Origin of the sequence: Paraburkholderia sp. HD33-4, from assembly GCF_021390635.1 — a bacterium.
Classification (GTDB): domain Bacteria; phylum Pseudomonadota; class Gammaproteobacteria; order Burkholderiales; family Burkholderiaceae; genus Paraburkholderia.
In genome coordinates this window covers 2,167,674-2,225,344 of the sequence record NZ_JAJEJS010000002.1, presented here as the reverse complement: position 1 = coordinate 2,225,344, position 57,671 = coordinate 2,167,674, and the positions used below count along the sequence as shown (strand labels likewise).

At 61.3% G+C, this 57,671-nt stretch carries 47 protein-coding genes and 4 pseudogenes (2 of these 51 cut by a window edge); 23 read left to right on the top strand and 28 right to left on the bottom strand.

Annotation, left to right across the window (positions count from 1 at the left end; all coding sequences use genetic code 11):
• The 6 genes in view from hpaH to L0U84_RS30035 are tightly spaced (at most 40 nt apart) and all read right to left on the bottom strand, a layout consistent with a single transcriptional unit that may run on beyond the window.
• Positions 1 to 529, bottom strand: the 5' portion of a protein-coding gene (hpaH, locus tag L0U84_RS30060; RefSeq protein ID WP_233855703.1) for a 2-oxo-hept-4-ene-1,7-dioate hydratase. It extends 275 nt beyond the left edge of the window; the window shows 529 of its 804 coding nt (coding positions 1-529); its start codon is at positions 527 to 529; its stop codon lies off the left edge, out of view.
• A 7-nt stretch (positions 530 to 536) separates the two neighbouring features.
• Entirely contained in the window at positions 537 to 935 is a 399-nt protein-coding gene (locus tag L0U84_RS30055) for a 5-carboxymethyl-2-hydroxymuconate Delta-isomerase (RefSeq protein WP_233855702.1), read from the bottom strand.
• A 19-nt stretch (positions 936 to 954) separates the two neighbouring features.
• Positions 955 to 1,818, bottom strand: a complete 864-nt coding sequence (gene hpaD / locus L0U84_RS30050) for a 3,4-dihydroxyphenylacetate 2,3-dioxygenase (protein ID WP_233855701.1) — start codon at positions 1,816 to 1,818, stop codon at positions 955 to 957.
• Positions 1,819 to 1,832: 14 nt separating this feature from the next.
• Positions 1,833 to 3,290: a 5-carboxymethyl-2-hydroxymuconate semialdehyde dehydrogenase gene (gene hpaE / locus L0U84_RS30045; RefSeq protein WP_233855700.1), complete on the bottom strand. Its 1,458-nt coding sequence runs from the start codon at positions 3,288 to 3,290 to the stop codon at positions 1,833 to 1,835.
• A 40-nt stretch (positions 3,291 to 3,330) separates the two neighbouring features.
• A complete protein-coding gene (locus L0U84_RS30040; protein WP_233855699.1) occupies positions 3,331 to 4,089 on the bottom strand; it encodes a fumarylacetoacetate hydrolase family protein in 759 nt (252 codons plus the stop codon).
• Positions 4,086 to 4,859, bottom strand: a complete 774-nt coding sequence (locus L0U84_RS30035; RefSeq protein WP_233855698.1) for a fumarylacetoacetate hydrolase family protein — start codon at positions 4,857 to 4,859, stop codon at positions 4,086 to 4,088. Before L0U84_RS30035 ends, L0U84_RS30040 begins: the two co-directional genes overlap by 4 nt.
• Before the next feature lie 191 nt (positions 4,860 to 5,050).
• Here L0U84_RS30035 and hpaR point away from each other — a divergent pair, with 191 nt between their 5' ends.
• On the top strand, positions 5,051 to 5,458 hold the full coding sequence (hpaR, locus tag L0U84_RS30030; RefSeq protein WP_090806334.1) for a homoprotocatechuate degradation operon regulator HpaR: 408 nt from the start codon (positions 5,051 to 5,053) through the stop codon (positions 5,456 to 5,458).
• A gap of 9 nt (positions 5,459 to 5,467) precedes the next feature.
• Here hpaR and L0U84_RS30025 read toward each other — a convergent pair whose 3' ends face one another.
• The 3 genes from L0U84_RS30025 to L0U84_RS30015 form a co-directional block, all read right to left on the bottom strand.
• Positions 5,468 to 6,622: a DSD1 family PLP-dependent enzyme gene (locus L0U84_RS30025; RefSeq protein WP_233855697.1), complete on the bottom strand. Its 1,155-nt coding sequence runs from the start codon at positions 6,620 to 6,622 to the stop codon at positions 5,468 to 5,470.
• A 34-nt stretch (positions 6,623 to 6,656) separates the two neighbouring features.
• Complete coding sequence (locus L0U84_RS30020) at positions 6,657 to 7,331, bottom strand: HAD-IA family hydrolase (RefSeq protein WP_233855696.1); 675 nt, start codon at positions 7,329 to 7,331, stop codon at positions 6,657 to 6,659.
• Between the two features lie 99 nt (positions 7,332 to 7,430).
• A complete protein-coding gene (locus L0U84_RS30015) occupies positions 7,431 to 8,336 on the bottom strand; it encodes a LysR substrate-binding domain-containing protein (protein ID WP_233855695.1) in 906 nt (301 codons plus the stop codon).
• Between the two features lie 131 nt (positions 8,337 to 8,467).
• Between L0U84_RS30015 and L0U84_RS30010 the strand changes: the two genes are divergently transcribed.
• Entirely contained in the window at positions 8,468 to 9,547 is a 1,080-nt protein-coding gene (locus L0U84_RS30010) for a hypothetical protein (protein WP_233855694.1), read from the top strand.
• Positions 9,548 to 9,584: 37 nt separating this feature from the next.
• On the opposite strand, the gene aroQ is transcribed toward L0U84_RS30010, so the two are convergent.
• Genes aroQ through L0U84_RS29995 form a run of 3 tightly spaced genes read right to left on the bottom strand, consistent with a single transcriptional unit; the run spans position 9,585 to position 12,600 of the window.
• Positions 9,585 to 10,022 carry a type II 3-dehydroquinate dehydratase gene (aroQ, locus tag L0U84_RS30005; protein WP_233855693.1) on the bottom strand — a complete coding sequence of 146 codons (438 nt, stop codon included), beginning with the start codon at positions 10,020 to 10,022 and terminating at the stop codon, positions 9,585 to 9,587.
• 52 nt (positions 10,023 to 10,074) lie between these two features.
• Positions 10,075 to 11,145, bottom strand: a complete 1,071-nt coding sequence (locus L0U84_RS30000) for a Gfo/Idh/MocA family protein (RefSeq protein ID WP_233855692.1) — start codon at positions 11,143 to 11,145, stop codon at positions 10,075 to 10,077.
• A gap of 51 nt (positions 11,146 to 11,196) precedes the next feature.
• Positions 11,197 to 12,600 (bottom strand): MFS transporter, encoded by a 1,404-nt coding sequence (locus tag L0U84_RS29995; protein WP_233855691.1) that lies wholly within the window; start codon positions 12,598 to 12,600, stop codon positions 11,197 to 11,199.
• A 285-nt stretch (positions 12,601 to 12,885) separates the two neighbouring features.
• Between L0U84_RS29995 and L0U84_RS29990 the strand changes: the two genes are divergently transcribed.
• Positions 12,886 to 13,842, top strand: coding sequence for a LysR family transcriptional regulator (locus L0U84_RS29990; protein ID WP_233855690.1), 957 nt, complete (start codon positions 12,886 to 12,888; stop codon positions 13,840 to 13,842).
• A 40-nt stretch (positions 13,843 to 13,882) separates the two neighbouring features.
• Here L0U84_RS29990 and L0U84_RS29985 read toward each other — a convergent pair whose 3' ends face one another.
• The 4 genes from L0U84_RS29985 to L0U84_RS29970 form a co-directional block, all read right to left on the bottom strand.
• Positions 13,883 to 15,232 carry an MFS transporter gene (locus L0U84_RS29985; RefSeq protein WP_233855689.1) on the bottom strand — a complete coding sequence of 450 codons (1,350 nt, stop codon included), beginning with the start codon at positions 15,230 to 15,232 and terminating at the stop codon, positions 13,883 to 13,885.
• 62 nt (positions 15,233 to 15,294) lie between these two features.
• Positions 15,295 to 15,861, bottom strand: coding sequence for an isochorismatase family protein (locus L0U84_RS29980; RefSeq protein WP_233855688.1), 567 nt, complete (start codon positions 15,859 to 15,861; stop codon positions 15,295 to 15,297).
• Positions 15,862 to 15,884: 23 nt separating this feature from the next.
• Complete coding sequence (locus L0U84_RS29975) at positions 15,885 to 16,337, bottom strand: MarR family winged helix-turn-helix transcriptional regulator (RefSeq protein WP_233855687.1); 453 nt, start codon at positions 16,335 to 16,337, stop codon at positions 15,885 to 15,887.
• Between the two features lie 120 nt (positions 16,338 to 16,457).
• A complete protein-coding gene (locus tag L0U84_RS29970; RefSeq protein ID WP_233855686.1) occupies positions 16,458 to 17,105 on the bottom strand; it encodes a VTT domain-containing protein in 648 nt (215 codons plus the stop codon).
• Between the two features lie 151 nt (positions 17,106 to 17,256).
• On the opposite strand from L0U84_RS29970, the gene L0U84_RS29965 reads away from it, so the two are divergent.
• Complete coding sequence (locus L0U84_RS29965) at positions 17,257 to 17,784, top strand: GNAT family N-acetyltransferase (RefSeq protein ID WP_233855685.1); 528 nt, start codon at positions 17,257 to 17,259, stop codon at positions 17,782 to 17,784.
• A 92-nt stretch (positions 17,785 to 17,876) separates the two neighbouring features.
• Here L0U84_RS29965 and L0U84_RS29960 read toward each other — a convergent pair whose 3' ends face one another.
• Both L0U84_RS29960 and L0U84_RS29955 read right to left on the bottom strand, forming a co-directional pair.
• Complete coding sequence (locus tag L0U84_RS29960) at positions 17,877 to 18,935, bottom strand: alkene reductase (protein WP_233855684.1); 1,059 nt, start codon at positions 18,933 to 18,935, stop codon at positions 17,877 to 17,879.
• A gap of 84 nt (positions 18,936 to 19,019) precedes the next feature.
• Positions 19,020 to 19,322 (bottom strand): ArsR/SmtB family transcription factor, encoded by a 303-nt coding sequence (locus L0U84_RS29955; RefSeq protein WP_233856874.1) that lies wholly within the window; start codon positions 19,320 to 19,322, stop codon positions 19,020 to 19,022.
• Between the two features lie 391 nt (positions 19,323 to 19,713).
• Between L0U84_RS29955 and L0U84_RS29950 the strand changes: the two genes are divergently transcribed.
• A complete protein-coding gene (locus L0U84_RS29950) occupies positions 19,714 to 22,728 on the top strand; it encodes a response regulator (RefSeq protein WP_233855683.1) in 3,015 nt (1,004 codons plus the stop codon).
• 10 nt (positions 22,729 to 22,738) lie between these two features.
• Here L0U84_RS29950 and L0U84_RS29945 read toward each other — a convergent pair whose 3' ends face one another.
• Positions 22,739 to 23,527 (bottom strand): IclR family transcriptional regulator, encoded by a 789-nt coding sequence (locus tag L0U84_RS29945; RefSeq protein ID WP_233855682.1) that lies wholly within the window; start codon positions 23,525 to 23,527, stop codon positions 22,739 to 22,741.
• Between the two features lie 142 nt (positions 23,528 to 23,669).
• On the opposite strand from L0U84_RS29945, the gene L0U84_RS29940 reads away from it, so the two are divergent.
• The 6 genes and pseudogenes from L0U84_RS29940 to L0U84_RS29915 form a co-directional block, all read left to right on the top strand.
• A complete protein-coding gene (locus L0U84_RS29940; protein WP_233855681.1) occupies positions 23,670 to 24,944 on the top strand; it encodes an aromatic ring-hydroxylating dioxygenase subunit alpha in 1,275 nt (424 codons plus the stop codon).
• A gap of 105 nt (positions 24,945 to 25,049) precedes the next feature.
• On the top strand, positions 25,050 to 25,832 hold the full coding sequence (locus L0U84_RS29935) for an SDR family NAD(P)-dependent oxidoreductase (RefSeq protein WP_233855680.1): 783 nt from the start codon (positions 25,050 to 25,052) through the stop codon (positions 25,830 to 25,832).
• Positions 25,833 to 25,846: 14 nt separating this feature from the next.
• A complete protein-coding gene (locus L0U84_RS29930) occupies positions 25,847 to 26,809 on the top strand; it encodes a PDR/VanB family oxidoreductase (RefSeq protein WP_233855679.1) in 963 nt (320 codons plus the stop codon).
• Between the two features lie 92 nt (positions 26,810 to 26,901).
• A complete protein-coding gene (locus tag L0U84_RS29925; RefSeq protein ID WP_233855678.1) occupies positions 26,902 to 28,161 on the top strand; it encodes an MFS transporter in 1,260 nt (419 codons plus the stop codon).
• A 105-nt stretch (positions 28,162 to 28,266) separates the two neighbouring features.
• Positions 28,267 to 29,373, top strand: a complete 1,107-nt coding sequence (locus L0U84_RS29920; RefSeq protein ID WP_233855677.1) for a porin — start codon at positions 28,267 to 28,269, stop codon at positions 29,371 to 29,373.
• A 175-nt stretch (positions 29,374 to 29,548) separates the two neighbouring features.
• Positions 29,549 to 29,916 (top strand): annotated as a pseudogene (locus L0U84_RS29915) (IS30 family transposase); the annotation flags it as partial.
• A gap of 346 nt (positions 29,917 to 30,262) precedes the next feature.
• Here L0U84_RS29915 and L0U84_RS29910 read toward each other — a convergent pair.
• Entirely contained in the window at positions 30,263 to 31,486 is a 1,224-nt protein-coding gene (locus tag L0U84_RS29910; RefSeq protein ID WP_233855676.1) for a GNAT family N-acetyltransferase, read from the bottom strand.
• A 1,596-nt stretch (positions 31,487 to 33,082) separates the two neighbouring features.
• Here L0U84_RS29910 and L0U84_RS29905 point away from each other — a divergent pair.
• From L0U84_RS29905 to L0U84_RS29870, 8 genes and pseudogenes are all read left to right on the top strand, one after another.
• Positions 33,083 to 33,676: pseudogene (locus tag L0U84_RS29905) on the top strand (sugar transferase); the annotation flags it as partial.
• Positions 33,677 to 33,781: 105 nt separating this feature from the next.
• Positions 33,782 to 34,906 carry a glycosyltransferase gene (locus tag L0U84_RS29900; RefSeq protein WP_233855674.1) on the top strand — a complete coding sequence of 375 codons (1,125 nt, stop codon included), beginning with the start codon at positions 33,782 to 33,784 and terminating at the stop codon, positions 34,904 to 34,906.
• Between the two features lie 381 nt (positions 34,907 to 35,287).
• A complete protein-coding gene (locus L0U84_RS29895) occupies positions 35,288 to 37,552 on the top strand; it encodes a polysaccharide biosynthesis tyrosine autokinase (RefSeq protein WP_233855673.1) in 2,265 nt (754 codons plus the stop codon).
• 188 nt (positions 37,553 to 37,740) lie between these two features.
• Entirely contained in the window at positions 37,741 to 38,856 is a 1,116-nt protein-coding gene (locus L0U84_RS29890) for a hypothetical protein (RefSeq protein WP_233855672.1), read from the top strand.
• Between the two features lie 37 nt (positions 38,857 to 38,893).
• A complete protein-coding gene (locus L0U84_RS29885) occupies positions 38,894 to 40,051 on the top strand; it encodes a hypothetical protein (protein WP_233855671.1) in 1,158 nt (385 codons plus the stop codon).
• A gap of 47 nt (positions 40,052 to 40,098) precedes the next feature.
• Positions 40,099 to 41,004: a UTP--glucose-1-phosphate uridylyltransferase GalU gene (gene galU / locus L0U84_RS29880; RefSeq protein ID WP_233855670.1), complete on the top strand. Its 906-nt coding sequence runs from the start codon at positions 40,099 to 40,101 to the stop codon at positions 41,002 to 41,004.
• A gap of 63 nt (positions 41,005 to 41,067) precedes the next feature.
• Positions 41,068 to 42,156, top strand: coding sequence for a GNAT family N-acetyltransferase (locus tag L0U84_RS29875; RefSeq protein WP_233855669.1), 1,089 nt, complete (start codon positions 41,068 to 41,070; stop codon positions 42,154 to 42,156).
• A 278-nt stretch (positions 42,157 to 42,434) separates the two neighbouring features.
• On the top strand, positions 42,435 to 43,538 hold the full coding sequence (locus L0U84_RS29870) for a glycosyltransferase (RefSeq protein ID WP_233855668.1): 1,104 nt from the start codon (positions 42,435 to 42,437) through the stop codon (positions 43,536 to 43,538).
• Positions 43,539 to 44,298: 760 nt separating this feature from the next.
• On the opposite strand, the gene L0U84_RS29865 is transcribed toward L0U84_RS29870, so the two are convergent.
• Both L0U84_RS29865 and L0U84_RS29860 read right to left on the bottom strand, forming a co-directional pair.
• Complete coding sequence (locus L0U84_RS29865; RefSeq protein WP_233855667.1) at positions 44,299 to 45,192, bottom strand: class I SAM-dependent methyltransferase; 894 nt, start codon at positions 45,190 to 45,192, stop codon at positions 44,299 to 44,301.
• 197 nt (positions 45,193 to 45,389) lie between these two features.
• Positions 45,390 to 45,759 (bottom strand): annotated as a pseudogene (locus L0U84_RS29860) (DDE-type integrase/transposase/recombinase); the annotation flags it as partial.
• Between L0U84_RS29860 and L0U84_RS29855 the strand changes: the two are divergent.
• Positions 45,728 to 46,204, top strand: coding sequence for a porin (locus tag L0U84_RS29855; protein WP_326491211.1), 477 nt, complete (start codon positions 45,728 to 45,730; stop codon positions 46,202 to 46,204). The pseudogene L0U84_RS29860 and the gene L0U84_RS29855 overlap by 32 nt on opposite strands.
• Complete coding sequence (locus L0U84_RS43870) at positions 46,201 to 46,323, top strand: hypothetical protein (RefSeq protein ID WP_267939970.1); 123 nt, start codon at positions 46,201 to 46,203, stop codon at positions 46,321 to 46,323. The genes L0U84_RS29855 and L0U84_RS43870 overlap by 4 nt, the downstream gene beginning before the upstream one ends.
• A gap of 630 nt (positions 46,324 to 46,953) precedes the next feature.
• Here L0U84_RS43870 and L0U84_RS29850 read toward each other — a convergent pair.
• Complete coding sequence (locus L0U84_RS29850; RefSeq protein ID WP_233855666.1) at positions 46,954 to 48,270, bottom strand: glycosyl hydrolase; 1,317 nt, start codon at positions 48,268 to 48,270, stop codon at positions 46,954 to 46,956.
• A gap of 537 nt (positions 48,271 to 48,807) precedes the next feature.
• Here L0U84_RS29850 and L0U84_RS29845 point away from each other — a divergent pair.
• A pseudogene (locus tag L0U84_RS29845) lies at positions 48,808 to 49,404 on the top strand (sugar transferase); the annotation flags it as partial.
• A gap of 108 nt (positions 49,405 to 49,512) precedes the next feature.
• On the top strand, positions 49,513 to 50,637 hold the full coding sequence (locus tag L0U84_RS29840) for a glycosyltransferase (RefSeq protein WP_233855665.1): 1,125 nt from the start codon (positions 49,513 to 49,515) through the stop codon (positions 50,635 to 50,637).
• 505 nt (positions 50,638 to 51,142) lie between these two features.
• Here the strand turns inward: L0U84_RS29840 and L0U84_RS29835 are convergent.
• The 5 genes from L0U84_RS29835 to L0U84_RS29815 all read right to left on the bottom strand — a co-directional run.
• Positions 51,143 to 53,740 (bottom strand): ATP-binding response regulator, encoded by a 2,598-nt coding sequence (locus L0U84_RS29835; protein WP_233855664.1) that lies wholly within the window; start codon positions 53,738 to 53,740, stop codon positions 51,143 to 51,145.
• 16 nt (positions 53,741 to 53,756) lie between these two features.
• Entirely contained in the window at positions 53,757 to 54,989 is a 1,233-nt protein-coding gene (locus tag L0U84_RS29830) for a hypothetical protein (RefSeq protein ID WP_233855663.1), read from the bottom strand.
• A 298-nt stretch (positions 54,990 to 55,287) separates the two neighbouring features.
• On the bottom strand, positions 55,288 to 56,535 hold the full coding sequence (locus L0U84_RS29825) for a phospholipase A (protein WP_233855662.1): 1,248 nt from the start codon (positions 56,533 to 56,535) through the stop codon (positions 55,288 to 55,290).
• Between the two features lie 559 nt (positions 56,536 to 57,094).
• Entirely contained in the window at positions 57,095 to 57,508 is a 414-nt protein-coding gene (locus L0U84_RS29820) for a hypothetical protein (RefSeq protein WP_233855661.1), read from the bottom strand.
• 28 nt (positions 57,509 to 57,536) lie between these two features.
• Positions 57,537 to 57,671 carry the end of a bifunctional DedA family/phosphatase PAP2 family protein gene (locus L0U84_RS29815; protein ID WP_233855660.1) on the bottom strand. It continues 1,869 nt past the right edge of the window, so 135 of the gene's 2,004 nt are visible here — the last part of the coding sequence; its start codon lies beyond the right edge, outside the window; it ends in the stop codon at positions 57,537 to 57,539.

Here is a 57,671-nt window from a genome sequence, read left to right as displayed (position 1 = left end):
GCCTGCCGCCGAGCATGACGCCCGCGTTTGCGGCGAAATCGGAGATCGTGTCGTAGACCTTGCGCGGTGCGCGCGTATCGCGATCGAACTGCTCGATGCGTGCGTCGATGATTTCGACGGCCGGCGTCACGTACGCGGTCGCGTCGAGCACGTCGAACAGCGTCACGCCGGGGCCCTTCAGCGGTTTGCTCAGCACGAACGCGAGCTCCACCTCGACGCGCGGCGCGATGAAGCGATCCGCGCGAATGTCCTGGCCGCTGTCGATGAACATGCTGTCGAGCAACGGCGCGTAATCCGGCTCGTCGATCTGTGACGAGCGCTGCATCGCGCGCGACGTCAGGCCGATCTTCCTGCCCTTGATCACGTGCCCTTCGGCGAGCTTCAACTTGACCCACTCGCGTTGAATCGCGTAGCCGTCCTGTACGGTCATCTGTGGATACTGCGCGGAAAAATGGCGCAGCTGCGTGCGGGTCTTTTCCGCGTGATCGAGTTGCGCCGCGAGATCGCGAATGGTTTGTTCGTCTAGCATGATGATGTCAGCCCTTCAGCCGCGCGTGCAGATTGTTGTGCTTCCACGTGCCCGCTTCGCTGAACTCGTTGATTTCGAGCGACAACGCAAGTCCCTGCCGTTCGAACTCGGTGGCGAAGCGCTGCTTGATCAGCGCGAACAGCGAGTCGCCGGTCGCCTTCTTGACGGCCTCGGAGCGGCCCGCGCCGATCTTCAGGTTCGCGTGCAGGAACGCGGCGTCGGGGCGCCCATCGGCGACGCAGTACTGGTCGCAGCGCAGCGCGCGCACGCGAATGCCGCCGAGCGGATAGACGCGCTCGCCGTTATCGCGCTGCGCGTCGAGGCACTGCGCGAGGTCTTTGCAAAGGTCGCCGACGCGTTGCGCATCCGCGAGATTGGCGCTGTATTCGAGTGTCAGGTGAGGCATGGCGATTCCTTCGCGAGTGTCAGACGGGAAGCGGTGTGACCGGGAAGATCGCGTTGATCTGGCCGGTGCCTGAACTGCCGAAATAGGGTGTGACGACTTCGGCCTTGCCGTCGTAGCGATCCCAGCCGAGCGCGCCGAGCAGCATCGCGGTATCGTGCATGCCGCCTTCGCCCCAGCATTTCTCGTTGTAGAGCGGCAGCATTTCGCAGAAGGTCTTCCAGTCGCCGGCTTCCCACATGCGCACCACGCTTCGATCCATCTGTTCGAGGAAGGGGCTCCAGACTTTGTGCATGAACTGCTCGGCGGTGCCGTTGTTCGCGAAGTGATGCGACAGCGAGCCGCTCGCGAGAATAGCCACGGTACCCTCATAGCGGTCCTCGATGGCCTTGCGCACCGCGAGGCCGAAGCGCGCGCTGGTCGCGAGGTCGTGCCACATGCACCAGCCTGCAACCGACACCGTCTTGAAGTGCTGATCGCCGTTCATATAGCGCATCGGCACCAGCGTGCCGTACTCGAGTTCGAGCGTGGTTTCGCTGTGCGCGCGGCTTTTCACGCCCATTTCGTTGGCGACGTCCGCGATCAGTTGGCCGAGCCCCACGTTGCCCGGGTACGCGTACGGCATGTTCCTGATGAAATGGGGCAGCTCGTTGCTCGTGTACACACCTTCGAACTTCGGCGCGCAGTTGATGTGGTATTCGCTGTTCACGAGCCAGTGCACGTCGAACACGACGATCGTATCGACGCCGAGTTCGCGACAGCGTCTTCCGATTTCATGGTGTCCGTCGATCGCGGCCTGACGGCAACCCTTGTGCGGTCCGTCGAGCTCGGACAGATACAACGACGGCACATGTGTGACTTTTGCTGCCAACGCGAGCTTGCCCATCGCGGTCTCCTCGATTAGACGCCCCAGCGCGGAATATGATGCGAGCCGAGCGACACGCAGACGTTTTTCGGTTCGAGGAACACTTCATAGCTCCACGTGCCGCCTTCACGCCCCACACCCGACGCCTTCGTGCCACCGAACGGCTGACGCAGATCGCGCACGTTCTGGCTGTTCACGAAGCACATGCCGGCTTCGACGGCGGCCGCCACCCGCAACGCGCGGCCGGTGTTCTCGGTCCAGATATAGCTCGACAGACCATACGAAATATCGTTGGCGAGACTGATCGCCTCGGCTTCGTCGTCGAACGGAATCAGGCACGCGACCGGTCCGAAGATCTCTTCCTGCGCGATGCGCATGCGGTTGTCGACGTCGACGAACACGGTCGGCGTGACGAAGTTGCCGTGACGCAGTGCCTCGGGCAGATCGGGCGTATCGAGCCCGCCGCACGCGAGCGTCGCGCCTTCCTTCGGGCCAAGCTCGATATAGCTGCGTACTTTCGCCAGATGCCCCTGGCTGATCATCGGGCCGACGATCGTGCTGTCCGCGAGCGGATCGCCCACCGTCAGGCGCTTCGCGCGCTCGACGAAGCGCTCGGCAAACCGGGCGTAAATGGAGCGCTGCACGAGAATGCGCGAGCCCGCGGTGCAGCGTTCGCCATTGTTCGAGAAGATCATGAACACGGCGGCATCGAGCGCGCGTTCGAAGTCGGCGTCGTCGAATATCACGAACGGTGACTTGCCGCCGAGCTCCATCGAGAACTTCTTCAGGCCCGCGGTTTGCACGATGCGATTGCCGGTCGAGGTCGATCCGGTGAACGACACCGCGTGCACGTCGCGATGCGCGACGAGCGGTTCGCCCGTTTCCTTGCCATAGCCGTGCACGACGTTCAGCACGCCCGCCGGAATGCCCGCTTCGAGCGCGAGCTTGCCGAGCATCGAGGCGGTCAGCGGCGACAGCTCGCTCATCTTCAGCACGGCGGTGTTGCCGAACGCGAGGCAGGGCGCGACCTTCCAGGTGGCCGTCATGAACGGCACGTTCCACGGCGAGATCAGCGCGCACACACCGACCGGATGAAACAGCGTGTAGTTAAGATGCGAGTCGGTTGGATACGTGTGGCCGTCGACGCGCGTGCACATCTCGGCGAAATAGCTGAAGTTGTCGGCCGCGCGCGGCACCAGTTGCTTGCGCGTCTGCGAGATCGTCTGGCCGGTGTCCCTGGTTTCGATCTCCGAGATTTCCGGCACGTGCTTCGTGATCAGTTCGCCGAGCTTGCGGATCAGCTTCGCGCGTTCCGCGGCGGGTTTCGCGGCCCAGGCGGGGAAGGCGCTTTTGGCCGCCTGCACGGCCGCATCGACTTCCTTTGCGCCGCCGCGCGCGACTTCGGCAAGCACTTCCTGGGTGGCCGGATTGACGGTTTCGAAATAGTCACTCGAGGCGCACGCCTCGCCGTTGATCAGATGGTCGATCGGCATTGCCTTGTCCTTTCGCTGTTCGCTGGGTTTTTGCTGTTCATCAGGCGCGGCCGAAGTCCGCGTCCGATGCGATCGTGTTGACGAGACGGCCGAGGCCGTCGATTTCGCAGACGACTTCATCGCCCGCGTTGACGTTGACGATGCCTTCGGGCGTGCCGGTCAGGATCACGTCGCCGGGCGCGAGCGTCATGAAGCCGCTCAGATATTCGATCAGCGCGGGAATTCCGGTGACGAGGTCGCGCGTATTGCCGCATTGCTGACGCGTGCCGTTGACGAACGTGCGCAGTTCGAGCTGCGTGACATCGGCGATGTCGGCGGCGTCGACGAACCAGGGACCAAGCACCGTGCCGCCGTCGCGATTCTTCACGCGCAGATTCGGGCGATAGTAGTTTTCGAGGTAATCGCGAATCGCGTAGTCGTTCGCGATCATGTAGCCAGCCACATACTGCATGGCGTTTTCACGTTCGACGTTTTGCGCGGTTCGCCCGATCACGACCGCGAGTTCGCACTCGTAATGCATGAACGTAACGTCGGCGGGGCGGCGCGTGACGCCGCGATGACCAAGTACCGTGCCGGGTCCCTTCAGAAACACCAGTGGCTCTTCCTGCTTGCTGAACTGCAATTCCTTGGCGTGCTCCGCGTAGTTCAGGCCGAGCGCGAAGATCGTGCCGACTTCGATCGGCGCGAGCCAGACCACTTCGTCCTCGCGGCGCACGCGGCCGTCGGCGAGAAGTACACCCTGCTCGTGCGGATACGCTTCGTGAATCGCTCCCGCATAGGCAACGCGGCCGCGCATCATGACTGTTCTCCGTTGTGTTGATCGACGCCGACGAACGATACGGTCAAGGGTGGCAGCGTACCGATCGACAGCGTGGCCGTATCGCCGACGTGTGCGACCGGCGAGCCGTGCCGCACGCCGAGCGTTAGCACGTCGCCCGCGTTCAGTGTCATGAAGTCGGTGACGTCGGCGAGCAGTTGCGCGACGTTGCGCACCGACGTTGCGGTGCTTGCCGTGAACGGTTCGGCGCCGTTCAGCGAGACCGCGATGTCGAGCCGATCCGGCGCGGTGACATGGCGCGCGGCGACGAGCGCCGGTCCGATCACGCAGAAGCCGTCGCGCGCGCGCAGCCGCACGTTCGGGCGATACACGTTGGTATGCGGCACGCTCAGGTCGCCGACCAGCGTATAGCCGGCGATATAGTCCGCCGCGCGCTCGACGCCGACACGCGTCGCGGTACGCCCGATCACGATGCCGAGCGACGCCCCAACCTCGACGCCGAGCGTGTTGTCCGGCACGACCACGCGCGCCCGATGCCCGGCCAGCGTATTGCGTGGCTTCAGATACAGAATCGGCGCTTTCGGCGGCGCCTTGTACGGCGCCGCATGCATGGCGTCGCCCAGCGCGTTCAAGGCGGCGCGATCGTTCAGCAGGGTGCCGTACACGGCGCCGCTGACCGGCGCGCGACACGCGACGCCGCGCGCCAGCAACGCGGCCGCCGTGTGCGCGTCCACGTCGCGAGGCAGCGCGTCGCCTTCGGGATGCAGCAGATGATCGGCAAGGGCAAACATAAATGCGCGGCCTCGTGGCGAAAGTTCAGCGAAAACACTAAGATGTTAGTAGTATCCCGCTTGATATCATTGACGGTCAATAGGCTGTTGGTTGATCGCGGGTTTTCCCGTAAGCTTCGACGGCTGTTTTTTTCTCATTCCTTGCCAACATGTCCGCTGCGTCCACCCGAGTCTTACACCGCAACCTGCCGATGCTGTTGTTGCGCGCCCGCGAAAAAATGATGGAGCGCTTTCGTCCGTTGATCACCGCGCACGGACTCACCGAGCAGCAATGGCGCGTGATTCGCGCGCTCAACGAGCATGGTCCGATGGAACCACGCCACATCTCCGACATCTGCACGATTTCGAGTCCGAGCATGGCCGGCGTGCTCGCGCGCATGGAGAGCATGGAACTCGTGACGAAGGAGCGTTTCGCGGAGGATCAGCGGCGCGTGCTCGTGTCGCTGACCGACACGAGCGTCGATCTGGTGCGCGTGATTTCGAAGGATCTCGAGGCGCACTATCGCGAGCTCGAGCGCAAGGTGGGACCGGAGATCGTCGAGCGCGTCTATCGCGCGGTCGACGATCTGCTGGCGGGGTTGTCGGAAGAGGACGAGTGACGCGGTGGCTTACCAGCCGTAAAAGCGCTGCCACTCGACGCTGCTGCCGTCCGGTGCCACCGCTTGATACTCGGGGAACTGCGCGCCGGTCGCGCACGCGTGGTTCGGCAGGATGCGCAGTTTCATGCCGATCGGAAAGCGCTGCGCGATGTCGTCGGGCTGGGCGTCGGCTTGCATCTCGGCCTGAGCCGGAACCGCCGCGAGAATCCCATGCTCCTGATTGGCGCCGCTAACGACATAACCCGGCAGCAACGTGCCATTGAGCAGACACGGCTGCCCATAACCGAAATCGTGCGGCTGCCGCGACGTACCGCGATCGCGGCTTAGCGCCATCCAGCCGGCGTCGAGAATCGCCCAGCCTTTGTCTTCCTGATGACCGATCACGGTGGTCAGTACGCTAAGCGCGATGTCGTCGAGCGTGCAGACTCCCACGTTGTGCATGACCAGATCGAACAGCACGTAGACGCCGGCCCGCACCTCGGTGACGCCTTCGAGGTGCCGCGCGGCGAGCGCGGTCGGCGTCGAGCCGACACTCACGGCCGGACACGCGATGCCCGCTTCGCGCAAGCGCTCGGCAGCGCGCACGCAGCCTGCGCGTTCCTGCTCCGCGAGCGTGGCGAGCGCTTCAGGCGTATTCAACTCGTAGCTCGAACCCGCATGGGTCATCACGCCGCCGACCTTCACGCCGTTCTCATGCAGAATCCGCCCGACCTCGAGCAGCGTCTGCTGTTCGGGCTGGATACCCGAGCGATGGCCGTCGGTATCGACCTCGATCCAGACTTCGAAGGTTTCACCGTGCTGGTCGCCGAACGCGGCAATCGCCGAGGCGGCGGTCGGATTGTCGACCACGAGCTTCAGATCGCACCCCTGGCGACGCAGCGCGAGCGCGCGCGGCAGCTTCGACGGAACCATGCTGACGGCGTACAGAATGTCGTCGACGCCTGCCGCGAAGAACGCTTCGGCTTCCTTCAGCGTGGACACCGTGATGCCGCGCGCGCCGGCGGCGATCTGCGCACGCACGACGTCGATGCACTTGCTGGTCTTCACGTGCGGCCGGAACGCGACGCCGAGCGCATTCATCCGCCCCTGCATCCGCGCGATGTTCTTCTGCATCCGCGCGACGTCGATCAACGCGGCCGGGGTTTCGATCTGTTCGAGTTTCATGCTTGCACCTGAGGAGCAGGGTGAGGTTGGGGATTCAGTGCCGGCGGTCGCCGCCAAAGCCCGCGAGCCACGGAACGAGCCGGTCGAGCGACGGCGCTTCGACCTCCGGCGGCTGCGCGCCCGCGACCAGCGACAGGCCGACGTGGTTGTGCCAGTAGGTGCGCAAACCGACGGCCGCGGTGCCGAACATGTCGTAGCTCGACCCGGCGACGAACGCGGCGCGCCGCGCCTCGACCCCGAGCTTGCCGAGCGCGAGGCGGTACGGTTGCGGATCCGGCTTGTAGACGCCGGCTTCCTCGGCGGTCACGATCGCGTCCCAGCGCACGGGCAACAGCGCGGCCGCCTGCGAGCCGAGCCGCGTAGAGCAGTTGGTGACAACTGCGAGCTTGCAATGCGGCGCGAGCGCGCGCAATGCGTCGAGCGCACCGGGCCACGGCGTCAGGTTCAGCCAGTCCGCTTCGAGCGCGTGCGCGGCCGATTCGGACAAACCGACTTGCGTGGCAGCCTCGCGCACCAGTTGTTCGTAGGGAACATAGCGGCCGCAGCCGTACGTCAGACGCAGATAGGCGGCACGCCAGGCGCGGCCTGCTTCGTCGGAGCCTGCCGCGCGGTTCCACGCGGTCCACGAGTCGAGCAGGGCGGTTAGCAGGTCGAACAGGACCGCGTCCGGATAGGCTGCGGTGTCGGTGGAATGGGCGGCGGCAGTCATGATTGCAATTGGGCCGGCTGTTGAGGATGAATCGATTATAGGTTTTCGTGCCTGCGTCAGCGTTCAGGTCGACTGACTCTTAGATTCACGCAGACTGAATCATCGCCGCCACGGTGGCGTCGGTCTGAAGCGCCCTTGCAGATACTGCATGAAATGGCGGGTGCGCGCGGGCAGCCCCGTCCTCTGATGCGTGAGCGCGATCACGTTCGCGTCCGGTGCTTTCCAGCCCGGCAGCAGACGCACGAGTTTGCCTTTCGCCAGATCGTCGGCGACGTCCCATTCGGAGCGCAGAATCACGCCGCGTCCCTCGCAGGCCCATTGGCGGATCACATCGCCGTCGTTGCAGCTCAGATGCGCGGACACGCGCACGCTGCGGCGCGTGCGGCCCTTGCTGAACTGCCATAGCGAGACATCCTCGTTGTTTTCGCGCAGCACGATGCAAGGCAGCCGGCTCAACGCATCCGGCGATTCGGGTTGGCCGATTCGCCTGACGAGCGCGGGCGCCGCGCAGACGAAGCGCGCGTTCGGCGCGATCGTATAGCCGACCAGGTTCGACAGCGGCAATTCGCCGATATGCACGACGATATCGAAGCGATCGAGCGTTTCGGTCAACGGCCGGTCGGACAGCGTCAGCGCGACGTCGATATCGGGGTTCTGCTGCTGGAACTCGCCGATCAGCGGCGCCAGGTGGCGTCGTCCGAAACCGAGCGGCGCATTGATCTTCAGCGTGCCGACGAGGCCGCCGCGGCGCGTTTGCAGATCGTCGAACATCGCGTCGAACTGCGCGATCAGCTCGGCGCCGCGCTCGCACAGCAGCAGGCCTTCGTCGGTGAATTGCAGGCGGCGAGCGCTGCGGTTCACGAGTTGCGCGCCGAGCTTCTTTTCGAGTTGCTGCAGGCGCTGCGTGACCGCCGACGGCGACAGCGCGAGTCGGCGCGCGGCGGCGATCAGACTGCCGCTTGCGCGCAGTGTGAGCAGGAAGCGGATATCGGCCGAATCGTTCATGGGGGCGAGGTGGGTGCGAGGTGGGGTGCAATGCGCGGAGCGTGGAATCTCGCAGCATAATGCGTCCGGATCGCTCACAGGGTAAAGTGGCGCTTCCGGTCTATAGATTCAATCATTGGAAGAGAAGTCCCATGCCGTTGCCCCATGATGCGTCCGCGAACGACGCCGTGCCCACCAGTCCGCTGAAACAGGCGGTTTTTCTGCATACGGGCTGGCGCAGCGCGGGCACGTGGGTGTGGTCGCGGCTGCGTGAGCTCGAGCGCGCGGCCGGCTTCTACGAGCCGCTCAGCAACGTGCTCGCCGATCTCAAACTGGCCGATTTGCCCGCCTCGCGGCCAACCCTGACCTCGGGGCACCCGCCGCTCGCCGCGCCGTACTTCGACGAATACCGGCCGTTTCTGCGCGAAGACGCACGCGGCGTGGCGGGCTACGACAAGCGCTTCAGCATCGATCGCTTTACGCGCGAGCCCGATGCGACATTCCCGTCACTGCAGGCCTATCTGCATGTGCTGAGCCAGCACACGATCGAGCAGGGCCGCGTGCCCGTCTTCAAGTTTTGCCGTACGGGCGGACGTCTGCCGTGGCTCAAGCGCGCGTTTGCCGAGGCGCTGCACGTGGGTGTGCTGCGCAATCCCGCGTCGCAGTTCGCGTCGGGCTGGCTGCTGAGGCAGCAATGGAGCAACGCGTTTTTTGTCGCCGCGCCGTTTCGCGTGCTCGGTCTGAACCAGATGGACCCGCTGGTGCGCGAAGCGATCGCCGTGTGCGGCGTGCGTCTGCCGCCGCTGCCGTCGATGCCCGATGACGCGTATGCCGTCGCGTGTGAGCAATTCGCGCGCACGGTCGACAGCGACAACGCATACCGCGCGTTCATCGCGTTGTGGATCCTCTGCGCGCTGCGCATGGGCGAGGGCGTCGATCTGCTGATCGATATGGAGCGGCTCGGCGAGTCGCGCGACTACGGGGCCGGTCTGCGCGCCGCGTTCGACGCGCAATGCGGCTTGTCGCCCGACTTCACGAGCGCACGCGATCTGGTCGTTGAAACCCGGCGCAGCGCGGCGCGTATGACCGGTATCGACGGCGGCGCGCTGCGCGCCGTGCATTCCGCCGCGCTGAAATTCCTGAAGGCGCAGGCGGGTATCGACGCGGCCTTCGTCGAAGTGGTCCGCCAGAAAATGGTGCTGGCCAACGAGTTGACCGAAACGTGGCGCTAGCCGTGCGCCGCCACCACCGCGCGGCGCACTCTCAGGACTAGCCCGCCGCCGACACCGCCGCGCGCAGCCCAAGCAGATAGCTGTCCACGCCGAAGCCGCAAATCTGTCCTTTGACGATCTCCGCGAATACCGACTGATGCCGGAACGCTTCGCGCGCGTGAATGTTCGACATGTGGATCTCCACCACCGGCACCGTCAGGATCGCGAGTGCATCGCGGATACCGTAGCTGTAGTGCGTCCAGGCGCCGGCGTTGATCAGCACGCCGTCGGCGTTGTCGGTGAACGCCTGGTGGATGCGCTCGCACATCGCCGCTTCGCTATTGGTCTGAAAGCTGTCGACTCGTACGCCGAGCTCGTCGCCGAGCGCGCGCAGGCGTGCGTCGATTTCATCGAGCGTGATCGTGCCGTATTGCGCGGGATCGCGCTTGCCGAACATGTTGTGGTTGATACCGTGCAGCATCACGAACGTTTTCATCTAGTGATCCTTAGTAATTGATTGAGGAATCTCGAAGCGGATTCAACGTGTTTTAGTGTACGGCCGCCGCGACGGAGCGCGTCGTATCGACGACCGCGCCGGTGCGAGCTGCTTCGACGATCGCCTCGGTGATGCGCAGGTTCTGCAAGCCGTCCTGCGCGCTGACGAGCGGCGGCTCCTCGCCGTGAATCACGCGCACGAAATGCTCGATCTGCAGCTTCAGCGGATCGTCGCGCGTCATCTCGGCGACGCTCACGTCGAACGGCTTCCACCACGAGCGGTTCGCGGCTTCGGCGTAGGTCTTCAGGCGCATCGTCGGTACCGCGAGCGAGCCGAACGTGCCCGCGATCACGTAGCAGTCTTCGTCCGGATACGACGGATAGGCCTTGTTTTCTTGCGACGTCTGTTCCCAACTGCGTGCGCTCGCAGCGGTATCCGACAGCATGAAGCTGCCGAGCGCGCCGTTCGCGAAACGCAGGTTGATCGCGACCGTATCCTCGACCGGAAAGCCGCGCGTCGCATGCGACGAGAAAGCCTGCACGGCGACGATGTCGCCGCACAGCATGCGCAGGTTGTGCACCTCGTGAATCATGTTCAGCAAGATCGGACCGCCGCCCGGCTGGCGCCGCCAGTCGGCGTCGGCGAAGTACTCGTCGGGTTTGAAGAACACCGCGCTGCCCATCACCGCGACGAGCTTGCCGAGCCGGCCCTCGTCGATCAGCTGCCGCGCGCGCGCCATGATCGGGCTGTGCGCGCGGTGATGGCCGATCAAGAGCGGCACGCCGCTGCGCTCTGCTTCGGCGGCGAGCGTTTCCGCTTCGTCGACGCTCGGCGCGATCGGCTTTTCGAGCAGCGTCGGCACGCGCGCCGCGAGACAACGCGACGCGTGTTCGACGTGCAGCTGGTTCGGCGTCGCGAGAATCACACCGTCCGGGCGATCGCGTTCGAGCAGTTCATCGAGCGTGCGGTAGAGCGGCACGCCCGCCTCGGCCGCGACCGCGGCGGCCGCGGGCGACGGGTCGACGATCGCCGACAGCTTGCACGTGTCGCTTTGCTGCGCGACCGCCATATGGGCGCGGCCGATATACCCTGCGCCAGCGACGGCGATCCGGGTGCTGTTCATGGGTAAGGTCCCTGAAAGTCCTGATGAAAATGCGTTAAACGGCAAGCGAGCTCAAGCAACGGCCTTCTTCGCATCGGCCATGCTCTGTGCGCGCATCGCGTCGTAGCTGAGCTTGTCGAGCGGCACGACGTTCTTTTCGCCGAGGTCGCTAAGCCGCACGCGGAAGTTTTCACGCGCGCTCCATGCGGCGATCGCGCAGATGATCGTGATGGCGAACGTGATCGTGCCGATCGTCAGCGGCACGTTGTTGGATCCCGGCGGCGCGACGTAGGCGAACAGAGCCGGCAGCAGCGCGGTGATCGTCGTGCCGATGTTCTGGCCGATCGCCATCGCGGAGACACGCGAACGCGTCGGGAACAGTTCCGGGTAAAAGCTCGGGAAGATCGCGTTGTAGCCCTGATAGATGATGCCCCACATCAGGATCGACATCACCATCGCGAGCGGCACGTTGTGGATGCTGATCGCGTACAGATACCCGAAAGAAAGCAGCCCGGCGCCAAGCGAGCCGACGATGATCGGCAGACGCCGCCCGATCCGGTCGGACAGATTGCCCACGTACGGAATCACCAGCACCGCGACGATATTGCCGATCACCGGAATCCACAGATACAGGCTCTTCGAAAAACCGATGCCATACGCCGGCTGCACCGCGTAGGCCGCGCCGAAAATCGTCGCGACGACCGGGATCACGTTCATCAGCGAGCACAGCACGACGCGCAGCATGTCGCCCCAGTTGTACTTGAACGCTTCGACGATCGGCGAGCGCGGCACGCCGCCGCTCGCGTCTTCCTTCTCGAACGCGGGTGTTTCGTGGACTTCGCGGCGGATGATGTAGCCGGCGATCAGCACGACCGAGCTGAGCAGGAACGGAATGCGCCAGCCCCATGCATTGAACGCGGCGTCGTTCATGAAATAGGCGAGCGGCAGAAATATCGCGGCGGCCAGAATCTGGCCGGCCTGCACGCCTTGCAGCGTGAAGCTCGCGTAAAAGCCGCGTCGCCCGAATGGCGCGTGTTCGAGGATCATCGAGCTGGCGCCTGAGATTTCACCGGCGACCGCGAAGCCCTGGATCAGCCGCAGCACGACGAGCAGCACCGGTGCGAGAAAGCCGACCTGCTGATAGGTCGGCAGCAGACCGACCAACATCGTCGACAGACCCATCAGGAACATGCAGACGAGCAGCACGTTCTTGCGCCCGTGCGTATCGCCCCAGTGCCCGAGCACGACCGCCCCGATCGGTCGCGCGACGTAGCCGACGCCGTAGGTCGCGAGCGACGCGACGATCGCGATCTTGGGGTTGCCGGACGGGAAGAACAGCTGAGGAAAGATCAGCGCGGCGGCCTGCGCGTAGATGAAGAAGTCGTAGTACTCGAGTGCCGAGCCGATCCAGCCGCTGGCGGTTGCCTTGCGAGCCTGCGAGCTATGCCCGCTGCTTGCCGATGCGTTCGTTTGCATGACGTCTCCTGAATGGGAAATGTTTTTGTCAGCTTCTACGGCTGAATCATTGGCGCCTTTAAACGCGCGCCGCGCAAGCCAGGATTTTCCTGGTCTCGTTACCGCAGTGCGGCATAACGGTTTGGATCGGTGCATCGTGCCGGCTGCTGCGGTGCACTACGGGTTAACCACGGGCCTGAGCGTGCCGGGCATTGCATTCGAGCCGGCATACAAACGACTGCCACTTGCTCAACCAATCCGTTGCAGCTAGGGTAATAGCGTTATGCGCCGACACAATGCGTCCAGATGCAAAATCAGAATGCGCTCACAGCCACGAATGAATCCTTCCTGCGCGATTTGCAGTTGTTCTGCCATATCGCGCGACGCGGCAGTTTCGTCGCGGCGTCGACGGAGATGGGGCTGTCGCCGTCGCATGTAAGCAAGCGCATCGCCATGCTCGAAGCCGGCCTCGGCGTGAAGCTGTTCCAGCGCACCACGCGGCGCGTCAGCGTGACGAGCGACGGCGAAGCCGCCCTGCAGTGGGCGCAAAAAATTCTCGACGACGTGCAGGGGATGGCCGACGCATTCGCCGATCGCCGCACCGAGCTAAGCGGTCTGTTGCGCATCAGCACGAGTTTGCGGCTCGGCCGCAAGCACGTTTCGCCGATTCTCGCGATGCTGCGCGAGCGCCACCCGAACCTCGAAATCTGGCTCGAGCTGCTGGATCGGCGCGCGGATGTGGTCGGCGAGAACTTCGATATCGACGTGCGCGTCGGCGAAGTGCAGGAGCCGCATCTGATCGCCCACAAGATGGTGGAGAGCGCGCGCATTCTGTGCGCGTCGCCGGCTTACGTCGAGCGGCACGGCGCACCTGTCGAACTGAACGATCTGACCGGCCACGATTGCCTGCTGTTTCGCGGCCGCGACGACCGCTTCGGGGTCTGGCGTCTGAGCGGGCCGCATGGGGAACGCAGCGTGAAGGTGACGGGCACGGTCGCGTCGAATCTGAGCGACATCGTCGTGCAGTGGGCGAAGGAGGGTTACGGGATCGTGATGGTGTCGATCTGGGACGTGGCCGAGAGCCTGCGCGCGGGCGAACTGGTGCGCGTGCTGCCCGACTACCAGCAATCCGCCGATGTGTGGGCGGTGACGGCAGAGCGCCTGTCGTCGTCGGCACGGATTCAGGTGTGCATCGAGTTTCTCAGGGAGCAGCTGACGCGCGGACCGTATGCGCTGGTGACACGCGGCGTGGGCGGACTCTGAGCGGCGGGCGCTTCTCAATGGCGCTCACACGCTTGAGTTTTTACACGCTCGACGCCGTATCTTCTTCCGCCTCGTCCAACTCGCTGCGTTGAACCGTGGTTACGGAGTCGGGAACGACCGTGCTAGCCGTGACGGGGCGCGGGTCTTCGATGCTGTACCGCAGGCGCCAGCCTGCGCGATAGAAACGCAATTCCCGGTATCGCATCAGATAGACGAGGCCGACGAGTGCCGCGCCGAAGCCCGAGGCCGCGCCGACCGCGAGCGCCCAGCGCGGGCCGAAACGGTCGGCGACCCAGCCGACCACCGGCGCGCCGAGCGGTGTGCCGCCGAGCGCGATCGCGAGCAGGATCGCGATCACGCGGCCACGCATCGCGGGCTCGGTGGTCAGTTGCACGAGGCTATTTGTGGAGGTGGTGAAGGTCTGCGTCGACACGCCGATCGCGATCAGCACGATGCCGAACAGCACGTAGTTCGGCATCAACGCGGCCGCCGTGCAGCCGACGCCGAACATCGCGCCGGCGCCGAGCAGCAGCCCCATCGTAGGCCTCGCGCGGCGCGCGGCGAGCAGCGCGCCGGTGACTGAGCCGATCGCCATCGTCGAACTGAGCACGCCGTATTCGCTGGCGCCGGCACGGAACGCGGTGACCGACATCGTCGAGATGAAGATCGGGAAGTTCAGGCCGAAGGTGCCGATCAGGAATAGCATCAGGAGCGCCGCCTTCAGGTCGGGGCGCGTCCACACATACTTGAAGCCTTCGACGAAGCTGCCGCGCGAGCGCACGTTGCGCGGCTTGATATGCAGCTGGTCGTGCCGCAGCATGCGCAGCGCGCCGAGCACCGCGACGAACGACAGCGCGTTGATCAGAAACACCCAGCCGGTGCCCACCGACGCGATCAACAGACCCGCGACCGCCGGCCCGAGCATGCGCGCGGCGTTGAACGACGTGGAGTTCAACGCGACCGCGTTGGCGAGATCACGCTCGCCGACGAGGTCGGATACGAAGGTCTGGCGCGCGGGGGAATCGAACGCGGTCACGCAGCCGAGCAGTCCCGCGAATACGTAGACCTGCCATAGCTGCACGAGCCCCGTGACCGTGAGCAGACCGAGTGCGAGTGCCAGCGTGCCCATCGCCGCCTGGGTCGCGAACAGCAGCTTGCGGCGGTCGAAATGATCGGCCGCGTAGCCGGTGAGCGGCAGCAAAACCATTTGCGGCCCGAACTGCAGCGACATCACGATGCCCACCGCCGTCGCGTTGTGATGCGTAAGCCCGGTGAGCACGAGCCAGTCCTGCGCCGTGCGCTGCATCCACGTGCCGATGTTCGAGACGATCGCGCCGCTCGCCCAGACACGGTAGTTGAATATGCGCAGCGAACGGAACGTGGTGCTCACGGCAGGGGTTTCCTCAACGCGGGGTGGGCCGATTGCGAGTAGGGGCTCGACTCGATGCGGCTTTAGGCGCGCGAGCTTTCGAGCAGATCGAGCACTTCCTGCGTCGTGCCGGTTTCGCCCAGGCGCGGGAAGATGCGCGTGATGCTGTTGGTGTGCGCGTCGGCGTTCAGGTCGGTCATCGCGTCGACGACGAGCGTGACGTGCAGGCCCGCCTCGCTCGCGAAGCGCGCGGTCGATTCGACGCCGATGCTGGTCGCGATACCGACGAGCACCACTTGCGTGACGCCTTGCTGTTGCAGATGCGCGGCCAGAGTGGTGTTCGTGAAGGCGCCCCACGTGCGCTTCGTGACCAGATGGTCCGACGGCTGCTGCTTCAGTTCAGGCAGCAGGTCGGCGAAGCCGGCCGGGAAGTCGGCGGAATGGCGACCCTGGTCGGTGCGGCCCGGTGCGCCGGCGGTGACGTTCACGAGCACGATGGGCAGGCCGTGACGGCGGAATGCGTCGAGCAGCTTGACCGAGCGTTCGACGATTTCACCGGCCGGGTAGGGGGCGGTGGGCAGCGCGACGATGCCGCGCTGCAGATCGATGACGATCAGTGCGGTCTTGGCGTCGAGAGTGGTGAGTGCCATGGAGGGCTCCTGCGATTGACGAGTTACAGATCGACGAGGCGTTTCAGCAGATCAACGCCCGTCGCGAGTTGTTGCTGTTCGGCTGCCGTGAAGCGCGTTTGAATCGTGCGGTACAGCCAGTCTTCGCGCGCCGCGCGGCTCGCCTTCACCTTCTTGCGAAACGAGGGGGTCAGCGAGAGAACCGTTTGCCGTCCGTCGTTGGGGTCGGGCGCGCCGCTGACAAGCCCGGCGGCTTTCAGTACCGCGAGCGTTTCTCCCATCGATTGCGGACGCATGCCGTGTGCGCGCGCGAGCGTGGTGACCGTGGCCGGGCCTTCGCGTTCCAGCAAGTTCAGCACCTGCACCTGCGACGGCGTGAAGTCGCCGACATGCGACTCTTCGCGCAGCCGCCGGCGCAGCTTGCCCGCCAGCACGCGCAGATCTTCGGCCAGCGTATGAAGTTCTTCCGGCGTAACCGGGGGAGGGGATTTGCTCATGCGATGAGCTCGCGCGATGACATGATTTGAAGGTTTCCTGATAAGGTTACCTTCGTATCTTGCCCGGGTCAAGTTTTGGAGTGACGGGAGACCGTGCGCCGGGGCGTCGCCACGATGGCCTCAACGCGCCCGCATGCGCCGGTTGAAAAAGCGCCATACCGCTCCGCCGACCAGCATCGCGCCGCCCAGCGCGAGGCCCAGCAACACCAGCGAACTCAGATGCTCGCGGACCACCGGCACGTTGCCGAACAGATAGCCGGCCGCGATCAGCGAGACCACCCACAGCGCCGCGCCCGCGGTGACGAACGCGACGAAGCGTGAGAAGGTCATGCGCGACACGCCTGCGGCGAATGGCGCGAACGTGCGCACCACGGCAATGAACGGTGACAGCAGGAAGGTCAGGCGGCCGCGGGTCTCGCTGAATGCGTGGGCGCGGCGCAGCGCGTCGCGGTTGAGCCAGTAGTAGTTGCGGGTGTAGACCTTGTCGCCGACCGCGTGGCCGATCGCGTAGCCGACGATGCTGCCGCCCACCGTCGCGACGAGCAGCACCGGCGCGACGATCCACACGTTCAATGCGCCGGTGGCCGCGAGCGCGCCGCAGATGAAGATCAGCGGATCGCCGGGCAGGAAGAACAGCGGCAGAAAGCCGTATTCGACGAACACGACGACGAACAGCAGTGCGTAGATTGCCGTGCCGAATTGCACGATCAGCGCGCTCAGGTGCTGGTCGAGGTGCAGCGCGATCTGCAGCACATTCATCAGGTTCATCTTGGCGTGGGCCTCGGGTGGCGTGCGGATGTGATGAGTGTAGACCCGCGAGCGTACGTGCGGGGCGCGCGCGCGAGTTTATGTCGTTTGACGCTTGTCGATGTTGCGGTGCCGATGTCAAACTCGGACAGTCTTCAACCGATGCAACGCCATGTCGCACGACTCTGCCATCACCTTCCGTTTCGCCGCGCCGCACGAAGCCGAAACGATTCGTGCAATCGAATTCGAAGCGGGGCTGCGTTTCGTCAGCGTCGGCATGACCGGGATCGCCGACGCGCCGCCGATGGCGCGCGAGGTCGCCGAGCGCAAGATCGAAGCGCGCGAGATCATCGTCGCTATCGACCACGACGCGATTTGCGCGGGCTTCGTGATGTTCGAGCCGCAGCCGACGCGCATCTACGTTCAGGAACTCGATGTGCTGACCTCGCACGCGGGAAGGCGCATCGGTGCGGCATTGATCGAGGAGGTCGCGCGACTCGCGCGTGCACGACAATTGACTCAACTCGTGCTGTCGACGTATCGCGACGTGCCGTGGAACGCGCCGTATTACCGGCGGCTTGGGTTTCGCGACCTCGATACGTCGGAGCTCGACGAGGCGTTACTCGCGCGGCGCGACGCGCATATCGCGCGCGGGCTCGATGAATCGAAGCGGGTGTTCATGCGGCGCGAGCTCGTCTAGCGCGCAAAAAGCGGCGGGCGTGACTGAAAATACAGTCACGCCCGCCGCTTTGTCATTTCGTACAGCGGACACGAGCCCGCTGTCACGACCGATTACACCGCTTCTAGTGCCGGATAGTCGGTGTAGCCGACTTCGCCGCGCGCATAGTACGTCGCCGGAACTGGCTTGTTCAGAGGCGCATCTTCAGCGAAGCGGCGCACCAGATCCGGATTTGCGATGTACAGCTGACCCCAGGCCACCGCATCCGCTTCGCCCGCGTCGAGCACGTGCTGTGCGGATTCCTTGGTGAACTTTTCGTTCGCGATGTACGGGCCGCCGAACGCCTGCTTCAGTTCCGGGCCGAGGCGGTCGTCGCCGAGCGCTTCACGTGCCGCGATAAACGCGATCTTGCGCTTGCCGAGCTCACGCGCGACATAGCCGAACGTTGCGGCCGGATCTGAATCGCCCATTGTGTGCGCGTCGCGGCGCGGCGCGAGATGCACGCCGACGCGGTTGGCGCCCCACACGCCGATGCACGCGTCGGTGACCTCGAGCAGCAGACGTGCGCGGTTTTCGATCGGTCCGCCGTAGGCATCGGTGCGCTTGTTGGTGCTGTCCTGCAGGAACTGGTCGAGCAGATAGCCGTTCGCGCCGTGCACTTCGACGCCATCGAACCCCGCGGCCTTGGCCTTTTCCGCGCCGTTGCGGAATGCTTCGACGACACCGGCGATTTCATCGAGTTCGAGCGCGCGCGGCGTCACGAACGGACGCTCGGGACGCACGTGGCTCACATGACCGCCCGCCGCGATCGCGCTCGGCGCGACCGGCAGCTCGCCGTTCAGGAATACCGGGTCCGAGATGCGGCCGACGTGCCACAGCTGCAGGAAGATCTTGCCGCCCGCGTCGTGCACGGCCTGGGTGACGAGCTTCCAGCCTTCGACCTGCTCCTGCGACCAGATGCCCGGCGTTTCCGCGTAGCCGACGCCTTGCGGCGTGACCGACGTCGCTTCGCTGAGGATCAGGCCGGCGCTCGCGCGCTCGGCGTAGTAGCGCGCCATCAGCGCGTTCGGCACACGGATTTCCTCGGCACGCTGACGCGTGAGTGGCGCCATGATGATGCGGTTCGGCAGCGTGATGTCGCCAATTTGCAGCGGATCGAAAAGTGTCGGCATGAGAGTTCACCTTTGGCGGCGGGCAGGGCCCGAGCCTCAAAAAAACTGCGTGAAAAAGGAAACGCGGCGATGCGAATGTGGCGCTCAGAGCGTGGCGTTCATGTATTCGAGGAACGCTTGAATGACGGGCTCGTTACGTTTGAAAAACACCCATTGACCGACCCGCTTCGACGTGACTAGCCCCGCGCGTTGCAACGCGGCGAGGTGCGCCGACACGGTGGACTGCGACAGGCCGCAGCGCGCATCGATCTTGCCCGCGCACACGCCGTGGTTGAGCGGCAACTCCTGATCGGCGAAATGCGCTTGCGGCTCGCGCAGCCAGCCGAGAATCTCCCGGCGGACCGGGTTGGCCAGGGCTTTGTGGATCGCGTCGAAATCGGGCGTCATGTGGATGGTTTTCAGGTGATTCGGCAATCGGCACGCCGCACGGCGTACGCGACATGCATCGCTACAGAACGAATCATATATCGTAATTATACGATATGTTTGAAAGCACTACTTGCAATGGGGCGATAGGTATCGACATGAAGATTTGTTCGAGCGGCGTGCCTGTGCATGGCGATCGACGAGTAGTTACGCTTTTCGGAACGGGCGATCTACCGACGTAGAAATGCCCGAAATGGGCTGCGCTCTCCTGAGTGCGTCATCGAGGACGGCTCGAACGGCTTCAAACGCGTAACGACCCAGATTGGCCGTATGATGCTGAAATCATTTCCAGGTTCCCGGATCCGGGTCCGCCATGCCATCAAAGAGCATAGATTCCAGCGGACATGAGCGCGTGACGCACGTGCCGGACGGCGATGCACACGTTGATGAGCCGAGCGGGCTCAACCGCTATCAGCGGACGCTGGTCATGGGGACGGGCATCGCGATCACGTTTGTGCTGGTGCTGTTGACCGGCGTCGTGCTGCACTCGGCGGTCGCGGAATTCATTGATGATCGCTATAGAGACTTCTCTTTACGCCAGGCTCGCCTGCAGTTGGAGTTTCTCGAGCGGGAAAGAACCTTGAGAGCCGCTGTCCTGCATGAAGAATCGGCGTGGGGCACGCGAGCACTTCCACCCGCGGCCCTCATTGACGAATTTGCCGCGCGGCATGGACAAGTCGTTTTGCAGAGACACGCAAATTTTGACCCGGTGATGATGCTCGGCGACATCGATCCGTCGCACCGTGCTTCGGATTACGCTCCGTATCTCGCACTCGGCGTTGATTTTCACTATCGTCTCGGACCTTGGGCCAAGGTGCAGACCAATGCGGTGTCAGGTTATTTCTATTCGCCTGACCGGCGCTTCGTCGGATTTTTTCCTACACCGGCATCCGGCAACCCGATCAAGCAAAGCGGCACGAAGGACGTCCGCGAGCTACTCGACCGAATTGCACCGGACATCGGCGATTTGACAGACCCAACGGTGGTCAAGCGATTGCGCGAGAGCGAGGGCGCGACCTGGTTTCCGCCTGCCACCGACCCATTTGGCAACCAGCCCGCAATCCGGATCGTCATGCCGGCCTTTAGCGAGGGCAAGATATTCCTCGTGGCTGTCCGAAATATTTACCTGGGTTCCCTCATCGAAATTCTTGCCGGGAGGTACTACGATGAAGAATCGTTGCTGCTCGATTCCGCCGGCAACGTCATCCTCAGTACAGCGACGCCGGGTACCGGCGCTGCACTGACGCAACGGATTCTCGAGTCTCGACCACAAGCGGCGGAGCGAACCGGAGAAAGCCGTCACTATCACAATCGACTGTTCACAGCCAGTGCAGAGGTAACGAATTCTGGCTGGAGCGTCGTTTACGCTTTCACATGGCGTACGATTCTGCACGACTTGGGGCCACGCCTCGCTGCTTATGTTGCAGTGATGCTGCTGGTCCTGGGCTTCATGTGGCTGCTTCTGTTGATGCTCGATCACAAGCTGTTCAAGCCCGACTATGAACGTTCGCAGCGAGTGTTCGAAAGTGAAGCCCTGAATCGCACGATGGTCGCCGCGGCGCCGTCCGGGTTCGCGCTGCTGTCTTTCGATCAGGGCGACATTCTGTTGCAGAGCAACCTGATGCAAACCTACGAATTGGACACGCCTCCAGACGAACCAAGGTTGCACGAACGTTTGCTCAGTCTCTACGACCGCAGCGCTGGCGCACCCGCGTGGCAGTCCGACCTGGAGATGCCGCTCAGGCTTGCCGACGGCCGCGTGGACGATCTACTGGTGAGCATGGTGCGCACCAAGTATCGCGGGAAAGATGTACTCCTATGCAGTTTTTCCGATGTCACGACGCTGAAGAACACCGAACGCAAGCTGGACGAGGCGCGTGCCGCGGCCGACGCTGCCAACCAGGCGAAGTCGGCGTTCCTCGCGATGATGAGCCACGAAATACGCACACCGCTCAACGCGATTCTTGGCAACCTCGAGTTGCTGGGACGCACGCCGTTGTCACCGTTGCAGGAAGGGCGCTTGGGGGTGGTCACGTCGTCGTCCACAGCGCTGCTCGGCATCATCAACGACATTCTCGATTTTTCGAAGGTTGAGTCGGGTCAGATGACGCTGGAGTCGATCAGCTTCGATCTCGGTCATGTAATCCGCCAGGTGGGTGCGATGTTCGAGCCAGTCGCGCAGGCGAAGGGGCTCGAGTTCGACTGCATGATCGACGACGCACTCGCGCCACACTATCTGGGCGATCCGACGAGAATCCGGCAGATTGCGATCAACCTGGTCAGCAACGCAATCAAATTCACGGCCACGGGCGAGGTACTGCTCGAGGTTTACCTCAAGGACGACACGGTCGCCGACTCTCCAATCGTGATCGGTGTGAGCGACACTGGCATCGGCATGACCCCACAGCAGCAGGAGACGCTATTTCATGCTTTTACACAGGCGGATTCCTCGATTGCGAGGCGCTATGGTGGAACGGGACTCGGACTCGCGCTCTGTCTGCGCCTTACCGAGTTGATGCATGGCACGATCCGGGTGAAGAGCGAATTGAATTCCGGCAGTACCTTTGTCGTGACCTTGCCCATTCGGGTGAGCGCAGCCACACCGGTCGAGGCTCCAGAAAATATCAAAGCCGAATCGAAGCTCGCCGACATCGACACACGCACCATTCACATCCTCGTCGTCGACGATCAACTCGCAAATCGGGAATTGCTCGTCGCGCAACTTGCCACACTGGGATACGAGGCCGATATGGCCGATAGTGGCGGGGCGGCATTGCAGCGCTTCAACGAGCGCCACTACGATCTGGTAATGACCGACATCAATATGCCGGGGATGGACGGGTACGCGCTCGCGCGGTGCCTGCGCGCCCAAAGCGCGACCGTGCCGATCATCGCAGTGACTGCGCATGTCGCCGCAGAAGAGCGCGCGCGATGCACGAAAGCGGGAATCGACGAGGTCCTGCTCAAGCCGGTGCTGCTTGACGCCATGGATGCGGCGGTACGGCGGCTGGTCAACGAGGCCGGCAAGCGCCCCGCGAATAACGTCGCGGCCATGCGCGACATCTCGCTAGGGCCATTGCCCGAGCACATCCACGCTGCGATGATCGGGGCGCTGAAAGAATCGCTTCGTGAACTGCATACCGCCATTGAACTCGGCGATATGAAAACGGTGCTGGCCCAGCTTCATGCGGTCCGCGGCTCCTTCGCGATGATTCAGGAGATCGAAGTGGCAAATGCGTGCGCCCAGATGGAGCAGCAAGCCAGAAGTCACGACATCCCTGCCGTCAAGGACGGGCTCGATCGTTTCGAGCCATTCGCTTATTCGACACTCGCGCGGCGCATGATGAGCGCACAACCGGACGCCTGAGTTTCTGGCCTCAGCGACGCACCGCCCGGGGCACCTGTTCTGTTCCCCCTTGATGCCCTAGCGCACGCGACAGGTTGCCCACCTCGCGCTTGAGCAACTCCGCGAACTGCGCGACGCGCTCATCTGTTACGCGCACGCTCGGCCCGAAGATGCAGACCGAGCCCGCCACCTGGTTTGCGCCGTTGAAGAACGGCGCGGCCACCGCGACGGCACCTGCGATCAGCTCGTGATGACTGGTGCCGAAACCCTGTGCCCGGACCGCGTCGAGATCGGCGGCGAGCGCCGCGACGTCCTGATTCGGATCGGTCAGATAGCGCCGCAGATCGTCCGCCGACAACGGCATCTGCGAAAGAATCGTGCGGCCGCTCGCGCCGATCACGAGTTTCTCGCGATAGCCGACCCCGCGCCGGAAACTGAGCGGCTGCGGACTTTCCAGTTCGGCCACGCAGATCCGGTAGGTGCCTTCCGGCACGAACAACGCGACCGTCTCCGAGGTCGCTTCCCAAAGCTCGCGCAGCATCGGCTGCGCGAGCTGCGCGATCGTATTGTTCGCCATCCACGCATGCGCGAGTTGCGCAACCGAACTGCCGAGCCTGAAGCGCTGCGGCTCGCCCGACGACGCAAGAAAGCCGTTCTGTTCGAGCGTGTTCAGAAGCCGGTACAGCGTCGGTCGGCTCAGATCGACGCGGGTCAGAAGCTCCGCGACGGTCAATTCCTTGTCCCCTGGCCGGAATGCCAGAAGAATTTCTAGCGCCCGTTCGACTGCCCGCACATTTTCGTGCGGCTTTTTTTCTTCCATTTGAAATTTCCTTTCTACGCCGATCCGCGTCGATTGCACATTGTAGTGAAGGTCCCTAGCGGCACGAACTTGACGTCGGTCAATCTGTCCGTACAATGAGAACAGATTCTCACACAGCGGACAACTTTAAGTCGGAGGAAATATGGACAAGAACATGTCGGAGACCCTGGTTCGCACTGGCCCAGGCACGGCGATGGGCAATCTGATGCGCCGCTACTGGGTGCCGGTGCTGCTCGTGAGCGAAATCGCGGAGCCCGATTGCCCGCCGGTGCGCGTGCAGATCCTTGGCGAAAAGCTGCTCGCGTTCCGCGATTCCGATGGCCAGCCGGCGCTGATCGACGAGTTCTGCTCGCACCGCGGCGTGTCGCTGTACTTCGGCCGTAATGAAGAGAACGGCATCCGCTGCTCGTATCACGGCCTGAAATTCGACCGCAACGGCAACTGCGTGGAAGTGCCGTCCGCGCCGCAGGCGTGCAAACACATGGGCATCACCGCTTATCCGTGCATCGAACGGGCGGGCATCGTGTGGGCGTACATGGGACCGAAGGATCGCCAGCCGGCGCCGCCGGATCTCGAGTGGTGCAACCTGCCGGAGAGCCACGTGTTCGTGTCGAAGCGGCTGCAGGAATCGAACTATCTGCAGGCGATGGAAGGTGGCATCGACACGAGCCACGTGTCGTACGTGCACCGTTACGAAGTCGACGAAGACCCGATGCACCAGGGCACGAAGGCGCTCGACTACATCAAGGCCGACGGCAACGTGATCTTCGAGATCGAGAAGCAGCCGTTCGGCCTCACGCTGTTCGGCCGCCGCAACGGCGAGCCGGATTCGTACTACTGGCGCGTCACGCAGTGGCTGTTCCCGTGGTACACGCTGATCCCGCCGTTCGGCGATCACTCGCTCGCGGGCCACGTGTGGGTGCCGATCGACGATCACAGCTGCTGGGCGTGGAGCATCAATTTCCGCCCGGACCGTCCGCTCGACGAGCAGGAACTGGCCGACCTGAACGCAGGCAAGGGCATTCACTGCGAGTACGAGGAAGGTGGCAGGTTCCGTCCGAAGGCGAACAAGGACAACGACTACCTGATCGACCGTCAGGCACAGAAGGACAAGCGCGCGTACTCGGGCGTGTTCGGCTTCGCGATGCAGGACGCGTCGCTGCAGGAAAGCATGGGTCCGATCCAGGACCACAGCAAGGAGAAGCTGCTGCCGACCGACCGCGCGATCGTGATGGCGCGCCGCATGATGTACGAGGCGGCCACGGCGCTGGTGCCCGACACCGATCCGCCCGCGATCGACGCCGACCAGCAGCGCGTGCGCGCAGCCGGCGTGCTGCTGCCGCGCGAGCAGAAGCCGCAGGAATGGGCGGTGATCCATCTGCACGATGGCAAGGACCAGCCGATCTACTCGATCTGATCTACGGCGGAGCCGGACTTCGCTCCGGCTCCGCGTCTCGTCGTCTGGTCCGACTGGGACCTTCCGCCTATTCCGCAAAAGGAGGCCGGCACGCGCCGGCATGCAATGCAGCAACGTAAAAGACTCGAGCACAAGGTCGCGCTGATCACCGGCGGCGGAGGCGGCATCGGTGCCGCGACCGCGCGCGTGTTCTGCGCGGAGGGTGCCGCGGTAGTGCTGGTCGATGCGAACCCGGAAGCGCTCGCGCGCGTCGCCGACGAACTGAAGGCGGCCGATCCGTGCGCACGTGTCGAGACCTTCGCGGCCGACGTGTCGCACGAAGGCGACGCAGTGCGCGCGGCGGAACTCGCCGCCGATTCGTTCGGCCGGCTCGACGCGCTGGTGAACAACGCGGCGATGCGCAACTACAGCGCGCTCGCCGACGCGACGCCGGCCGAATGGCAGGCGATGGTGTCGGTCAACCTGGTCGGCACCTCGAACTATTGCAGGGCGGCGCTGCCGTTCCTGCGTCGCGCCGGGCGTTCGAGCATCGTCAACGTCTCGTCGTGCTACGCGGTGACCGGCCGCAAGGGCATGGGCCTGTACGACGCCACCAAGGCCGGCATGCTCGCAATGACCCGCACGCTCGCGTTCGAGGAGAGCGCGAACGGCGTGCGCGTGAACGCGGTGTGCCCAGGTTCGACGCTGACCGAATTCCACGTGAACCGAGCCATTGCGTCGGGCAAGAGCGTCGAAGTGCTGAAGACGCAGCGCCAGGACACGTCGCTGATCGGCCGCTGGGCATCGCCCGAAGAGATCGCCTGGCCGATCCTGTGGTTTGCGAGTGACGAGGCATCGTATATCACCGGCACGACGCTGATGGTCGACGGCGGCCTGTCGGCGATGTGAGCGGAGGAGGTGGCATGAACATGACCGATTCCACACTGATGGTACGTGTCGCCGCACGGCGCGACGAAGCCGACGGGATCGCCGGCTTCGAGTTCGTCGACGTCGACGGCCGCGACCTGCCGCCGTTCGAGGCGGGCGCGCACATCGACGTCTACGTGCCGGGCGGCCCGGTGCGGCAGTACTCGTTGTGCAACGCGCCTGGCGAGCGTCACCGGTATCAGATCGCGGTGTTGCGCGACGCCGATTCGCGCGGCGGATCGCAGCGCATGCACGACGCAGTAAACGAAGGCGACGCGATTCGCATCGGCGTGCCGCGCAATCACTTCCCGCTCGCAAGGGATCACGCGAAGCCTCTATTGCTCGCGGGCGGCATTGGCGTGACGCCGATTCTCTGTATGGCGGAGCACCTGGCCGCCATGGGTGCAGCGTTCGACATGCATTACTGCGCGCGCTCGAAGAGCCGTGCGGCGTTCGTCGAGCGGATTGCCGCGTCGCCGTGGGCGCATAACGTGCAATACCACTTCGACGACGAGCACGGCATGCTCGATCTCAACGCACTGCTGACAGACGCCGAGGCGGATCGGCATCTGTACGTATGCGGTCCGCAGGGCTTCATGAACGCGGTGCTCGACACGGCGCGCTCGCTCGGCTGGAGCGACGATCGCCTGCACTACGAGTACTTCGCGGCGGCGCAGCCTGCCGGCGATGGCGCGTCGTTCGACGTGCGGCTGGCGCGCTCGGGCCGCGTCGTGTCGATTGCGGCCGATTGCACGGTCACGCAGGCGCTCGCCGCGGCGGGCGTCGAGGTGCCGGTGTCGTGCGAGCAGGGCATCTGCGGCACCTGCGTCACGCGGGTGCTCGAAGGCGAACCCGACCACCGCGACCTGTTCCTGTCGCCGCAAGAGCAGGCCCGCAACGATCAGTTCCTGCCGTGCTGTTCACGTGCGAAGTCGAGGGTGCTCGTGCTCGATCTCTAACGGTAAGCGCCGGCCCGGCCGCGAGGCGCGGTCGGGGCCATCCATCAGAAAGAAAACGGGCGGCCGCTGGCACGCCCGCCATTGGAGGAGTCATGGAGAAAAATCTCGCGTCGTCGGAGGGTATGCCCGCGAGCGTCTGGACCGCGAACGGTGCGGGGGCGGCGAGTGGCGCCGACACCAGCCCGTATCGCTGGATCGCGCTGTTCATCGTGTGGGCCGCGTTTCTGCTCAGCTATGTGGTCCGCGTCGCGTGGAGTACGGTCGCCGCGCCGGTCGGCGCGTCGCTCGGCATCAGCGTGTCGATGCTCGGCGCGTTCGTGACCGCGTTCTACGCGGGCTATGTGCTTGCGAACGTGGTCGGCGGGATGCTGACCGATCTGCTCGGCGGTCGGGCGATGCTCACGCTCGCGCTGCTGCCGCTCGGCGTGCTGACTTTCACGTTCGGCTATACGTATTCGCTCGCCTTCGGCATCGTGATTCAGGCTGCGATGGGCTTCGCGGCGGGTGCCGATTACTCGGCCGGCATGAAGATCATTCCCGCATGGTTCACGCGCGACCGTGGCCGCGCAATGGGCCTGTACACGACTGCGACGTCGCTCGCGGTCGTGATCGCGAATGCGGTCGTGCCGACGTTCTCTGCGCGCCACGGCTGGTCGAACGCATTCCATATGCTCGGCATCGTTACGTTCGCCTGGGGCATCGTCACGTTGCTGCTGCTGAAGAACCGGCCGTCGAACGAAGCGAAGCCCGCGCGCAACAGCATGCAGGAAATGCTCGGCCTGCTGCGAAACCGTAACCTGATCGCGCTGTCGATCGCGGGCTGCGGCGGCTTGTGGGCGACCGTCGGCTTCGGTGCATGGGGCAACGCACTGATGACGCGGCAATACGGCATCGCGCCGATCGTAGCCGGGTCGATCGTCGCCTCGTTCGGCATCGGCGCGGTGATCGCGAAACCGACGCTCGGCTGGATCTCCGACCTGCCCGGCGTGTCGCGGCGGATGATGTCGATCGGTTGCCTGATCGCGTTCGCGATCACGCTGCTGGTGTTCGGCTGCTGCTCGACGGTGCATCAGTTCTATCTGGTCGCGCCGATCCTCGGTGCGTTCTCGTTCGGCTATCTGCCGGTGCTGATGGCACAGGTCAGCGACGCGTCCGGCAAACGTCTCGCGGGCGCGAGCGCCGGCTGGACCAATGCGATCTGGCAGTCCGGCAGCGCGGTGTCGCCGATGGTGGTCGGCTCGCTGTATGGCGCGAGCCATTCGTTCATGCTCGCGCTTCTCACGCTCGCGGTCGGACCTGCGATCGCCGTCGTCGCGATGTTCTTCGTCAACCCGCAAATCGCACGCGAATGACCGATTCTCGGCAAGCCGGCGCGACCACGCACCGGCTTGCACGACGACATAGGTCGAACATAACTATTTCGCAGCCCAAAACAACCCATTTTCAGCAGGAGACAAATGGTGAAGCACAAGCCTCTCGCCAGGCCGTCGAAGGTCCTTTTTGCATGTGGTATTGGTATCGGCATCTGCGGCACGGCGCACGCGCAGTCGTCGGTCACGCTGTATGGCATCGTCGACTCAGGGGTGACGTACGTGACTCACGCTGTCACGCCGCAGGGATCGTCGGGCACGCAGGTCGCTCTCGGCACCGGCAATCGGCTGAACTCGCGTTGGGGTTTCACGGGCAAGGAAGATCTCGGCGGCGGACTGCGGGCGATTTTCACGCTCGAATCGGGCATCGCGATGAACACAGGCGCGCTGCAGCAAGGCGGGCGGCTGTTCGGCCGGCAGGCGTTCGTCGGACTCGAAGCGGACCGGTACGGCGCGATGATGCTCGGCCGGCAAATGACGCCAATGTATCGCTACTTCCTCGCGCTCGACCCGCTCGGCTATTCGAGTTACGGCTTCTCAGCGCAGGACGCGCAGTTCGTCGGTCGGGCGGATAACTCGGTTTCGTACCTTGGCCATGTGGGACCGTTCGAGCTGAACGCGCTCTACAGCTTCGGCTATGACGCAGTCACCTACAACGTGCCGGTGGCGGGCTCGTTCCGCGTCGGCAAGCAGTACGACATCGGCGGACGCTATGTTCAGGGGCCGCTGAATCTGACGTTCGTGTACGAGCAGCGGCAAGGTTCGTCTATCGCGTCATCGGGTGACAGCGAGCGGCGCTACGTGGCCGGCGGTTCGTACGAGATCGGCAAGGCGACGCTGTATGGCGGCTACGAATTGCTGCTGAACGACGTCCAGTCGACGCTCGCCGCATCGCCGCCGCAGTCGATGGCGTTCGCGGGAGTGCGCTACAGGGTGACGCCGGCACTGGACCTGGCCGCCGCGACTTACTACCACGCGTATCGCCAGGTCGACGCGCACGCATTGAGCACCGGCGTCAACGCGGACTACTGGCTGTCGAAGCGCACGGCGCTGTACACGGACATTACGTATGTGATCAACAGCTCGAAGGCCGCGCTGAGTGCGACGGGCTGGGCGACTTCGGTCGCGACGACGACCGTGAAAACCGGCGCGAATCAGCTGGCGATTGCGGTCGGCGTGCTGCATAAGTTCTGAACATGGTGGTTTGCGTTGCCAGCGGGAATGGCAGATAGCGACACCGTTGGGCCTTTTTCCATTCGGCGCACGACGATGCAGCTGCTGCCCGCAAGCCGCACGACGAGTGAGTGGATCTGTTCGATGCCGTTCAGGAACGATTCGTCGAGCAGGTCGAGCGAAATCAGTTCCTCGAGGCAACTCTACCTGCCAGATTGCGACTCTGGTCGAACGTCAAAGTCGATTCGTGATGCTGGTCAAGGTTGCTGGCAAGGATTCCGAGGCTGTGGTCAACGCGCTGATACGACATGCCAGCAAGTGTTACCTCGGGAACTTTATAAATCGCTGACCTGGGACAGGGGTACGGAAGTGGCTGATCACAAACGCTTTAGTGACAACCAGGGGAGCCAGGTCTATTTCTGCGATCCACAGACCGACCTCTCTGTCGATTCCCAAGCCGAACTCGACGCCGTAGCGAGGCGTCTCAACGAGCGTCCTCGTAAGACGCTAAACTTTGACACGCCGGCCCAGCGATTCCATCGATCCGTTGCATCGACCGGTTGAATCCGCAGTTGACTTGTGCCGAACACATGCCGGTCGACGGCGGGCCGCGCTATTCATTTGGCGTCGGACCGTGTCCGGCCAATTTGAGCCGCCCAGATACCGTACCTGGACGTCCGTTTGGTCGATCGCCAAGGCTGTCCGACGCGTGTACCTACCGGAGAAATCCGGATCGTTCTTATCGACTATGCGAGGGAAAGTGGGTGAGGGGGTTTTGCACGTAGACGTTACGAGCAGCCTTATCACCCTCTGTCTTTTCCAGTGCTGTGCCGCTTCGTGCTTTGCGATGAATCTGCGCTTGCGACAGCCGGGAGAGGGAAGCTTTTGCAGCACGCTTTTCCACTTCACTTCAGGCTTCGCCAAGTTCCGGCGGTTGCGCCGTGGCGAGAGGTAGCCGCATTTCAGCGATATCCGACTCAGCCGTCTCGGCGGTCGTCGTGGATTTGTCGGCGCTAGGGCGTGCTCTGGCCGCGCGCATATCGGCCAGTTTTTTCACGACACCCTTCGCGTAAAGCGCCATTTTTCCCCACCGCGTGGTAGCAATCTGAAAGCTGGTGTTCGGCAGTACATTGCCCCGGCTCCAGTACGCTTTAAAATCTTCCGTGCCGACGCCGAAGTCGACATCCATACGATTTTCCCATGCCCACTTGATGCAGCGCTCCATCATGATCGAACCGGGGGCGAACCTGGAAAACTTCGACTCGAAGCCTGCGATCAGACCGTTCACGCATGTATGCCCCAAGCCTATCAGGCTTGCGGCGACCGGCGTGCCGTCAAGAGTCATCACGAAAAGTATCCCCATCGGCTGCGTGTGCGTGCCGTCGACGAGGTTGACCAGAAAGTCCCGATAATGCTGCGAATAAAGCCAGGATCCTGTTTTTTCGACGCGTTCTGCCCATTCGCGCTTACGCGCGAATATCCAGTCCACCCATTGGGCGTGCGCGTGCGTATCCTTAGCTTCGAGAGCGCGGATTTCCAAGGTACCTTCCTTTGCGAAGCGCCTTTCACGCGCGCCAGGCTTCTTCTTCGACAACACGCCGAGCGTGTGGCAATAAGCCGTCCAGTCAGGCTCCTTACGCAGTAACGCCATCGCGGAGACATTCTGCGTCGCTGTGACGAGGCCCGCGTATCGCGATGCGAGATCGTAGAGACGCGCGTTCTTGTCTACGTACGGAATATTGAAGATATCGGCGTGGGAGGAGCGGGTCGCGGCGCGCCAAGCTGCATCGATCGCCACACTCGCGCCGGCGGCGGTGAGGATGCTAGTGTATTCAGCGGTACCGGGCGTAAGCGGTTCTAGCACGGTCCAGACGAACCGCCGGTGGCTCACGAGCGGCCAGACGAGCACAAGTTCACCGTTTTCCCGATACACGATGCAATGCAGCCGGCGACCGCGGGGCTTCATCACCTGAGCCCAGCACAGCCAGCAAACGGCGAAAGCCTGGTGATGGCGTCCGTCGGCTTTCGACCAGAGCGTATTCCATGCGCTTCGAAGCGCGAGGAAAGCGTCGGGATCAGTGATGATTTCGAGGCCGGATTGCTGGTTGCTCACAATGTCTTCAGATCGCTGCATGGCGTAGCTCAGGCTGGATTCAAGTGGGTCGTCTCGCCGCTGTCCTCGCGGTATCGCTCGGCGCGCTTCGGCGTGCGGGCTACCGGGTGCGAATTCGCGCTTTGCGGGAATTTAAGGCTTGAGACGTGTAGCGTTCCGTACGGTAGCCGGCACACTGTTCAGTTCAGTCGGCCGCTGCCGGTATCAATGCGGTCGCAAGGTCCACGAAGTGTCGAACCTGACAATGAGCAATCTGGTGAAGGCCACCCGTCATTGGAGAGCCTCGTCGGTGGTCGCGGTAGATCGGGTATGAACTGAGTCTTCCATGTCAAGGGAGGCGCAGTGCCCGCGCGACACATCAACGACTATCAGATGAGGCTCTACATGAAGTACAGACTCAAGCAAGGACCAGCTCAGGCGGCTGCGCGCGCCGGGTTCAGCGCCGCGGCTCTGGTGCAAATCGCACTGGCGAATCGGTTAGAGTGTCGGACTGAACGAGTAGAGAGCCGACGATGGCAAGCCGAAGAGCCTTGAGGAACTGTTCGCAGGCCGTCACTTCGACCGCGAGGTTCGTCGTGGATCAGTTCGCCCCAGCTTGCAGGACGCATCTGCACGCCGCGCATGAAGCCGTGCGCCCAGTCGTTGGCCGGAGCGACGTCATCCTCGCGCTCGAGCAGCGCAGGCAGGTACAACTCGTCGAGGGTGACGCACGGTCTTCGCTTTCGAATACAGCGTCTTGCTCCGAGTCAAAATATAGCCCGAGATTCCGTTCGGATCGCCGTACGACGGGTCGCTTGCGGAGAACGACCAGTTGGTCTCATTGAACAGCTCGATGACTGCCCGCAAAAGAGAAATAAACCGGCGAATAAAGAGAAAAGTATCACTCGAGGCGTCAATCGCCGCTCCTGAACCGTCTCGCCCGATTTGTCGCGGCGCTTGAACTGGACGCGGGCTGCTTCAGCGAAGACAACTGCGGCCGCCGATATTTGAAGGTCCCGGTCCGGATCGGGTCGCTTGACCGCCGTTTGGGGACGGCATTAATTCAGCCGAAGCCATGGAGCGCAAAGCCTTAACACCAGACCGAGCTTCAGGGCATTCCATAACGAGCAAATTCTACCGCAGGAGAAAGGTCTACCGCCATGTGCGGTAGCGCGCATTGGGTAATGGAACCAATCACGGATACTTCATGCCGTGGGTGACCGTGCATGCGCGCGTGTCGCCATTTCATCGGAATAAATTCCTCCGCGACGATCCAAAAAAGATGCTCTTTCAACAAAGATGCACGTTTAGCTGTCCTCGAATGTGCAGAATTCTTTCAAAGACGAAAAGCGTCTTTCCTGTTCGGCAAAAAAGAGAAATCGGGAAGTAAGCAAAGAATTTTAACGTTTGCGAGCAGCAGACGTTTTACTTAAATGCGCTCGCCATGGTATCTGCAGGTGACAGCTTGTAATAAAAGCCAATCAAGACCGTCAAGGGGAAAATATGTTTGATTCCGACGCCACTGCGGATCCGAAACTGGAAGGCGCGTGCATCATAGTCACATCAAAACAGATCACATCGGAAGGCTCAAATCCGGCAAACGCAAATCTTCTACTAACGTGGTGGGACAACGCAGCAAAGAGAACGGTGGACATCTCCGCGGCGTCCATTCTGCTCATCCTTCTTTTTCCGGTTCTGCTCGTCATTGCGCTGATCGTCATGAGCGACCGCGGAAACGCCATATATGGTCACCCAAGAATCGGACGAGGTGGACGTACTTTCAAGTGCCTGAAATTCCGCTCGATGGTGAAGAACTCAGACGAGGTTCTTGCGAGACTGCTCGCAACGGATCCGCAAGCTCGTGCTGAATGGGATCGTGATTTCAAGCTGAAGAACGATATACGTATCACGCCGGTCGGCCGCATCTTGCGAAAAACCAGCCTCGATGAATTGCCGCAACTCTGGAACGTGTTGCGTGGCGATATGAGTCTGGTCGGCCCCCGTCCGGTCGTGCAAAAGGAACTGGTGCGATACGGAGACGATGTCGGCTACTACCTCGCACTGAAGCCGGGAATGACAGGCTTGTGGCAGGTCAGCGGCCGCAACGATGTGGACTATCCGACGCGGGTTTCGCTCGACGTCAAATACGCAACCAATCGGTCGCTGGCATTCGATATGTCGATTCTTCTGAGAACGGTCAAAGTCGTATTCGAGAAAGACGGTGCCTATTAAGCCGGTCGAAGTCTGTTCTTTGTCGTAGCTTGCGTGTCGGTCCGATCGCCTCGACGGACCGGCAATGTGTCGCGTCAGTGCTGATCCACTTACGAGAGAAATGCTATGAGAGTGATCCACGTAATCGAATCGACTGCTACAGGGACGCTCGCGGTTGTAAGTACGCTTGCCACACGCCTCGCCAAGGAAGGTCATGAGGTTTATGTGATCTACTCGGAGCGCGAAGAAACGCCGAAGAACCTACATGCGCTCTTCCATCCGGAGGTCGCCCTGCGGCATCTTCAGATGAAGGGGCCGTCTGTGACGAGCATGCTGACTGACTTGCGCCGGCGGATCATCGAATTGAATCCGGATATCGTCCATATGCACTCGTCGTTCGCGGGCTTCCTCGGGCGGGTGTCGACTTTGTTTGCGCTGCCAGAGACGGCATTCTTATATAGCCCTCATTGCATCTCATTCATGCGGAGGGACATTGGCACGGTGAAACGATACTGTTTCGCCGCACTGGAGTGGCTCGCGAGCGTGAAAAACTGCACCTATGTGGGATGCTCTGAAAGTGAACGCGCAGCGATTCGCCGCTACCTTGGGCGGGAGGCAGTGCTGGTCGAGAATGCGATGGAGCAGGGCGTCGCTATTCAGCGCGACAATCGTCGCCCAGGCGCGGAAAGAACCGGCTCGAAACGCAGGCCAATCATTGCAACCGTCGGCGGCATTCGTGTGCAAAAGAATCCCCAACTGTTCGCGGAAATAGCCCGGTCGTTCGAACGTGGCTACGCGGAGTTCGTGTGGATCGGCGACGGCGACGCAGGTCTGAAAAGAACCCTTGAAGATGCCGGTGTGCGCGTGACCGGTTGGCTGACGCGTTCGGACGTTATGGACGCTGTTGCAGAGGCGGATATCTATCTTTCGACGGCTTCCTGGGAGGGAATGCCAATCTCGCTCATCGAAGCGATGACGCTCGGCACGCCGGTCGTGGCGTCGGACTGTCCCGGCAATATCGACACCGTTCGTCATGATTCGACCGGCGTCATCTACCAGACGGCGGCGCAGGCAACAGCGTCGATCAAGAGAATCATGAAGGACCATAGCTTTCGTGAAGGTCTATCACGCCGGGCGCAGCATGAAGCACACAGCCGGTTCAGTGAAGACCGCTTCTTCAACAACATGATGCAGCTTTATTCGGTCCAGCTAAGCCGCCTTCGCCAAGGGCGTCCGGTGCTGAGCGAATAATTGCGGGAAGCCGCGTGGTCTGGGCGAGGGTATCTCACGCATCACTGGCTCCTCTTTTTAAAGTGGGCTCGCTATTGAGGATATTTAACGGATTCCCGGTACGGATAAAAGTTTGATGTGCGACAGCGTACGGAAACAGGAGTAGCCATCAGTTAATCTGAACTGATGGCTGGTGTGAATAGATTGTTTGCTGTTCTTTAGCGCGGCAGGCAACGTTCAACGCAGGGCGACGTTATAACATCTGTATTGCATTCAGAACTGGCGCCAAGGGCATGAGCGCTGACAGTCTAGCGCCTAGTGACAAGAACGAGAGTTGGCCAGCGGCTTGCTTGCGTACCCAATCAAAAAATTCGAATTTTCCATACATCAGCCGGGGTTTCGATGAATCATAGCTCTCCACTTGCGAATGCTGCTGTGCTCCGAAATGAGGATATCAGTCTTTCTCGCTATTTCGACGTGCTCGTGGCAAAACGTTGGCTGGTTGGTGGAATCGCCGGCGGTGTCCTCGCCCTGGGCGTTGCTTACGCGTTTTTAGCGCCACCGGTGTATGAGGCCAATATCCTCGTCGAGGTTGAAAACAGCATTCCGACCAATAACACCAAAGGTCCTTTGGGCGACGTCTCCAGCATGTTCGACGTCAAGACAGACTCAACGGCCGAAATGGAAATTCTTCAGTCGAGAATGGTGGTCGGAAAAGTGGTCGACGAGCTTGGACTCGATATCAGCGCAAAGCCGAAGCGCCTTCCTCTAATTGGAGACTGGTTGGCGGGGCACGCCAAAGGTTTTTCTGAACCAGGTATCCTCAAAGGAAGCGGATATGCGTGGAACGATGAATCGCTGAAGGTTTCCACCTTTAGCGTGCCCGAAGCTTTCGAGGGCGAGAAATTCACCCTGACCGCACTAGATGGTGGCCGTTACCGCCTCGAGCAGCCCGACCTCGATAAGCCGGTCGAAGGGCACGTGGGCGTACCGCTCGAGCTGAAGCAGCCCGATGGCGTCATCACGCTGCGCGTGGAATCGCTGAGCGCGAGGCCAGGTACAGAATTCATTCTGAAAAAAGAGTCGCGCGAAAAAACGGTGGAACGCCTGCAGGACAGGCTCAAGATCGTGCAGAAGGGTAGCAAGGACAGCAGCATCATCGGCGCCTCCCTGACAGGTTCAGACCGGTTGTTGACTTCCCGCACGCTAGCCGAGATCGGTAATGCCTATGTCGACCAGAATGTGAAACGCAAAGCGGCAGAGGCTGAGAAGTCGCTCGCATTTCTGAGCGATTTGCTGCCTCAACTCAAGGCCGACCTCGAGCGCGCTGAAGACCGATACAACGACATGCGCAACCGCGTGGGCGTGTTCGATCTCAGCGAGCAGAGCAAGGCTTATCTGGATCAGAGCGTTGCTGCGCAGCGGAGCCTGCTCGAACTGAAGCAAAAGCGCGCGGAACTGAGCGTGATCTACTCGCCGGAGCATCCCACGATCCAGGCGCTCGATCACCAGATCGGCGTGCTGTCCGCAACGCTCGCGACTCTGACCCAGCAGCAACACGCGTTGCCGGACCTGGAGCAGAATGCGGTACGCCTGACCCGCGACGTGACCGTCGATAACGAGCTGTATGTCGGCATGTTGAACAACATGCAGCAGCTGAAACTGGTTCGCGCCGGAAAGGTGGGAACGGTGCGGTTGATCGATAGCCCGGTGGTGCCGAAAGACCCGATCAGGCCAGCGAAGCTTCTGGTCGTTATCTATGCTGCGCTGGGTGGCCTGGTTCTGGGCGTGGGCACGGCCTTCGCGCGCCAGGCGCTTTACCGTGGGGTGACCGATGCACAGGAGATCGAGGAACAAACGGGCCTGAACGTGTATGCAACCGTGCCGCTGTCGCAGGCGAGAGTTGCGCGGATTGGCAAGGCGCCCAACTCTGTCGAGCACGACAAATTCCTGCTTGCAACCGAGTTTCCACGAGACCCGTCAATTGAAAGTCTGCGCCGACTTAGAACCGCGCTTCATTTCGCCATGCGCGAATCGGAATCGGGCAACAACCGCGTGCTGCTGACCGGCCCGACGGAACAGGTGGGCAAGTCGTTCCTTTCAGCGAATCTGGCGGCAGTGGTGGCCGCGGGTGGGAAGCGGGTGCTGTTGATCGATGCGGACCTGCGCAAAGGTCATCTCGAACAATACTATGGCGTCGATTCGAAACCGGGTCTGGCGGACTACCTGTCGTCGGACGTGATCTCTGACTCGGTAATCATGCGCGACCTGCGTCCCGGACTCGATTTCGTCCCGCGCGGAGCGATTCCGGAGAATCCTGCCGAACTGCTTCTGAGCGAGCGCATGCAGCAATTCCTCGCCGATACGGGCCACTACGACATCGTGCTGATCGACACTCCGCCCGTGCTTGCCGTATCGGACGCCACCGCGCTTGCGAATAGCTGTGGCACGGTCCTGCTGGTGACTCGCTTCGAGACGACTTCTATAGTCGAGGTGGTCGAGGCGTCCAAGCAGCTCAAGCAGGCAAATGCCCACGTCAAGGGTGTGATCTTCAACGGGATCGACTCGGATGTATATCGCTATAGCCGGGGCGCGCGCGCCGGCATGTATCGCAATGCATCCTATCTCGAGGCGTTGCCGGTTAGCTCGGAGACTCAGAAGGGCTAGCTTTCAAACGGGGACCATCGTCGTGGCGAAATAAACTCAACGGCTTTCGACGTAGATAAATTGTGAATATCAAACACTCGTTTGTCAGTATCGCCGGAGTCGTACTCAGCCAGGCGCTCAATTTCGTTTCGATCCTATTGATCGGAAAGTATTGTGGACCCACGGAACTCGGGTACTTCAGCCAACTCATGGCCGGCGGATTTTTCGTCGGCACGGTGATCGGCTTGCGCCTGGAAGTTGCATGCCTCGCGGCGGACAAGACGCTTGCCGTGCGCGCAATGACGAGTGCCAGCGCGGTAGCCATCATGATCGGCCTCGCGCTCGTGGTCGCCACGACAGTGGCGGGCCACGCGGAATATATCCCGGTTGTCGGTCTCGCGTTTGGCGTGTTCTTGCAGCAGGCGTTGTGCGCGGCACTCACCAGCGAAAGAAAATACACGAAGATTGCTGCGATCCGGTTCTTCCCGAATGCGTTGTTCGGCGTCTGGTTTGTCTGTCTGACGGGGCTATCGAAAGGCGAGTACACGGGAACCAGCATATTCAACGTCTATAGCTGCATCTTTCTGGCATCGAATTTTGCACTGGCAGCGATTTACCTATACGCCGCGCGAAAGATGATCCCGGCGGCCTTCATGAAGTTTTCCGCGCTGCAGATTCGGTACGCCAAATACGGTGTGCCGACCGTCACGCTGAATTCCTTCGTGATCTATGCGTCCGCGATCCTGATCCCTATGGTCTTCGATCATCGGGATGCCGGGATCTTCGCGCTCGCGTATCGGGTCGGTTACTTTCCCGCGTCGCTGCTGTCGCAAAGCCTTGGTGCCGTCTTTCGTCGCGATCTGGTCGATTACTTCGATGGCGAAGAGAAGGCTGGTGTCAATCCCTCAAAGCAGTTCTTCACGATGCTGACGCTCATTAGTCTCGCTCTCGTGGCGGCGTGCTATGCCGGCCTGAGCCTGATCATCCACCTGAAGATGGGCAAGGAATGGGAGCCGTCGATGTCGGTGTATGCGATCTTCGTTCCGTATTTCATCGCCATGACGATCTACAGTTCGATGGCCACACAGATATTCGTCGTCGTGAACCGACTGAAGATTGACCTGGTGAATCAGACGCTCAATGCCTTATTGATCTTGCTGAGCCTTGGGGCGGCGCATTTCTTCGGCGTCGAGTTTATCCACACGCTTCTGCTGATCAGCGTCGGCGGAACGATCGTCGCCAGTGTGGGATCCTACCAGGCGCTCAAGATCGGCGCGGGGGCGGCAGACTATCCAGTGCGCCAACCCGGATTGGGAACGCCATGACCCCGGCGCTCATGAATCTGCGGCGCAGTAAGCCTGATTGCTCGACCGCGAGGCGACTCGCTCCGCTTTGCAGGGAACAAAAATGCGCATTGTGAAAATCCCCGGCATCATCGGCAGGAGTGCGAGTCCCGGCGTGTCTGCTGCGGTCTGGTTCATTCTGTTTATCGCACTGTACGCCGTCTCCGCGGCGCATGAGAGCACACTGCCTGCGCGTTTTCTGTTAGACGAGGCGGAGATCCTCGGGCGGATGGAAAGCGCCACGTCGTTCAAGGCGTTTGGAGACTCATTCGATAATCTTGCCTGGGTCTTGAACTTTTTCGGCCTCCAGAGCTTCACCATTTCATTGACGGGATTTCTCGTGTCGAGTTTCGGCATGTTTTTCGCCATCTGGCGCTCCAAGGTTTCTTTGCTGAGCCCGTTCGAATTCGGCGTGGTGGCATTCTGGCTCATCAATCAGACGATGTACATTGGCGTTCCGTCGAAAGAGATCGTCATTTCGATTCTGGTGTTGCTGTTGCTGTTTTTCAGCTCGTCACGCGCGATATTTCCGCTGTTTGCAGTGCTGGCGGGGTTGATAACCGTGTACTTCAGGCAATATTGGGGGATCACGCTGATTGCTACCGTGTGCCTTTATCTCGCGCCAAGGGGCTTCAGACGGCCGATATCCCTGATTATTTTTGCATTGTTTGTGTTTATGGTCGTCGCATTCGCATTCGAGAAGGTCCTTGGCCAATCGCTGGATTTCGCGAGGCAGAGTGCCAATGAATGGCGCGACGCGAAGGACGTGGCTTCGATCATAGTACCGTTCATTCAAGGCAGCGGTATATTCACTAACGTGGCGAATGCCGCCATTACGCTGGTGACTTTCGTTTTGCCGCTGCGGCTGATTACATCGGGCTACCCGATGCAGATGCTTGGGGGCGTAGGCCTGTTCTTCACGTTTGGAATGGTGTTCGTGCGCTATCGGCCTGTCGCGTCGCTCTTTCCGTCGGTTGGCGGATTCGAGAGGCTTTGTCTTTGCTTTCTGGTCAGTTTTGTCATAACACAAGCCATTTTCGAACCGGACTACGGATCATTCCTGCGACATCTTTCACCTGTGTCGCCGCTGATCATGTTTCTCGCCCTGCGGCTCAGGGTCAGTCCGACTCGTGGAGGCACTGCGACGGTGCCTGATTCTGTGCCGCGCCGCCGATAAGTCGGCGCGCGGATCGAAAAAATCCAACGCTACCAACGGGGTCAATCATGCTGAAAGTGACGAAAGCGGTATTTCCTGTGGCCGGATTGGGCACACGTTTTCTGCCCGCGACCAAGGCCAGTCCCAAAGAGATGCTGCCGGTTGTCGACAAGCCGCTGATTCAGTATGCCGTTGAAGAGGCGATTGCAGCCGGCATCACGGAAATGATCTTCGTGACGGGCCGGAGCAAGCGAGCCATTGAAGATCATTTCGACAAGTCGTATGAGATCGAGGCGGAGCTCGAGGCGCGCGGCAAAGAGAAATTGCTCGAAGTCGTACGCGGCATCAAGCCAAGTCATGTCGACTGTTTTTACGTACGTCAGGCCGACGCGCTGGGTCTCGGACACGCGGTGCTGTGCGCGGAAAAACTGGTGGGCAATGAGCCCTTCGCCGTGATCCTCGCGGACGACCTGTTGCATGGCGAGCCGCCCGTGCTCACTCAAATGATTGACCTGTTCAATCACTACCACAGCTCAGTAATCGGTGTCGAGACGATTGAACCGGAGCTTAGCAGTTCATATGGCGTGGTCGGCGGCCGCGAATGGGCGGACGGTTTGCTAAAGGTAGCCAGAATTGTCGAGAAGCCTGCACCGAAAGACGCGCCGTCAAATCTAGGAGTCATAGGGCGCTATATCCTCACCCCCGCGATTTTCGGGCATATCCGCGAGCTTGCGCCGGGCGCGGGCGCCGAGTATCAGCTGACTGACGCGCTGCAACGCTTGCTCGCGCACGAGCAGGTGCTGGCGTACCGGTTCGCCGGCACACGGTTCGATTGCGGCAGCAAGATCGGCTATCTGAAGGCGACCGTCAAGTTCGCACTGCGGCATCCTGAAGTCGGCAAAGCGTTCGACGTGTATCTTCGCGAGCAACTCGATGGGGGGGCGCTGTTGCCTCGTGAGCTCAATGAGGTGTGAGGCAGCGAATTTCATAGGAGCCCTCTGCAACCGTATAGATGGCGTTAGCTTCCGGTCATTGTCGTGCTGTTGCGCTACAGCTTTGAAAGCGCCCATAAAATCGGATCACCGAGCCTAATGTTGAAAACTTTCGCCGATGAAGAAAACCCGTACTGCGGTCTCCAAGGCAGCGTAGTACTGCCTGTTGCCGCGCGTGCGCGACCAATTGGTGAGCCTCCAGCTTTTTCGATTTTCCACGAACCATGGTGGCTCGAAATTGCAACCGGCGGGCACTGGAGCATGGCCAAAGTTGAGCACGGCAAGCAGTTGCTGGGCCAGTTGCCTTACTGTTCCACCCGCAAGGGAGGATGGCGGATTTCGCGTCTTCCGCCGCTCACTCGCACACTCGGTCCAATCATCGCACCCATGGGCCTCGATGGCCGCCGCGAACAGCATCATCGCCAGGCCGTCACATCTGCACTCATCGAACAGCTGCCGAATTTCGATAGCTTCTATCAGCTGTTCGACCCGCGTATCGAAGATGCGCTCGCTTTTTCACTGCACGGTTTTACTGTATCCGTGCGCTATACGTTTCAGATTTCGCCAGAGCGCACGGCTAACGAGGTCTGGGCCCGGATGCACAGCAAAACCCGAAACGCCATCCGCAGCGCCGGAAAGAAGCTGGTCGTCGCGCCGGTCACCGCGCCATCTAAATTTGTGCAGTTCTATGAAGCGAATCTGCTCGAACGGTCCCGCAAGAACGCCTACGAAAGCAGCGTAATGCGTCAGCTCGCCAACGCTTTCGTCGAGCGAAGAGCTGGGCAGTTGCTGGGCGCTTACGGTCCCGGAGGGCGGCTCGTCGCCGCCATCGCTGTCGTTTGGGACCAGCATGCGATGTACTATCTGATGTCTTCGCGCGAAGCCGGATCGCACAGCGGCGCGATCAGCCTGCTGATCTGGACGGCGATTCAGCAGGCGCTCAAACGCAAACTTACATTCGATATGGACGGCTTCTATAGCCGTGGCACCTGCAAGTTTCTGGAAGGTTTCGGCGGTACGCTGAAGCAGCGTCTCTGCGTCGAGCGAGCAAGTACGATGTTCTCCCTCGCGCGCATCCTTAGGCAGCGGATCGCGCCAGATTCGGGTACGGGGTATTCTTCCCCCAACCTTTAACTGAGACTACTCAGGTCTCTGATTACGCAATCGCTCGCTGAAGCTTCAAGGTTTTCTTCGGTGAACCGGAAGATTTGCTTGAGTTAGAACAATGCGTGCGGTTGCCCACGGAACCAGTAAAACGGAAACGCCAGTCTTGACCACTGCCAGCCGCATCTTTCGAGCTTCCGGCGCCCGCTGGGATCATCGGTGACTGGGGGGCAGAAATCATGCGTGGCCTCGCTGCCCAAACCCCCGATTATCGGGGCATAAAGATAGTGAAGAGATGACATAAATCCATGAAAGAAACTATGAAAAACGCACTGTTTCTGATGCAGGACATCCGGGGTGGGGGCGCAGAACTCGTGACGCTCAACGTGGTGAGCGGGATCATTGCTGTTGGGGGTGAGGCACGTATCCACGCCTTCAGCGAGAAGCGTGCCGACCACGCGTTGCCGAAGAACCTTGCGCGCGTGGGAAAGTCGGTCTTCGCCGCCCACGGCGGCCGGGCGGTCTCGCTCTGGCGCGCCTTGTGTGACGCGGGCGTAATTGTTGGGTCACTTGAGATCAAGACGCATCTGGCAGCAGTGCTGTTCGGCGCGATCTTTCGCAAGCCCGTCGTGCTGTGGCTGCACAAAGATCTGAGGGTGTTCCTCGCGAACAAGGGCACACCCCAGCGCGTCATCTACAAGGCGCTTTTCGGGCTGAACCTGCGCTTCTCGCAGCAGACAATCGCCGTTAGCGAGGGCGTAGCACAGGGCCTGCGCACGATGTTCCCGCGCCACGCCTCGCGTATCGTCTGTATTCATAACCCTATCGACTTCGCGCACATCGACAGTCACATGGCGGATGCGCTAGTCGCGGCGCCGTGGATGAAAAAGCCCTTCGTACTGTCTGTGGGACGCCTCACTAGTCAAAAAGGCTTTGACCTGCTGATCCAGGCGTTCGCGCTTGTTTCGGAACGCGTTTCGGATGTTGATCTCGTCATCCTGGGTCAAGGTGAGGAGCGCGATGCGCTCGAGCGGCTAGCGAGCGAACTCGGCATCGCGGATCGTGTGCACCTACCCGGCTTTATCAGCCCGCATCATGCAATGGCGCGTGCTTCACTCTTCGCTACATCCTCGCGCTTCGAGGGTTTGCCGCTGGTGCTGATCGAGGCCCTCTACCAGGGCGCGCGCATCGTTTCGACCGATTGCCCGTCTGGGCCACGGGAAGTGCTCGATGGCGGTCGTCACGGCGCACTCATCGCCAACGGCGCCGTCACCGATCTGGCCGATGCGATGGTGCGAGAGCTGACGACGGCCGATGCGGACGGCGCGAAAGCATCGCGCCGCGCACGCGCGAAAGACTTCTCGTTTGATTGCATCCTGTCTGAATGGGAGCGTCTGCTGGGCAGCGTGTGAAGTCGCCCGGTTCTGATAATCATGTCGCCGGCTTCACGGCGTTGCGGTGACGCGAGCGGCGCAGAGGCCGTGGGCAAGTCTCACCGTCGGGCGTAAGTTCGGCGCGGAGGTAATGAACGAAAGCGTGTTACGCGTGCCGCAACAGGGCAGCCTGCAAGCGAAGGCGGGCATGCTGACAGACGAGTAGATTCTGGCGTTTGCCAGCAGCCAGATCGAAATCAGCCGCGACTCGTCGGAGTTTCGAACGGGCGTGTGGCGGCGCACTAAATGCTCATTCATTCTGCTGGATATTCTGATCCGCTAGGGCTGGTGCGACCTATAGGCATGCCTCACACGTGACCGTTTTATTGCTTGTCTTTTGTTGGTCAAAGTCACCTGCGCCAGTTCATTCGGTCCGGAAGTTTATAGAACTGCAGCAGAACGAAAAAATACAGAACGACAGCGGACAATAATAAACGGGATGCTTTCCGTCGGGTGAGAAGGCGAAAGCGGTGGGAAGCCTTTTACTCGCCAGTCTTCCAGTAGCAATTTTTTGGGAAGTAAATAAGGCGAAAGAGGTGAACGTCCCCGGTGCTACGGATGCGATTGTTCAAGGCGAGAGGCCCGACATGGCCGCGGCCTACGCCCTCTTCAGCAAGGTCATCAATTCAGCCATCAAATTGACGTATCGCAATTCGCGTGAGCCATCGAGGCGGCGTGGTCGCCGTCGAAGACATGGCGTATCGCGAACGGGGCATTGTTGCGTGGGGGTGTCGTCGCGTTAGCCGACGACGGCGTTCAAGCGGTCTTTGGACGCGATCGGCAGATTGCGGTGAACGCATGTGTCAGGTCGCGCGCCGCGTATGCTTTGCCAGATCACCACGCCTTCGCTCTCCAGCGGTCCAAAGCCGATCTCATGCTCATCATAGGGGAGCGTCGCCGCATACCAGCGCCGCAAAGCCGCAGCGCCGTCGAAGATATCGCCTGACACGGGGTGGTAGTACACGGCGAAGAGGTGCGTGATGGTGCGGTCCGATAGCGCCTTCTCCAGTTTGCGAATCAGAGCCGAGATCAGCTCGGGGCCAAACGGATTGAAGAGAAAAATCACGACCTTGCCGTTTGGCAAGACCAGATCGGCGACATCGGCAGTCGTGGCCCGAATGGGCGGCCGGTCCGGGAAGCGTTGCCCGATTGCTGCGGCGTTTGCGTTCGCGGTGGCGACGAGATCGGTGTTGATGTCGTAACCTAGAACTGCGTCGAAGGGATACTCGGACGCTACGATCATCGGTCGGCCCTTGCCGCAACCGATGTCGACGAAGGTATAGCCGTCGATTGGGCCGAGCGCATCAAGGGCGCGCCGGATGATGGACGGTTGCGAGCCCATGTACCCATTCAGTTGATCGACATGTTGCGAATTCGCTTGCAGCTCGAATGGAAACACCAGGCCACTGGTATCGATGCCGTATTGCGCGTCGAAGGGATGACGACGCAGGCAGCCTGAATAGTCCCGGCAGACGGTATAGACGGCCCGGACTAAAGGCAACCTGATGCAGATGCGACGCACCTGGGGTGCCCACATGGCTCTCTGGATAGGTTCGGGCAATTGGGCCACCGCTTTGAGCAGCGGGCGCCCGATTGTTTGGCGGAGCGTCATTCTGGCGTTGCGTTTTATCATCGTTGGTATGCGAAGAGTCCCCGTGAGCAAACCCTAAAAAGCCGACCGGATCGGATGATCTGCGCTGCGCGGCGCACCACATCAGTCATAGCATCGTTGAACCAAGACAGTAAACCAGATGCACGGTCCCGCATCCTTCATTCATGGCCCGGGTGTGACCTAGGCCGCATTGCGGGGGCGCATCCGGCGACAGTAGCCTTGGTGTCTTCAGGCAGCAGGCCGTCTTCCTTGATCTCACGCACCGCGCGGTGTGAAGCGGCGTAGCCATCCAGCGTGCTTGTCTTCGGCGGCTGGCCCGGATGTTTGACGGATCTCCTGAAAAAAGGCTTTGACCGCCTTCACGTCGCGCTTTACACGGAGCATGAAGTCAACTGTCTGGCCGGCCCGATCTACCGCCCTGTAGAGATAGACACACCTGGCGCGGATCTTCAGGTACGTCTCATCGACACGCCAGGACCGCCCAGTTGGCGTGCCGAAACGGTCCCAGCGTTTGACGAATTCCGGCGCATAACGTCGCACCCAGCGCAGGATCGTCGTGGGGGCCAGCGACAAACCCCGTCCTGCCAGCTTCGGCTATGACGCAGTCACCTACAACGTGCCGGTGGCGGGCTCGTTCCGCGTCGGCAAGCAGTACGACATCGGCGGACGCTATGTTCAGGGGCCGCTGAATCTGACGTTCGTGTACGAGCAGCGGCAAGGTTCGTCCATCGCGTCATCGGGTGACAGCGAGCGGCGCTACGTGGCCGGCGGTTCGTATGAGATCGGCAAGGCGACGCTGTATGGCGTTTACGAATTGCTGCTGAACGACGTCCAGTCGACGCTCGCCGCATCGCCGCCGCAGTCGATGGCGTTCGCGGGCGTGCGCTACAGGGTGACGCCGGCACTGGACCTGGCCGCCGCGACTTACTACCACGCGTATCGCCAGGTCGACGCGCACGCATTGAGCACCGGCGTCAACGCGGACTACTGGCTGTCGAAGCGCACGGCGCTGTACATGACATTACGTATGTGATCAACAGCTCGAAGGCCGCGCTGAGTGCGACGGGCTGGGCGACTTCGGTCGCGACGACGACCGTGAAGACCGGCGCGAATCAGCTGGCGATTGCGCTCGGCGTGCTGCATAAGTTCTGAACATGGTGGTTTGCGTTGCAAGCGGGAATGGCAGATAGCGACACCGTTGGGCCTTTTTTCCATTCGACGCACGACGATGCACGTTTCATCGTCGTGCGTTTTCGCTTTGGAAAGGTAGTCAGAAAAAGTGCATCGATCTCTGCGTGCATTTGCCGGCAAGACTCAATTCCTTGGGTTGCTATGAGTCAAAATGTCGGCAATTGCGGTTGGCTTCCGTTGAAAAGACGAGCAGTCGCGCTACATATGGCGGGCATTAGCATGATCGGCTCTTTTTTGATGCCTCTGAGAAATATCTGGTAACATAATTCGGTTCACGCTTTGGATGTTATCTTCTTGCAAGGCAGTCCGACATTGCAGCCGGGATGGGAAGTGTGCAGTTTGGGAAGATGCCCAGACCATAGTCGCGTCACTGGGCCGACGCCTCGAATAATTCGTTGTGGTCGTTAAGGGATTGGAGGGGAGATGCTAAGCTTCTTGACACATGCCGCGTGTCTATTGATCGGCGTGGCGATTGGTGTCTTTGTGTGTGCACTTTGCGTTGCGCGCGCGAGAGAATCGACAGACGAAAGTCTCAAACCATCAAGCAAGCCGGAGCACGGTAGCGCGGCAAAATGACTATAGCGGCTGGCTTTACTTGATCGGCATTAGATAAGAGCCCGACAGAAATCGCTGCCCTTGCGGAATTGTCGCCGTGTATGCCTGAATAGCGGCGGCCAGCTGCGGACGAATCAGGTTACGGTTGTAGTCGTAGATCGAGTAGGTGTCGCCTTCGCCGTTGCTCGGGGCGCCGTTACGCACGACATACCAGAAGGCCTTCGCCACCGAACCGTTGTTCATCAGAACCTTCAGCTGATTGAAAGCCGCAAGTTGTCCGGCGTCCGAAAGGTTCGTGCCATTGTTGGTTTCCGTGAGCCAGATCGGCTTGGAACCACTCGCAACGAGATTCGAAACGGTCGTCATGAACGATTGCATCAATATGTCGAAGTCCGCGCCGTTGAAATACGGGTGAACGTCGACGACATCGATTGTCGTGTTCAGCGGGCTCAAAGCGCTCTTCGTATTGTTGCCTATCGCCTTGATGTAGTCGGTTGCCTCAATCAACTCGTTACCTGCAGGCGGTTTCCAGCCGCGGTCCGGGTAAGCCGAGTTGTAGAAGTACGAGATGCCCTGGGTGTGCAGAACCGTCTTGTAGCCCGACTTGTTCCTGGAGTTCAGCACGGTCTTCGCTTTCGAATACAGCGTCTTGCTCCGAGTCAAAATATAGCCCGAGATTCCGTTCGGATCGCCGTACGACGGGTCGCTTGCGGAGAACGACCAGTTGGTCTCATTGAACAGCTCGATGTCGGCCGTGAATGGAAGGACGAGGTCCATCAGCGAGCCCAGATACTTTGTGAAAGCGGCATCGCAGAAGTCGAGTCGCGACGAGGAAGCCGTCGGCGGATTGCGGGTCGCGGGGCAATGATATGCGCTAGCCGGCGCGTACATGCCCACCTGGAAAAGAATCTTCATACCCCGCGTACGTGCAGCATTCAGAAGCGATTTCAGGAAGGCCACCCTTTTAGGATCCAGCGTGCTACCGTCAGCCAGCGTCATGAACTCCCACGAAGCGCCGAGGCGAACTGTACCTACACCCAATCGGGAAATCAGATCGAGGTCTTTCGAGCATTCGCTCAGTGCCGTCTGATCCGCACTCCATAGATCGCAGTTCACGTCCATTGCGAAACGGTCGCCGCCGCTTCCGGTCGGCGGCGGTTGGTGCGCTGCGAGCTGTCGAACCGTGGCGGTGGTCGTACTCGCAAGCGCGGACATTGGCTGCCCGCACAGAAGAGTCAAAACGGCGAATAAAGGGAAAAGTATTATCCGAGGGGTCAATTGCCACTCCAAAACTTTCTCGCCCGACACGTTCGCAGGCCCCAAAGCCATGCAGCGCAAAGCCGCAATATCCAATGCCGAATAACATTCGGCGAACTTCGCGATGAGCAGGTTCTACCGGCAATGTGCAAATTCTACCGTCGTGTGCGGTAGAGCGCATTTGCTAAAGGGGTCAATCCAGCATACTTCTGCTGTGGATGACCGGCGCGTACTCGCTAAACGTTGTTCCATCGGAATAGATTTGGGTACGACCAGTAAACAAATCGTCCTTTCATCGAAGCTCCACTTTTAGCCTTTCTTGAATGCGCAAATTTTATTTAAGGCGAAAAGCGTCTTTCCTGTTTAGCCAAAAGAGAAATCGGGAAGTACATATGCAAGTTTAACGTTTGCCAGAAGCAAACGTCTGACATGATTAATTTGCCGTGATTTTTGCTGTGACAGTTCGGCTATAAGACGAATCAAGACCTTCAAGGGGATAATATGTTCGATTCCGACGCCGCCGCGGATCCGGAACTGGAAGGCGCGTGCATCAACGTCATGTCAAAACAGCTCGCCTCGGATGACTCAAATTCGATAAGCGCGAATCCCCGGGGCAACTGGTGGGGTGACGCCGTAAAGAGAACCATGGACGTCTGCGGGGCATCTGTTCTGCTCATGCTGCTCTTTCCGGTTCTGCTGACCATTGCGCTGATCGTCATGCGCGACCGCGGAAGCGCCGTCTATGGTCACCCACGAATTGGCCAGGGAGGACGTACTTTCAGGTGCCTGAAATTCCGCTCGATGGTGAAGAACTCGGATGAAGTTCTTGCCAAACTGCTCGCAACGGACCCGCAGGCCCGTGCTGAATGGGACCGCGATTTCAAGCTGAAAAATGATATTCGAATCACTTCGGTCGGTCGCATTCTGCGAAAGACGAGTCTGGACGAATTGCCACAGCTCTGGAATGTGCTGCGCGGCGATATGAGCCTGGTTGGCCCCCGCCCTGTCGTGCAAAAGGAACTGGTTCGATATGGCCACGATGTCCGTTACTACCTCGCGCTGAAGCCTGGAATGACGGGCTTGTGGCAGGTTAGCGGCCGGAACGATGTCGACTATCCGACGCGAGTTTCGCTCGACGTCAAATACGCAATGAACCGCTCGCTGGCATTCGACATTTCGATTCTTTTGAGAACCGTCAAAGTCGTATTCGCGAAAGACGGCGCCTACTAAGGCCGGTTGAGGTTCGCTTACCGTGTCGGAGATTGTATGTCGGCCCGATCGCCTTGACGAAACGGCGACGTTTCCCGTTGGTGCTCATCAATACACGAGGAAAATGCTATGAGAGTGGTTCACGTGGTCGAATCGACTGCAACGGGAACGCTTGCGGTTGTAAGTACGCTTGCCACTCGGCTCGCCAAGGAAGGTCACGAGGTTTATGTCATCTATTCCGAGCGCGAAGAAACGCCGAAGAATCTACGCGCGATGTTCCACCCGGACGTCGTGCTGCAGCATCTACAGATGAAGGGACCGTCATTGCCACGCGTGCTGTCCGACCTGCGTCGGCAGATCATTGAATTGAAGCCGGATATCGTCCATATGCACTCGTCTTTCGCGGGTTTCCTCGGACGAATTTCGACTCTGTTTGCGCTACCGGAGACGGCATTTTTATATAGCCCTCATTGCATTTCTTTTATGCGGAGGGACATTGGCAGGATGAAACGATACTGTTTCGTCGCACTGGAATTTCTCGCCAGTATAAAAAACTGCACCTATGTAGGCTGCTCGGAAAGCGAATGTGCCACGATTCGTCGCCACTTGCGGCGGGAGGCAGTGCTGGTCGAGAACGCGATTGACCGGGCCGTCGCTGTTCAGCGCGACAATCGTCGGTCACGCGAGGACAAAGCCAACACGACGAGCACGCGAAAAATTGTGACGGTGGGCGGCATTCGTGTGCAAAAGAATCCCCGGCTATTCGCGGAGATTGCCCGTTTGTTTGAGCGCGGAGGTGCCGAGTTCGTGTGGATCGGCGACGGCGACGCAGGTCTGAAGAGGACGCTCGAAGACGCCGGAGTGCGCGTGACCGGTTGGCTTCCACGTGCGAACGTTCTCGATGCGGTCGCGCAAGCGGATATCTATCTGTCGACTGCTACGTGGGAGGGGATGCCGATCTCCCTGATCGAAGCAATGACGCTCGGCACGCCCGTTGTGGCTTCACAGTGTCCCGGCAATATCGACACCATTCGTCATGATTCGACCGGCGTCCTCTACCAGACGGCGGCGCAGGCGACCGCGCTGATCGCGAGAATGATGACGGACGATGACTTCCGTGAACGTCTATCGCGCCGCGCTCAGCAGGAAGCACACAGCAGATTCAGTGAAGATCGCTTCTTCAACAACATGGTGCTGCTTTATTCGGCCGAGCTAAACCGTATTCGCCAAGGCGGTCCGGTGGTGAGCGAATAGTTGCCGGAAGCTGCGTGGCCTAAGCGCGGCTCGCGCGGGCCGCGCACTTTCGAACCTATGCGCGACCGTCCTCCCCGATGAATGCCGAGAAGGGCTCGCGGTGCCGGTGTTCGAATGCTAAATCCGCGCGAGATAACGCTCTATGCCAGAGGCGCCGATCACATTCGTCCACCGCAAGTGCAGCAGCGTGGACGGATCATTCATCGGCACCATATCGCCGTGGAAATTGCAGATGCTGGAGAATACGCCAGGACCCTTTACCTTGCATTGAATTCCAAACATTCGCTGCGTCGACCGTGTTCTATCACGTCGTCGAAGTTGGGGGCCGGCGTTTCATGATGGACCTGATGTCGCCGAAACGGCGGCTCGTCCCGAAGCCGCCAGTGGCTGCAATCTCACCTTCGGTGGATGAGGTCGATCCGGCCTGATTGCAAAACGCGCGCGTGGTTTGCGTCAAAGCAAGAGCGGGTGTAGCGCGGCAAGAAGGGCGCCCGAACCCACCCGCTCAATCACTCAGCGCATCCCGATGATCACGCAAGCCTTTCGCCGACGCGTAATACCGCTGCAACGCTTCGGTCGAGCTCGCACTCAGCGCGCGGATCTGCGCGAGCCAGTCGGTTTCCACTGGCCACTCACCGGCGATCACTCGTGGATAGATCTGCCGTGCGTAGCGATGCAGCGCCTTCGCGCCGATGTTGCCGCTGACCCCGAGCAGCGCGTGCAAGCTCGCGTGCGTCGCCTCGATATCGACGGCCGCGCTGCTGCCCGCAAGCCGCGCGACGAGCGAGTGGATCTGTTCGATGCCGTTCAGGAACGATTCGTCGAGCAGGTCGAGCGAAACCAGTTCCTCGAGGTGCGCTTCGTCGAGCAGGCTTTCTTCAGCGATGGCTGCGACCGCGGATGCGCTCGCAGCCGGGGCCAATGCTACCGGCGTTGCCGCAAAATCCGTGTGCGCGGTCCCGCCCGCGGTTTCCGCGATTCGTTGCGCAGCGTCCGCAACCGGCGCGCCGCGCTTGCCGAACTGCCGTGCGAGACACGCGTATAGCGCGCCGGCCTGCACGGGCTTGATCAACACCTCGTTCATCCCGGCGGCAAGGCAGGCCTGCACCGAGTTGGAATCGGTCTGACTGGTCAGCGCAATGATAGGCAGCGTCGCGTAGGCATCGGTGCGCGCGCGGATCGACTTCGTCGTCGCGATGCCGCTCATGCCCGGCATGTTCATGTCCATCAGGATCGCGTCGATGAAGCCGTCTTCGTGCAGTTTGGTCAGCACCGCCTGGCCGTGGTCCGCCTCGACGACGCTCGCGCCGCAGCGTTCCAGGTACGCCTTCGCGACGAGCCGGCTATACGTGTCGTCGTCGGCGATCACGAAGGTTCTGCCGGCGAAGCCGTCAGGCGGTTCGCCCGGCTGATGTCGCGCGCCGTTGTCGAAGAGGGCCTGCACCGCGGTAAGCAACTCCTGCACATTCGACGTCTTGCTGATGATCTCGTCCATGCCGGCGCGCCGCGCGCGCAGCCGCACCGCGTTGCCCGGCTCGGCGGTATAGGCGACGATCAGCACGTTGCGGTTCGGGCAATCGCGCTCGGCGCGGATGCGCTCGGTCGTCGTGTAGCCGTCCATCTCCGGCATGCTGATGTCCATCAGCACGAGGTCGTAGAGCGGCGCGCGCCGCAAGGTGGCGCGCGCGAGCTCGCCGCTCGACGCCTCGCTGACATAGGCGCCGGCCTTCGTCAGGACGCGGCGGGTGCGGGCGCGCAGCGTGTCGTCGTCGTCGACGACCAGCACGCGCTTGCCCTTGAACGCGGGCATCGCGCGTTCGAACAGGAGTCGCTCGTGTTCCGCGACCTCGTCGGGCGCCACTGGCGGAAAGCGCAGCGTGAACGCGGTGAATTTGCCGAGTTCCGATTCACACTCGATGCCGCCGCCGAACGCGCGCATCGCACGCTGGCAGTAGGCGAGCCCGAGCCCGGTGCCACCCGAGTTGCCGGCCGTGCGAAACGGCTCGAACAGATGCTGCAGGATCTCAGGCGCGATGCCGGGGCCGGTGTCGCGCACGATCACCGAGTCGTGGTCGACGCTCAAGGTCAGCGTGGCTTGCGGATACGCGACGATGTGATGCAGCGCGTTCTTGATCAGATTGAACAGCGTGAACAGATAGACCGTCTCGTCGACCTTGAACACGAAGTCGCGCTTGACGACGACGCTCACCTTCGCGCGCTCCTTGTCGTTGTCGAAGCCGTATTCGGCGAGCGCCTTGCGCGTGGTCGCGCCAGCATGCAGGTAGCTGAGGCTATCCGGACGGATCGATTTGGCGGCGACTTCGTCGAGCGTCATCGCGATGATGCGCAGGCCGCGCTCGATCGACAATTGCCCCTGCGCGAGATGGTTGTACATCAGCGAAGCGGTGCCGTCCGTCAGTGTCGGCGCCGAGCCGGCTTCGCTCGCCGCGGGCAGCGCTTCCTCGACGCGGTCGAGCACGTGCCGCAGCTGGCTCAGCGGATTGCGCATCTCGTGCGCGATGGAACCCGCGAGCGCCTGCAACGCGCGGTTCTTTTCGACGAAGATGCGTCCCTTGCTGATCGCGTGACTGAACGCCATGCTGCACAGCACGACCACCGGCAGCAGCGCGAGATTGGACTTGTCCTGCGCGCTGAGAACGAGCGGCGCCGGCGCGCTCAACGCGCCGGCAAGCCCGCCGGAAAACACGCCGATACCGATGCACGTTATCAGCAGCAGGGGGTTGTCGATACACAGCGCCAGAATGAAGATCATCATGACCTCGGTCATCATCCACATCGTGGAGAAACCGTTTCTGACGGTCAGGAACGTGCAGACGAACGGCAGCACGTAAATCAGGCAGCAATGCCAGTAGATCAGCAGCGCGGGGTTGTAACGCCTCGGCCAGCGCGCCTGGAACAGCAGCGGCACGCAGACGGCCGCCGCGCTGAGCCTCAGCAGCAGATTGTCGTAAGGCTGCGGAAGGATGTAGGTCCAGACGACGTAATAGATGGGGTGACACAGGAGGCCGAGTGCGCCTCCCCATCGAATCGCGAACCTGCTTCGTTCCAGCATATCCCGCATGCTTTCGCGCGGTATCGCCATCAGGCCTCCGAGTTCATCAGGAACTCATCATTTCATGCGTATTGAATTGCTGTGCTTCGACGCCTTCGGTGAGCGAATCGCCGTTCTTGCCATGGAACGGTCCGACCGAAAAGCCGTACTTCTTCAGCAGACCATGAGTATAAGAGACCGACCACACGGGCGGGCTGCCGATGATGAAATCGGATGCGATCCCTTCCTGCCACGCCGAATAGCCTTCGGCAAAGCAGGTGTAGCAGTCGCGGGTGGACGGCAGCCTGAACGGGAACGCGGTGTCGAGTCCGGCGGGCCCACGCGCGAAGCATTCAATATAGAGCGTATGACCGCGAGAAGCGAGTTCAGCTTCGACGCTTGCCGCGCGTGGATGGGAGTCGTCGATCCAGAATTGCGCGCGTTTGAGATCGGCGGCGCTCAGGTAAGGCACGCTCGTGCTGCTCGCGAGAATCGCGCCGTCGAAAGCCGGCAGCGGCGCGTCCGCGCTGAACGTATGCACCGAGACTTTCGATTTGCCGAGCAGGTCCGACGCGAGCAGTTCCTTTGCCTGGTCGATCAGCAGGTTGAGCTTGTCCGGCAGATCGATCAGTACCAGTTCCTTCGGCGCATCCTTGTACAGCAGATACTTCGCGACCGTCGTGCCGAGCCGGCCGGCCGCGCCGAACAGCGCGAGCTTGGTGTTGCCGAGCTCGAGGTCGAGCTGCTCGCAGCAATGCATCGCCCAGTCTTTGAGCATCGCCGCGGTCGCCGCGTGGCCGGTCGTGATGTGAGGCGGCTTGACCGGCCGGGGCAGCGCGCCGTAGTTGCACGCGTACGGCGTCGACGCGCCCATCGCGACCATGTTCAAGCCCGCCTTCCTGGCAAGCTCCAGAGCCGGAAAAAATTGCGTCTCGCGAAAGCGCTTGATGCCGCGCGGGCTGCCGAGCCACATTTCGAGCGGCACCGGGCAGGCGATATTGGCGCCGATCACCTGCGAGCCCGAATAGATCGGCGATGCGATGAAGGGCTTCGTATTCCACAGCTCCTCTTCGAACGATTCGCTGCGTTCGCGAACGTTATGAAACGAAAACGAAAGGGTCTCCCAGTCGGTCGCGTGGAACAGAAAGCCGACTCCCCCCTGACGGGCCGGCAGGCAATCCCGGATTTGTTCCGGGTGAATTTCGTGCTTGAGCGCAAGCGGTGCACCATGCCGATGCAAAAAAAGTCCGTTTGGCTCGTTTGAAACGGTCGACACGTCTTTAAGGAGAGCAGTTTTCATTGGTTTTTCCTTGGTTTTGAATAGACGCTGGAAAAGTCAGCGTGCGGCGTGGCCAGCCGGTTGGGCCGCCGGCCCTTCAACTCTAGAGAAATTCGCACCGATATGCCCGTCTGTTCTTGCACACGGTATTCAAGGGCGGTTTAAGACGGGCCGCCCGCCGGGTGGCGGTCGGCTTTGGGCGAACTTCTAAAAGAATTACGGCGGAACTTTCGATATATTGCGGGACGCCGCGCGCCGTCATCGAACGGCAAAAGGGCCGCTCGGCGGCCCTTTGCTTGCATCTACAGCGAACTCCGGATTAGCGGGTGATGCTATAGCCGATGCGCGCAATCCAGCGATGCTGGTTGTAGTCGAGAAGGTCCTCGCCGTAACCGCTAAAGAAGCCGAGCCACAGGTAACCGCCCCAGCGGCTGTTGATCAGCTTCGCCAATGGATAGGTGAACTGCGTATCGATGCTGCCTTTGCCGCCCTGCGTTCCTTTGCGCAGCGTCGTGTCCAGTTGCGCGCCGTCGGGGCTTCCGTAGATGAACCGCAGATCCACATAGCCGCGGTAGTCGGCGATGTCGTGGTTCTCGCCGGCGATGTGCGTATAGTAATAAATCTTCGGCTCGACGGTCAGATGGTAGCCGTGGATGTCGCCGAAATCCCAGATCGGTTTGATGAATACAAAGTCGATGCCGCGCGATTCGGGACCGTCGCGCCCATTCGATTCGTGTTCGTAGCCGGCCATCAAGCCCATCCTGCTCCACCATTTGCTCTTCCAGCCGGTGTCTTCGAGGTAATAGAAGAGTGCCGGCATATAGCTGGTGTCGCGGAACGGCGCCGAGTACTCCTCGAGAGCCCACAGCGAGGTTTGCGTATAGGCGAAGTACAGGTTGTCGGCGAAACCACGGGAGCGCGGGTCGTCCGGAATGACGAGGCGGAACTTGAAGCTCAGCTGGAATTTCGCGAGATTGTCGCCATCCGAGCCCCAGCCATCGGCGAAGTACATCGGCTCGTAGGAGGAGAAACGGCTCAGGAACGTGTTGATTTGCGGCACCGGCGCATCCGGTCGTGACGGCGCGGGCGACGACGCGATCAGGCTCGTCGACGACGGTGCGCCGCTCGGCGTGCCCGCCGCTGCTGTTCCCGCTGTTGTTCCGTTTGCGCTCCCGGCCGAGGCGAGCGCCGCGTCCTTGCCGGAGTGCGGCGGACGCGTCAGCAGCACATACGATGGCGACACGTCGAGGTCCGGCACGTCGATCTGCATTGCACCGCGCGCCCATTCCGGCCATGTGCCGGTATAGCGGACCGCCTTCAGCTCGCCGGCGGCGAGCTTCAGATGCTCGGGGGCGCCGCTTTCGCGCGTGAGAGCAAGCTTGTGCGGTACCACGTCGGTATTGCTGAGCGCGATGGTCAATTGCGCCGGCACGTCTACCTCGGTGCCGCCGGGCTGATCGCCGGCATAGACGATCGTCACTTCGAGCGGACTATTCGATAGCGCTTCGCGCGGCGGACGCAATACGGAAACGCCGGCGACGCTATATGCGGAGTAACTGCCGAGCACCAGCACGCTGATGCAAAGCGATAAGCGGGGGATCAGTCTGGAAAACGTGCCGGAGAGCGAACTTGAAGATAATCGGGGAACACGCGAGCGGTGACTGCGTACGGCGGACTGGCGGTTTTTCTTCACGCGAGACATCAATCGATTCCGCACACGGAGCTCCTATTGGTCTTCGAGTTCAGGTCGCAATGAGACGATAGCGTTAAGGCATGTAATTGGGCAGCAAATCAGGGTCCGCATGTCTCGTTGCGGAAGCGGCGATGCATGCCGGTTTCCGCTAACTGGTTTTTTTACCTATTCTGCCAGTGCCATTTCGGATTGCGTGAGTGGAAAAATGAATTAGGAGCGCTATCGTTGCAAATAGCGGGCGGAAGCAGGGGTAATGCGGGCATGTCGTTGCATTTGCGCAACGAAGGTTTAAATGTCAAATCGCGTGGCATTCGCGACCTGGTGTATCCCCGTATTCGCATCAGTCCTTTTCTTTATGGAAATTGCGCATCAATTGGCGATTCACTTTCGTGACAATTCGTTGCTCGGTCAATGCGATCACTGAATGCTTTCTTCAATAGGCGAATTTCCGGTATTGCTCCGGCGCGCACGCATTGTCGAGTTCGTTCACGCGCGGCATATGGCGCAGCAGGCACTTCGCGCGTGGCGCCAATTGCTGATAGACGGCGTCGGGGACGTCGATGCGGACCTCCGGTCTGAAGTACCAGCTCCGGCTATAGCCAATCACGACCATCGGACGTGGCAGCTCGGTGCGGTTGGGTGTGCCGCGATGCAGCGCGCGCACATCACGAATCATCACGTCGCCGAGTTCCATCGTGATCGCATGCAACGGCAGGCGGCCGTCGCGCCATGCGAGCAGCGTCGCCTTCGGGAAATGCCTGCGCAGAACGACTATGCCGTCGCGGTCGAATGTCGCTGCGTAATCATCGAGTTGTTCGGTCGAAAAGCGGCCCACGGTTGTCTCCATTGTCGAATCGTCGAGTTGAGGATACCGCTCACTCCATCGGCGAGACCAGCAGCGACACCGGCACGCCGTGACAATCGACTTCAGCGAGGACCGTCGCGCCTAGCTCGGCACCCGACCGGGCGCGCGCGTCAAACGGGCCCGCGGCGTGGTCGATGCGCAGAAT

Bases quoted from the DNA above. Each gene is read 5' to 3' on its own strand.
- L0U84_RS30040 (WP_233855699.1), bottom strand. From the start codon at position 4,089: ATGATGCGCGGCCGCGTTGCCTATGCGGGAGCGATTCACGAAGCGTAT.
- L0U84_RS30055 (WP_233855702.1), bottom strand. From the start codon at position 935: ATGCCTCACCTGACACTCGAATACAGCGCCAATCTCGCGGATGCGCAA.
- L0U84_RS29900 (WP_233855674.1), top strand. From the start codon at position 33,782: ATGAGAGTGATCCACGTAATCGAATCGACTGCTACAGGGACGCTCGCG.
- L0U84_RS29925 (WP_233855678.1), top strand. From the start codon at position 26,902: ATGGAGAAAAATCTCGCGTCGTCGGAGGGTATGCCCGCGAGCGTCTGG.
- L0U84_RS29995 (WP_233855691.1), bottom strand. From the start codon at position 12,600: ATGCAAACGAACGCATCGGCAAGCAGCGGGCATAGCTCGCAGGCTCGC.
- L0U84_RS29895 (WP_233855673.1), top strand. From the start codon at position 35,288: ATGAATCATAGCTCTCCACTTGCGAATGCTGCTGTGCTCCGAAATGAG.
- L0U84_RS29890 (WP_233855672.1), top strand. From the start codon at position 37,741: ATGGCCGGCGGATTTTTCGTCGGCACGGTGATCGGCTTGCGCCTGGAA.
- L0U84_RS29940 (WP_233855681.1), top strand. From the start codon at position 23,670: ATGGACAAGAACATGTCGGAGACCCTGGTTCGCACTGGCCCAGGCACG.
- L0U84_RS29945 (WP_233855682.1), bottom strand. From the start codon at position 23,527: ATGGAAGAAAAAAAGCCGCACGAAAATGTGCGGGCAGTCGAACGGGCG.
- L0U84_RS29990 (WP_233855690.1), top strand. From the start codon at position 12,886: ATGCAAAATCAGAATGCGCTCACAGCCACGAATGAATCCTTCCTGCGC.
- L0U84_RS29820 (WP_233855661.1), bottom strand. From the start codon at position 57,508: ATGGAGACAACCGTGGGCCGCTTTTCGACCGAACAACTCGATGATTAC.
- L0U84_RS30015 (WP_233855695.1), bottom strand. From the start codon at position 8,336: ATGAACGATTCGGCCGATATCCGCTTCCTGCTCACACTGCGCGCAAGC.
- L0U84_RS29840 (WP_233855665.1), top strand. From the start codon at position 49,513: ATGAGAGTGGTTCACGTGGTCGAATCGACTGCAACGGGAACGCTTGCG.
- L0U84_RS29835 (WP_233855664.1), bottom strand. From the start codon at position 53,740: ATGGCGATACCGCGCGAAAGCATGCGGGATATGCTGGAACGAAGCAGG.
- L0U84_RS29930 (WP_233855679.1), top strand. From the start codon at position 25,847: ATGAACATGACCGATTCCACACTGATGGTACGTGTCGCCGCACGGCGC.
- L0U84_RS29970 (WP_233855686.1), bottom strand. From the start codon at position 17,105: ATGAACCTGATGAATGTGCTGCAGATCGCGCTGCACCTCGACCAGCAC.
- L0U84_RS29975 (WP_233855687.1), bottom strand. From the start codon at position 16,337: ATGAGCAAATCCCCTCCCCCGGTTACGCCGGAAGAACTTCATACGCTG.
- L0U84_RS29935 (WP_233855680.1), top strand. From the start codon at position 25,050: ATGCAGCAACGTAAAAGACTCGAGCACAAGGTCGCGCTGATCACCGGC.
- hpaD (WP_233855701.1), bottom strand. From the start codon at position 1,818: ATGGGCAAGCTCGCGTTGGCAGCAAAAGTCACACATGTGCCGTCGTTG.
- L0U84_RS30010 (WP_233855694.1), top strand. From the start codon at position 8,468: ATGCCGTTGCCCCATGATGCGTCCGCGAACGACGCCGTGCCCACCAGT.
- L0U84_RS29830 (WP_233855663.1), bottom strand. From the start codon at position 54,989: ATGAAAACTGCTCTCCTTAAAGACGTGTCGACCGTTTCAAACGAGCCA.
- L0U84_RS30035 (WP_233855698.1), bottom strand. From the start codon at position 4,859: ATGTTTGCCCTTGCCGATCATCTGCTGCATCCCGAAGGCGACGCGCTG.
- hpaE (WP_233855700.1), bottom strand. From the start codon at position 3,290: ATGCCGATCGACCATCTGATCAACGGCGAGGCGTGCGCCTCGAGTGAC.
- L0U84_RS29965 (WP_233855685.1), top strand. From the start codon at position 17,257: ATGTCGCACGACTCTGCCATCACCTTCCGTTTCGCCGCGCCGCACGAA.
- aroQ (WP_233855693.1), bottom strand. From the start codon at position 10,022: ATGAAAACGTTCGTGATGCTGCACGGTATCAACCACAACATGTTCGGC.
- L0U84_RS29960 (WP_233855684.1), bottom strand. From the start codon at position 18,935: ATGCCGACACTTTTCGATCCGCTGCAAATTGGCGACATCACGCTGCCG.
- L0U84_RS29865 (WP_233855667.1), bottom strand. From the start codon at position 45,192: ATGATAAAACGCAACGCCAGAATGACGCTCCGCCAAACAATCGGGCGC.
- L0U84_RS29980 (WP_233855688.1), bottom strand. From the start codon at position 15,861: ATGGCACTCACCACTCTCGACGCCAAGACCGCACTGATCGTCATCGAT.
- L0U84_RS29870 (WP_233855668.1), top strand. From the start codon at position 42,435: ATGAAAGAAACTATGAAAAACGCACTGTTTCTGATGCAGGACATCCGG.
- galU (WP_233855670.1), top strand. From the start codon at position 40,099: ATGCTGAAAGTGACGAAAGCGGTATTTCCTGTGGCCGGATTGGGCACA.
- L0U84_RS30020 (WP_233855696.1), bottom strand. From the start codon at position 7,331: ATGACTGCCGCCGCCCATTCCACCGACACCGCAGCCTATCCGGACGCG.
- L0U84_RS30025 (WP_233855697.1), bottom strand. From the start codon at position 6,622: ATGAAACTCGAACAGATCGAAACCCCGGCCGCGTTGATCGACGTCGCG.
- hpaR (WP_090806334.1), top strand. From the start codon at position 5,051: ATGCTGTTGTTGCGCGCCCGCGAAAAAATGATGGAGCGCTTTCGTCCG.
- L0U84_RS30000 (WP_233855692.1), bottom strand. From the start codon at position 11,145: ATGAACAGCACCCGGATCGCCGTCGCTGGCGCAGGGTATATCGGCCGC.
- L0U84_RS29910 (WP_233855676.1), bottom strand. From the start codon at position 31,486: ATGCAGCGATCTGAAGACATTGTGAGCAACCAGCAATCCGGCCTCGAA.
- L0U84_RS29955 (WP_233856874.1), bottom strand. From the start codon at position 19,322: ATGACGCCCGATTTCGACGCGATCCACAAAGCCCTGGCCAACCCGGTC.
- L0U84_RS29920 (WP_233855677.1), top strand. From the start codon at position 28,267: ATGGTGAAGCACAAGCCTCTCGCCAGGCCGTCGAAGGTCCTTTTTGCA.